Origin of the sequence: Agromyces zhanjiangensis (assembly GCF_040496055.1) — a bacterium.
Classification (GTDB): domain Bacteria; phylum Actinomycetota; class Actinomycetes; order Actinomycetales; family Microbacteriaceae; genus Agromyces; species Agromyces zhanjiangensis.
Map to the genome: position 1 here is coordinate 170,188 of NZ_JBEPKB010000007.1, position 50,746 is coordinate 220,933.

The following is a 50,746-nucleotide window of genomic DNA, read 5'->3' on the forward strand; positions in this document are numbered from 1 at the left end:
ACGCGGTCGGCGAGTTCGCCCGTGTCGATCCGCCGGATGATGTCCTTGACCGCCTGTCGCCCGAGCTCGGCGAGCGGCATGCGGACCGTCGTGAGCGGCGGCCAGGCGTTCGCCGCCGTCCACGCGTCGTGCATCGCCACGATCGAGAGGTCCTGGGGCACGCCGAGCCCGAGCCGCCGGGCCTCCAGCAGGGCGCCGTGCGCCGCGTTCACGTTCGCGACGACGATCGCCGTCGGCCGTTCGTCGAGCGCGGCCAGGACGGCCATCGCCGCCCCGCCCTGCGCCGGCTCGTACCCGAGGCGCGTCACCAGGCCCTCCGCGACCTCGAGCCCCGCATCGGCCATCGCCGACCGGAAGCCCGCTTCGCGCCGTTGCCCGGAGTCGGAGCGCGGGAGCCCGCCGATGAAGCCGATCCGGCGATGCCCGAGCCCGATCAGGTGGTCGGTCGCGATCCGGATGGCACGCGCGTCCTCGAGCGTCACCGATCCGACGTGGTCGGGATGGATCGAGTTGATGAAGATGAGCGGCAGCGGAGCGTGGAGCAGGATGCGGAGCTCCTCGGCGCGCATCGAATCGCCGACCTGCAGCAGCACGCCGTCGACTCGCCCCTCGCCGATCAGTCGCGGGATGGTGTCCTCGCCCTCGGGCATGCCCTCGGTCCGCGCGATGAGCACCATGTTCCCGTGTGCGAGCGCCTCCTCCTCGACCCCGCGCATCAGCTCGGCGAAGATCGCGTTCGTGACGTCGGGGACGACGAGGCCGATCACGTTGGTGCGCGCCGACTTCAGGGCGCGTGCGGCGAAGTTCGGCCGGTAGTCGAGTTCGCGGGCCGCATCGTGGATCCGCTGCCGTGTCGCGGCGCTGACGCGCGCGCTCGGCGCATCGCTCAGGACGCGCGAGACGGCCGAGACCGAGACTCCCGCCCGGGCCGCGACGTCGCTCAGGGTGGCCATGGGCTCAGTGTAGGGACTCGACCGTCGCGCGACGGTTCACGAGGTAGAGGTGCGTCAGCACCAGCACCGTCTCGCCGCGCTGGTTCACGACCGACACGAGTTCGTGCACGTAGCCGAACTCGTCCGGTCGCTTCGCATGCTCGGACCGGTCGGTGATCTCGGCCGTCACCGTGATCGTGTCGCCGATGAACACCGGGCGGATGAACCGGATGCGGTCGTATCCGTAGCTCATCGACTGCGGGTTGATGTCTCCCGCCGTCATGCCGACCGCCACCGACAGGATGAGCGTGCCGTGCGCGATCCGCTGCCCGGCGGGCTGGGTCGCCATCCACTCCGCGTCCATGTGGTGCGGGAAGAAGTCGCCCGTCTGCCCGGCGTGCAGCACGATGTCCGCCTCGGTGATCGTGCGCCCGACGGTCTGCCGGCGCTCGCCGATCTCGATGTCCTCGAACCAGCGGTCGATCGTCTGCATGTCAGTCCTCCAGGTGGCGCTCGGTCGCCTCGTCGAGTCGCGCGATGAGCTCGTCGTCGGTCATCCGCCCGGCGAGGGCGGCGGTGATGAGGGGCCCGATCTCGTTCTGCAGATCGGGGTAGTCGGGATGCCTCGGCCGCACGTAGGCGGACTCGAGCGTCGCTCGCGTGCCACGGAAGAAGTCGAGCGTGAGCTCGTTCGTCCGGTCGGACTCCCAGGCCACGGCGTTGCCGGGCTGCCCGCCGCCGTCGAAGTAGACGCCCTCCTGCACCTCGGCCGAGTCGAGCCAGAACGCGTGCGCGATCGCCGCGTCCGGATGCCGCGTGTGCGCCGACACCGCGATGCCGGCGCCGCCGAGCAGCGAGCCGCGGACCCCGGCCGATCCCGCGGGGATGTCGACGTACGCGAGGCGATGCTCGCGGAAGCCGGCGCGCGAGTAGTTCGTGTACCCGAAGAGGAGCGGACTGTACGCGAACCGGTCGCCCGCGGCGAGCCGGTCGGCGACGTCGATCGGGTTGAGCCCGAGGTTGTCGTCGGGCGTCAGCTCTGCGAGTCGTCGCATGATCCCGAGCGCCTCGAGCGCGGCATCCCGCGGGAGGAAGACACCCGGCTCGCGCATGGCCTCGGTGCCGTGGCCGGCCGCGATGGTCACGAGGCTCGAGAACGCGTCGACCGGCTTCGCCGGCCAGAGCACGCGGCCCTCCTCGGCGAGCGCGAGGACCTCCTCCCAGGTTCGCGGGGGCGCGTCGAGCAGGTCGGGCCGCCAGGCCGCGACCTGCGCCGCCGCATCCGTCGCCAGGCCCCACTGCCGTCCCCGGTGCCGGTACGACGCGTGCGACGCGCCGACCGACTGCGTCGCGAGCAGGTCGAGCTCGTCGTCGTGGCCCTGACCGTCGAGCGGGAGCAGCAGTCCGCGCTCGGCGGCGAACGGGATGTGCGGGTGGTCGATGACGAGCAGGTCGTACGCCTCGACGAGTTCGTCGAGGGGCTGGTCGCCGAAGGCCAGGAGGGAGCGGAACTCCCACGCCACCTCGACGTCGGGGGCGACGGCCCGGTACGCCTCGGCCGCCGCGGCGACGCTGCCGTACCCGCGCTCGTGCTCCCAGGTGATGCCGCGGAGGACGATGGTCATGCGGTCACCTCGACGGGCGGGAACTCGGTACGGACGCGCGCGTCGTCCTCGCCGAGCCGCGGCGCGGCCTTGGCGCTCGTGAGCACCTCGCCGTCGATGCGGATCGGACCACGCGTCGTCGAGAGGGTGGTGTCGCCGCGGCGCACCTGCTGCGTCATCCGGATGGCGGCGAAGCCGTCGGACTCGAGGAGCTCGTCGAGGGTCAGCACCGGTGCGCACCACACGTCGGCCGCGTCGAGGACGTCGAGCCAGGACTGCGTGGTGCCGGTCGCGAAGCGCTCGGCGAGTACGGCCTCGATCCACTCCTGTCGGTCCCAGGCCTCCTGCGGGTCGACCATGGCCGCGAGCTCGGGGAGCTCGAGGAGCTCGCCGATCTTCGGGATGGGGTTCATCGCGAGGGCGATGTAGCCGTCGGCGGTCGGATACGTCCCGTAGGGCGCCGCGAGGAATGCGTGCGCCGAGTGCGGGCCGCCTCGCTGCACGCTGATGGTCTCGTCGTTCAGTCGTGTGCTGAGCAGCTCGAACTGCAGGTCGAGCATCGACTCGAGGAGGCTCGACTCGGCGTGGCCGCCCTCCCCCGTGCGGAAGCGGCGCACGAGCAGCGCCGTGACCCCCTGCGCGATGTGGCAGCTGAGCAGGTGGTCGGCGATGGAGAGCCCGACCGGGACCGGGCCGTCGTCGTGGCCGCCACTCAGCCATGGCAGTCCGGAGATGGACTGCGCGAGCAGGTCCTGGCCGGGTCGATCCTTCCACGGTCCCTCCGTGCCGTAGCCGGTGGCGCTCGCGTAGACGATCGACGGGTTGATCTCGCGCACCGACGCGTAGTCGAGTCCGATCCGCTCCATGACGCCGGGCCGGAAGTTCTGGATGACGACGTCCGCCTGCGCCACGAGCTGCTTGACGTAGGCCAGGTCGGCCGGCGCCTTGAGGTCGGCGGTGATCGACTCCTTGTTCCGGTTCATCGCGTGGAACGAGACGGTGTCGCCGTCCGCCGTCCGCCCGGCGAATGCGAGCGTCCGGCCGATGTCGCCGGTGCCGGGCCGCTCGATCTTGATGACCCGCGCGCCGAGGTCGGCGAGGCGCATCGCGGCGACGGGCCCGGCCAGGAACTGGCTGAAGTCCAGCACGAGGATGCCGTCGAGCGGCAGTGGCTTCGATGCGTTCATGCAGGCGCCTTCGAGGTGTCGTCGCCCGACGGGGGCCGCCGCGTCGGTGCGTCGGGCCGTGGGGCGCAATGGTGATCAATCGTTTGATTGCTCAATCGTTTGATCAGCGTAGACGATCGTGCGGTCGCATCGCAACCGGTTTCGCGGCGCGGCCCGGCACGCGGCGGCGGGGCCCGAGGCCGCGGCCGGAGGCCGTGGGCCGTGGGTCGGAGAACAGTGCAGACTCCGTCCGCTCCACACCCGGGTGCGCCCATCGCCCGGAATCTCATGCATCACGCGGCGATCAGCGGCATCCGCCCCGGAAACGCGAGAAGCCCCGGCGAACCGGGGCTTCCAGACGGTGGCGAGTGAGGGATTCGAACCCCCGAAGTCGTAGACAGCTGATTTACAGTCAGATCCCTTTGGCCGCTTGGGTAACTCGCCGAACGCCCGACCACGTTCTTCACATGACCGGGGGCCACACAAGGATACCCGCGGCGGGCCGATGCGTGAAATCGAGGCGAACGTCGGCCCCGGTCGGGTCAGAGGCGCTCGATCGGGACGGTGTCGTTCGGCCCGAGCCCCTCGGCGTGGTCGGGCGTCGCCGGGGAGACGCGCGGCGCCGAGCCCGTCGCCGAGGACGCCCGGGGACCCGGGCCCATCGCGGCCGGGCCGAGCGGCGCTCCGGTCGCACGGCTCACCGGCCCGCGGAGGCCGGCCCGAGCGATGACGCGCTGGATCGTGAGGTCGCGCTCGTTGGGCGAGCCCACGTACCGGATCTCGTTGAGGCCCTGCCGCTGGGCCGCCGACTCGAAGATGATGTGGCCGAACCCGAAGATGCGACCGACGACGGGCCGGTGCACCGAGATGTCGAGGATCCGCGAGAGGGGCATCGTCGCGATGTTCTGCGTCAGGATGCCGTGCACGCGGAACACGCGCATGTTCGTGATGACGAACCGGTCCATCTGCGCCTGCAGGATCCGCCACAGGCAGTAGACCGCGAGCCCGATCGCGAGGATCGCCGGCAACCACCACGCCTGCGGCGGCACGACGAACGCCAGGAGCAGCAACGGCACGGATGCCACGAGCCCGAGCACCGGCTTGACGATCGCCGCCCAGTGCTTCGCGACCTCGTCCACCACGACCTCGCCCTCGTCGGCGATGAGGAACCGCTCGACGTGCGGGTCGAAGATGCTGCGTGCGTCGGCGCTCACGGATGCCCCGTCAGGATGCGAGCGAGGTGAAGAACCGGCCGACGGCTTCGGCGGCACCCCAGACGGCGGCGAACGCGCCCTGGACGGCGTTCGCGGCATCCTCGGGCCTGGTGATCGTGTAGAACAGGGCGAACCCGATGACGAGGCCGATGGCGATTCGCTTGACCCACTTCACGGCGGTGATCCCTTCGAGTAGAGGTGGGTATGGGCAAGCCAGGCCCCCCGAAGGCCCACCCCGGACTCGCTCATTTCTACCGCACGCCGGTGCACCCCTCAACGCGCCACTCCGCGCGGCGATAGGATCGGCTGTCCCGGTCCGCGCTCCCGGCGGACGGCGTCAGGCGAGGAATCCATGGTCGGCATCGAAGAGGTGGCCAAGCTCGCGGGGGTCTCCACCGCGACGGTCTCGCGCGCCCTGAGCGGCCGCGGTCACGTCTCCCCCGCGTCGAAGGCCAAGGTCGTGGATGCCGCGGCGCAGCTCGGGTACGTCGTCTCGTCCAATGCCTCGAGCCTCGCGTCGGGTCGCACGCGCAACGTCGGCGTCGTGATCCCGTTCCTCAACCGGTGGTTCTTCGCGTCGGTGCTCGAGGGCGCGCAGCAGGCGCTGCTGCGGCACGGCTACGACGTCACGCTGTACAACCTGTCGGGCGACGGCCGCGAGCGCTCGAGCGTGTTCGAGCACTTCCTGCTGCGCCAGCGGGTCGACGCCGTCGTCGCGGTCTCGCTCGAGCTGACCGAGCACGAAGTGCAGCGCCTGCACGACCTGGGCAAGCCCCTCGTCGGCGTCGGCGGCCCGATCCCCGGGGTGCGCACGCTCACGATCGACGACGCCGCGGTCGCGAGGCTCGCGACCGAGCACCTCATCGCCCTCGGGCATCGTCGCATCGCGCACATCGGCGGCGACCTCGAGTTCGACCTCGACTTCCACCTGCCGACGAACCGCCGGCTCGGGTACGAGGCCGCGCTCCGCGACGCGGGCGTCGAGCCCGATCCCCGCATCTTCGCGCCGGCCGACTTCACGATCCAGGGCGGCTACCACGCCGCGAAGCAGCTGCTCGGCGTTCCGCACGACCGGCCGACCGCGATCTTCGCGGCCTCCGACGAGATGGCGATCGGCTCGATCCTCGCCGCACGCGACCTGGGCATGGTCGTGCCGCGCGACGTCTCGATCATCGGCATCGACGACTACGACCTCTCGGAGTTCTTCGGCCTCTCGACTGTGGCGCAGTTCCCGCGCGGGCAGGGCGAGAAGGCCGTCGACATCCTCATGGAGCAGCTCGAGCCCGGTCCGGATGCCCCGCCGCCGGCCGCGACGCCCCTTCCGTTCGAGCTCCGCGTCCGCTCGTCCACGGCGGTGCCGCCCGAGCGCTGATCCGCGCCACGCCTCGCCATCCCTCGCGTGAGCTCGCCCGCCCCACGCGCGGTTCCAAGTGAGGTTTCTGCGTGTGAGCTCGGTTCGATACTGTGCGCAGACGCAGAAACCTCACTTCGAGCGCATGAGCGCGGGGCCCAGGGCCCAGCGAGCTCGCGTCAGGCGGGCAGGCGGAGCCGGCCGAGCGCCCCTTGGATGGCGACGGCCGCCGCTCCGCGCGCCCACGAGGCGAAGCCGGTCGAGTCCACGAGCACCTCGACCGGGGTCGCCTCGGGGTCGCGGTCCGCGGCGAGCGCGGTGAGCGCCGTCTCGCCGGCCACCTCCCAGAGCCCGACGCCCTCCCCCGAGAGGACGATCGCGTCGACCATCGTGAGGTTCGCGATGTACCCCATCATCCGGCCGAGCGCGCGGCCCGCCGCATCCGTCACCGATCGGGCGGCCGGATGCCCCGCAGCGGCCAGCTCGAGCACCTCGTCGTAGCCGACCTCGCGGCCGAGCGCGATGCCGACCTGCGCGCAGATGCTCGGGATCGAGAGCATCGCCGTCGAGCAGCCGCGATGACCGTCGAGGCAGAGGGGGCCGTTCTGGTCGAGCGGCAGGTGGCCGCCGAGGCCGAGGCCGGTGTCCGGCGTCGTCACGACGCGGTCGTGCATCACGAGGCCGTAGCCGACGCCGGCGCCGACGGTCACGACCGCGAACGCGTCGTGCGCGCGGGCGGGCCCGAACCACTGCTCGGCGGTCGTCAGCGCCGTGACGTCGTTCTCGACGTCGACCGGGAGGCCCAGCCGCGCCTCGAGCAGCTCGGCGAGCGGCACGTCCCGCCAACCGAGGAACGGGGCGCGAGTGACGACCCGCTGGCCGGCGACGTTGCCGCCGATGCTGAGGCCGACGCCGCCGGGGACGGAGTCGTCGACGACGCCCGCGGCGCCGACGCCGGCGAGCTCTCCGACGAGCCCCGCGATCACCTCGACGACGCGCTCGATCTCGTGGCCGTCGAGCGCACGTTCGACCTGGGCGAGCGCGGTGGCGCGCAGGTCGGTGAGCACGCCGTACGCCGCCTCTCCGGTGAGCTTGATGCCGACGAAGCGCCGCGCGTCGACGCGCACGTCGAGGGGCCTCGCCGGCCTCCCCGTGGCGCCCTGCACGGCCTCGGCGGACTCGACGAAGAGTCCCCGGTCGAGGAAGGGCTTGGACAGGCGGGTGAGGCTCGCGGGCGAGAGCCCGAGGCGGCGGCCGAGGTCGGCGCGGGAGATCGGGCCGTGGATGAGGACCTCGCGTGCGAGTTCTCGTGCGGAGTCGCCGAGTTCCACCTGGGTCATCTTCGCCTCCTCACGCGATTCGTTCCATCATGACATGAACCGGAGTCATCCGCCCCAGTGCACCGCCTCGGGAAGTAAGGATTGACACTCCGTTATTTCTGTCGTAGAAATAACTTATGCTCCGATCAGCGCCGATCCACCTCCGCAACGGCGGCACCAGCGTGGTGCTCGACCCCGCCCGAGCGGCGCTGCCGGTGATCGTGCACTGGGGCGTCGACCTCGGCGCCCTCCCGACCGCCGACCTCGAGGCGATGGCCGTCGCGGCGCTCCCGCAGCGCGTGTCCGGCAACCTCGACCGCCCCGCGCCGCTCACCCTCATCCCCCAGGAGGCCGAGGGTTGGCTCGGCACCCCCGGCCTCGCCGGACACCGCGCCGGCCGCGCCTTCTCGACGAAGCTCGTCACCGACTCCATCGACGTCGACGGCGCCTCGGCCGTGATCAGGGCGACGGATGCCGCGGCCGGCCTCACCGCGACCGTCGACGTGCGCGTGACCGACTCGGGCCTCGTGCGCCAGCGGATCACGCTCGAGAACCTCGCCCCCGAGCCCTACGCGCTCGTCGCGCTCGCCCCCACGTTCCCGGTGCCGCCCAGCGCCGACGAGCTCCTCGACACCACCGGCCGCCACCTCCGGGAGCGCAGCCCGCAGCGCCACGCCTTCACGATCGGGACGCACCTCCGCGAGAGCCGACGCGGCCGCCCGGGCTCCGACGCGAGCCTCCTGCTCGCCGCCGGTCGCACGGGCTTCGGCTTCGAGCGCGGGCTCGTGCATGCGGTGCACACCGCGTGGAGCGGGAATCACGCGCTGCGCGCCGAGCGCACCCCGACCGGCGAAGCGCTCCTCGCCGCGGGCGAGCTGCTCGTGCCCGGCGAGATCGAGCTCGCCGAAGGCGAGTCGTACACGACACCCTGGGCGATCGGCTCGTGGGGCGACGGGCTGAACGAGCTGTCGAAGCGGTTCCACGACGAACTCCGCGCCCGGCCGCAGCATCCGCGCCGCCCCCGACCGGTCACGCTCAACACGTGGGAGGCCGTCTACTTCGACCACGACCTCGACACGCTGACGGCGCTCGCCGAGCGGGCCGCGCAGGTCGGGGTCGAGCGCTTCGTGCTCGACGACGGCTGGTTCCGCGGACGCCGCGACGACACCGCGGGCCTCGGCGACTGGTACGTCGACGAGGGCGTCTGGCCTCAGGGGCTCGGGCCGCTCATCGACCGCGTCCGCGGGCTCGGCATGGAGTTCGGGCTGTGGGTGGAGCCCGAGATGGTGAACCTCGACAGCGACCTCGCGCGCGAGCACCCCGACTGGATCCTCCGAGGCCGCGACGAGCTCCCCGTGCCCGCGCGGCAGCAGCACGTGCTCGACCTCGCGCACCCCGACGCCTGGCAGTACCTGCTCGACCGGCTCGACGCACTGCTCGCCGAATACGACATCGCGTACCTCAAGTGGGACCACAACCGCGACCTCCTCGAGGCCGGCGCCGCCGACACCGGTCGCCCGCGGGTGCACGAGAACGTGCTCGCCCTGTACCGCCTGCTCGCGGCGCTGAAGCGCCGGCATCCGGGCCTCGAGATCGAGTCGTGCGCGTCCGGCGGCTCCCGCGTCGACCTCGGCATCCTCGAGCACACCGACCGCATCTGGACCTCCGACACGCTCGACCCGATCGAGCGCCTGCAGATCCAGAAGTACACCGGGTTGCTCGTGCCGACCGAGCTCATGGGCGCGCACCTCACGAGCCCCCAGGTCCACTCGACCGGCCGCTCGGTGAGCCTCGACCTCAGCGCCGGCGTCGCGATGCTCGGCCACTTCGGCATCGAGTGGAACCTCGCGAACCTCGACGACGCGGGCCTCGACGCGGTCGCCGCCTGGGTCGCCCGCCACACGCGCCATCGCGACCTCATCCACTCGGGCGTGCTCGTCCACGGCGATGTGACGGATGCCGCGACCGATGTCCGCGGCGTGGTCGCGCACGACGCGGCATCCGCCCTCTTCACGTTCACGCAGGTGACCACCGGCGTGACCCTCCCGCCCGGCCGGTTCACGCTGCCGGGCCTCGACCCCGAGCGGCGTTACGTCGTGCGCGTCGCCGGCGGCGACCCCGCGGCGGGCCCCGGCCAGTCGCCGCTGCCATGGGCCGACGCGCCGATCACGCTGACCGGCCGCCAGCTCGGCACCGTGGGCCTGCAGGCCCCGGCGCTGCACCCAGCGCAGCTCGTGCTGCTCGAACTCACCTCCGCCTGACCATCCCGACCGACCACCTCGCGCAAGGAGGCGCATGATGACCCACCACTCGACCCGCCGGCAGCCGCATCGGAGACGACGCGCCCGCCGCCGAGCGCTCGCCGCGGCATCCGTCGCCCTCGTCGCCGTGACCGGCCTCGGCCTCGCCGGCTGCGCGAGCGGCGCCGGAGACGACCGCGTGAAGCTCGACTTCTTCCAGTTCAAGGGCGAGGCCCTCGAGGACTTCGAGCAGATCATCGCCGACTTCGAGGCCGAGAACCCCGACATCGACGTCGTGCAGAACCAGGTCGCCGACGCCGACACCCTGATCCGGACCCTCCTCGTGAAGGACCGCACGCCCGACGTCATCACCCTGAACGCGAACGGCAACTTCGGCCGCCTCGCGCAGGCGGGCGTCTTCCACGACTTCACGGGCGACCCGCTGCTCGACACGATCAACCCCGCAGTGCAGCAGATCCTCGCCGACCTCGGCACGTACGGCGACGAGGTCAACGGCCTCGGCTACGTCAACAACGCCAACGGCATCATCTACAACCGCGACATCTTCGCGGAGCAGGGCCTGGAGGTGCCCGAGACCTTCGACGAGCTCATCGCGGTGTGCGACGCGTTGGCGGATGCCGGAATCACGCCGTTCTACGGCACGCTCGCCGACTCGTGGACGGTGCTCCCGTCGTGGAACGCGCTCGGTGCGTACCCGGCGCAGGGCGACTTCTTCGACGAGATGCGAGCCGAGGGCGAGGACGTCGGCCCCGACTCGCCGGTCTCGTTCGAGAAGGACTTCCCGACCGCGATGGAGCAGCAGGCCGAACTCTACTCGTACGCGCAGGAGGGCTACCGCGGCCGCACCTACGACGACGGCAACGCGGCGTTCGCGAACGGCGAGGCCGCGATGCTCATGCAGGGCATCTGGGCGGTGAACCCGATCCAGGGCATCAACCCCGATGTGAACCTCGGCATCTTCCCCTACCCCGGCACCGACGACCCCGACGACCGCCTGCTCGTCTCCGGCGTGGACGTCGTCGTGACGATGGGCAAGGACGGACCCCACCAGGAGGAGGCGCAGCGATTCATCGACTACCTCTTCCAGCCGGAGGTCATCGAGGCGTTCGCCGCGTCGCAGAACATGGTGCCCTCCGTCGAGGGCGCCGAGCTCAGCGATGCCCCGGCGATCCAGTCGGTCGCGCCGTGGTTCGAGGAGGGCCGCATCACCGGCTTCATCGACCACCAGGTGCCGCCCGGCATCCCGCTGGACGTGACCGTGCAGCAGGCCCTCTTCACCGGCGACGCGGAGGCCTCGCTCGCCACCCTCGACCGCGAGTGGGCGAAGGTCGCCGCTCGCACGATCCCAGTGACGGGAGAATGACCATGAGCACCCTCACCCAGGCGGTGCGTTCGACCTCGGCCGGCGGCGCGAAGCAGCAACGAGCCAAGCGCCTGCGCACCTCGGGCAAGCGGGCGATGCCCGCCTACTACTGGATGGTCTGGCCCGCGGTCATCGCGTTCGCCGCCTTCCACACGCTGCCCGTGATCGTCGGCATCTTCTTCAGCTTCACGAATTACGCCGGCTACGGCGCATGGAACTTCGTTGGACTGTCGAACTACGCCAACCTCTTCCGGGACGACCGGATCCTCGCGGCGTACGGGTTCTCGTTCCTCTTCGCCATCGTCGCGACGATCCTCACGAACGTCATCTCGCTCGCCATCGCGATGGGCCTCAACGCGAAGATCGTCGGCCGGAACTTCTTCCGCGGCGTCTACTTCGTGCCGTACGTGCTCGCGATCCTCGTCATCGGCTACGTGTTCCAGTTCTTCTTCTCGAACTCGCTGCCGAAGCTCCTCTCGGGCGTTCCGTTGTTCCGCGACAACATCCTCACGAACCCCGACTGGGCCTGGACGGCGATCGTGGTGCTGGCCGTCTGGCAGGCCTGCGCGTTCGCGATCATCATCTACCTGTCGGGCCTGCAGACGATCCCGCAGGAGCTCTACGAAGCGGCGTCCATCGACGGCGCGGGCGCCTGGCGACAGTTCCGCTCCATCACCTTCCCGCTCATCGGCGCGTTCTTCACCATCAACGTGGTGCTGAGCCTCAAGGGCTACCTGCAGGTGTTCGAGCAGATCGTGGCCCTCACGAACGGCGGCCCCGGGACCTCGACCGAATCGGTCACGCTGCTGGTCTTCCGCGGCGGGTTCTCAGGCGGCGAGTTCGCGTACCAGTCGGCCAACGCGGTGATCTTCTTCATCGTCATCACGGTCGTCTCCCTCTTCCAGTTCCGGGTCCTTCAGCGCAGAGAGGCCGATTTCTGATGACCACCGCAACCGCCACACTCGCCCAGGCCGAGGAGGCCCTGTCCACGGGCACGACCGACGCCGTCGGCGGCGGCCGTCGCCCCCGGCGCGGCCGAGGCCGCGAGACCGACGACACCCGCCGGATCAACTGGTGGGCCACCGCACTCATCGCGGTCTGCTCGCTCACCGTGCTCATCCCGCTCTACCTCGCCGTGGTCGTGGCCCTGAAGACACCGGACCAACTGGTGTCGGGCACGGGATTCGAGTGGCCGAACCCCGTCCGCTGGGAGAACTTCCCGGAGGCGTGGGAGCGGACGAACTTCCCGCAGGTGCTCCTGAACACCGCGATGATCACGGTCGGGTCGGTCGTGTTCACGCTGCTGACCAGCTCGGTCGTCGCGTACGCGCTCGCCCGCAACATCCACCGGCCGTTCTTCAAGGGCGTCTTCTTCTACCTGCTGGCGGCCCTGTTCATCCCGTTCCCGATCATCATGCTGCCGCTGGTGAAGCAGACCGCGATCCTCGGGCTCGACAACCAGGCAGGGATGATCCTGCTGTACACGATCTACGGGCTGTCGATCAACATCTTCATCTACACCGCCTACATCCGCTCGATCCCGATCGAGCTCGAAGAGGCCGCGCGGATGGACGGCGCATCGACGTGGCGGGTGTTCTGGCAGGTCATCTTCCCGCTGCTGACCCCGATGAACGCGACGGTCGGAATCCTCACCTGCGTGTGGGCGTGGAACGACTTCATCATGCCCCTCGTCGTGCTGACGGACCCGGCAGCGCGCACGCTGCCGCTCGCACAGTACGTGTTCCAGGGGCAGTTCAACACCGACTACACCGTCGCGTTCGCGTCGTACCTCATGGCGATGGCGCCGCTCCTGATCGTCTACATCTTCAGCCAGCGCTGGGTGATCTCCGGCGTCACCCGAGGCTCCATCAAGTAATGTGCGCGGATGCCGCGGGGCGGGCGCTGCGTGCAGACCCCGCCCCGCGGCATCCGTTCGGCCGCATCATCCCGCTCCCTCGAGAGGAACCGCACCGCATGACCGACATCCGCCCGTCGACCCTCGCCGACGCCACCGTGCTCGCCGCCGATCCCGACTGGTGGCGCCAGGCCGCCGTCTACCAGATCTATCCGCGCAGCTTCGCGGATGCGAACGGCGACGGCATCGGCGACCTCAAGGGCATCACCTCGCGCGTTCCCTACCTCGTCGAGCTCGGCGTCGACGCGGTGTGGCTCTCGCCGTTCTACCCGTCGGCGCTCGCCGACGGCGGCTACGACGTCGACGACTACCGGAACGTCGACCCGAAGCTCGGCACGCTCGCCGACTTCGACGAGCTGATCGCAGCGCTCCACGCCGCCGGCATCCGGCTCATCGCCGACATCGTGCCGAACCACTCCTCGAACCGGCACGAGTGGTTCCGCGAGGCGCTCGCGTCGCCGCGCGGGTCGGTGGCGCGCGAGCGCTACATCTTCCGCGACGGCGAGGGCCCGGATGGCTCGGAGCCGCCGAGCGACTGGCAGTCGATCTTCGGCGGGTCGGCGTGGGAGCCCGTGGGCGACGGGCAGTTCTACCTGCACCTGTTCGCGCCCGAGCAGCCCGACCTCAACTGGGCGAACCGCGAGGTGCGCGACGACTTCCTGCGGACGCTGCGGTTCTGGTCCGACCGCGGTGTCGACGGATTCCGCGTGGACGTCGCGCACGCCCTCGCGAAGGACCTCACCTATCCGCTGCGCTCGCACGCCGAGCTCGAGGCGACGAAGCTCGCGACCGACGGCTCGCACCCGCTGTGGGACCGCGAGGAGCTCGACGAGATCTACGCCGAGTGGCGCGCCGTGTTCGACGAGTACGACCCGCCGCGCATCGCGGTCGCCGAGGCGTGGGTCGCGCCGACCCGCCGCCACCGGTACGCGGCACCGACCAGCCTCGGGCAGGCCTTCAACTTCGACCTGCTGCGCGCGAACTTCGACGCCGGCGAGTTCCACGAGATCGTCGACCGCAACATGGCGTTCGCGGGCGAGACGGGCTCGTCGAACACGTGGGTGTTCTCGAACCACGACGTGGTCCGGCACGCGACCCGCTACGGCCTGCCCGACGACGACACGGTCGAGTACGACCTCGGCAAGGCGTGGCTGCTCGCGGGCGGGGTCTCGCCTGCGGTCGACGCGGAACGCGGGCTTCGGCGAGCGCGCGCGGCGACGCTGTTCCTGCTCGGCCTGCCGGGCAGCGCCTACCTGTACCAGGGCGAGGAACTCGGGCTGCCCGAGGTCCCCGAGATCCCCGACTCGGAGCGCCAGGACCCGACGTTCTTCCGCAACGCCGGTGTCGAGGTCGGCCGTGACGGATGCCGCGTGCCGCTGCCCTGGGTCGCCGACGCGCCGTCGTTCGGCTTCGGGTCGGCCGGTTCGGATGCCTCGCACCTGCCGCAGCCGTCGTGGTTCGCGTCCTACGCGGTCTCCGCGCAGGCGCCCGATCCGTCGTCGACCCTTTCGATGTATCGCCGCGCGCTCGCGCTGCGGCACGAGCTGCAGGGCGCCGAGAAGCTCGCGTGGATCGCGCTGGACGACGAGGGCTCGGGCGGCGCCGATGACGTGCTCGCCTTCCAGCGCCCGACCGGATGGACCGTGGTGACGAACTTCGGCACGACGCCGTTCGCGCTGCCCGCCGGGCTCGCCGACCTCGAGGTGGTGCTCGCGAGCAGCCCTCGCGCCGCCGACGCGCCCGCCGTGGTCCCCGGCGAGACCACCCTCTGGCTCCGCTGACGCGCGCGGCGCGCGCCCCGCGGCACGCGCCCCGCGGCGCCCGCACTCCGCGGCGCGCGCCCGCGCGCCCGCGCGCCCCCTCCCGCGCCCACGCGCGCCCTCCCGCTCGAAGCGAGGTTTCCACGTGTGAGCACGGTTCGAGAACTCACTCCCTCGTAGAAACCTCACTTCGAGCGCCAGCGCATCCTGCACGCCACCTCCGCACGCCCTCGGTGACTCGCTCCAAGTGAGGTTTCCGCGTCTGAGTGCGTTTCGAGACCTCGCTCACACGTGGAAACCTCACTTCGAGCCGAGCGCGATCAATCTGATCGGCGTCCGCACCATGGGAAGGCCCGCGGAACTGAGACGCGCCCGCACGGGCTCCTTCCTCCACATGTCGTTCCAGTCCCAGCGAGCGAATCCGCGAACGAGGCGCCGAATCGCGTCCTCCCGTTCCTTCTCCCGCACCACGCTCGTGGCACTGGCAGCGACACCGCCCGCGCCGAGGTACTTGCCATCGCCATCCGCCTCCGCGGCTATCTCGTACTCGGGCCAGAAGAAGTCGAGGTCGGCGTTGCGCTGCAACTCCGGCAACCACACCCGGTGCTGGAGTACTGGGATCGGGAAGCCGAACTCCTCGAGGACCAAGCGACTCATGGTCTCGAGCGGTGAGTCCGAATCGGTCGTGGCTCGGTCGAGCACTGCGTCGACGCGAAGGCATCCGGGGTACCGTCCGAGGCGTTCGTGCTCAGCTCGCAGCGCCACGAGTGTCGTGAGCGGTGTGCTGCGATCGCCTCGTCTCGGAATGTGCAGTGCGGCATCCGCCGCAACCAGGGCCGCCGCGAGCGGCGCCTGCTTCGCCAGCTGGATCAGCGTGAACTCGATGCTCGTCGTCCGACACCCATCGGATTCGTAGACCTCGAGCGACGCAGGCCGCGCGACGGACACCACGCCTGGGCGACGGCTCCCGAGACCGTCACGCGACATCACGACGACGTGGGACGGCCAGGGCCCGACGATCGGCAGCCCGGCGAGTGCCGCAGCTGAGTGACCGGTGAACACCGGCTTGGCGAGCTTCAGCGCCGCTGCCTGGACGGCTGCCCGATAACGTATCGCCGCAACCTTCGCCACGGGCATGGTCGCCTCGGCAGTTCCGGGCACCCGATACGCGCCGCGCCGAACGCGCTCGAGCGCCCCCGCTCGTACCGCAGCATAGAGCTCGGCTTCGCGCCCGGCTGCGCGCAGGTCTCGTGCGAGCACGAGCCCGTGCTCGGTAGTGGGAAGCTCATCGATCACTCCGCCGATGGTGCCGTGAAGCGTCCTTCCTTCCGCCTGCAGCGACGACCCGGGTGAGCGCATTCGCGGGCACGCCTCCCGTGGAGGACGGGCGCCGCCGCGGCGTGGCGCATCTCGCTCCGAAGTGAGGTTCCTGCGCCCGAGTCCACTCCCGCAGGCGACTCACACGCAGAAACCTCACTTCGAGCGGCACGATAATCGGGAGAGGCACGAGCACCCCCTCGGTAGACTGGCGCGCATGGCTGATTCGACGTTCGACATCGTGAGCAAGGTCGACAAGATGGAGGCGGAGAACGCCGTCAACCAGGCCCGCAAGGAGGTCGAGCAGCGCTACGACTTCAAGGGCGTGGGGGCGTCGGTCGAGTGGTCGGGCGAGAAGATCCTGCTGAAGGCCTCGACCGACGAACGCGTCAAGGCGGTGCTCGACGTGGTGCAGTCGAAGTTCATCAAGCGCGGCATCTCGCTGAAGTCCCTCGACTCGGGCGAGCCCTATCCGTCGGGCAAGGAGTTCCGCATCGAGATCGGCCTGAAGAACGGCATCGACCAGGAGCACGCCAAGAAGATCGGCAAGATGATCCGCGACGAGGCGCCGAAGTCGGTGAAGTCGCAGATCCAGGGCGACGAGCTCCGCGTCTCGTCGAAGAGCCGCGACGACCTGCAGGAGACCATCCGCCTGCTGAAGGCCGCCGACCTCGACGTCGACCTCCAGTTCGTCAACTTCCGCTGACGACCGGGGCATCCCGCCGGCCTGAGATCAGGGCGAGCGGATGCCGCGGCGCGGCCGCGCACGAACGGCGACCCCGCGCACTACCTGCGTCGACCGATTGCGCTCGAGCCTCGACCGCCGCATCCTGACGGTATGACCGAGCACGACGACTTCCTGGAGTGGATCCGCGGCCCGCTGACCGCAGCGGAGCGAGCCTTGCACGAGGGCGACGCGGGCCCTCGTCGTGCACTCTGGTCGCCGGTCGAACCGGTGAGCGTGCTCGGCGCCTGGAGGAACGCCATCGGGCTGGCGGAGACCGGTGAGCTGTTCGCCTTCCTCGAGCGCAGCTTCTCGGATTGCACGCGATTCGAGATCGAGGTCCTCGCCTCCGACGTGGTCGGCGACGCCGCGTACACCGTGGCGCTCGAGCACACGGCGGTGTCCGTCGACGGCGTGCCGCGCGCCTACACGCTGCGCGTCACGCAGGTGTACCGGCGCGAAGGCGGCGAATGGCGGGTCGCCCATCGGCACGGCGACACCGTTGGCGAGTAGCGTCCGCGGGCGCGCATCACCGCCACGATCCGGTTCGCGGTCGGCCTCACCACTTGACCGAGCGCGCGCCCAACTTGACGCGCACCCCACCGCCGGGGCGCGGCCCGACCTCGAAGAGACCGATCTCCCGCACGAGCTCGGAGCGTCGCACAAGGAGATCGTTCTGCTGAGCCACCTCTCCGGCATGTCAGTCGCGCTCCGAGGAGCCCCGCAGGCCGACCCGACGATCGCGTCATCGAACATGAGCGTCAGAGCGGCCCGTCGCCGAACCGGATGCCGAGCGACGCGAGGTAGACCCACGCCGCGTACCCGATGACGCCGGCGACGAGCGCGACGATCGCCACCGTCCACGCGGCGGCGCGGTGCCCGCGGCGCGCGAGCCGGAGCGCGGCCCAGATGGCGACCGTGGTCGATGCGAGAACGGGGACGGCGAAGATGAGGCTCGACGTCCACGGGCCCGGACCCGCGAAGGCCGCGATAGCGAACAACCACAGGGGGCCGAGCCCCGCCACGATGCCGGCGACCGTGAGCCCCGCGGGTGAACCCGTCGACTGCGTACCCGACGCCTCGGTGCGTGTCATGGTCGGATGCTAGTCCAGCAACGCGCCATCCGGCCCCGGCCTCGGCCTCGGCCTCGGCCTCGGGTCATGACTTCACGCCGCCTACCGGGTGCCTGCTGCATCACGGCCGCGGTCGGTACCCCTCCAGCCACCGCGTGACCGCCGCGTAGGCCGACGCCCGCGCCGGCTCCCTCGAGAGGAACACGTCGTGCAGCGCCCCGTCGATGCGCGCGACGGTGACGTTCGGCCCGAGCTTGAGCGACTGGCGCGCGATCTCGTCGACGACGAGCACGATGTCGGAGGTGAGCATGGCGTCATCCCAGGTGCCCTGCAGCACCGAGCGACTCGACAGCACCGTCAGAACGGGCGCCCCCACGTCGATGCCGGCGGCGACGGTCGCGTGCCCGGCGAGGATCGCAGTCAGCCAGGCCGGATGCGTGCGGAACCCGCGGTCGGGCCGCCACGCGTGGTCGTAATCCCACTCCCCGTCGAGCTCCTTCGCGACCGACCGCGCGTAGAACCCGAGGTCGACGTTCGGCAGCGGCCCCATGGGCGCGAGCCTGGCGCGGAACCCGATGACCGGCTGGATCGCCTGCCGCCCGATCCCGCTCAGCTGGAACTCGAGCCACGGGCTGTTGAGCACGATCGCCGCCGCACGCCCCGGGTTGCGCGCCGCCCACAGGCTGAGCGTCAGCCCTCCCGTGGAGTGCCCGACCAGGATCAACGGACGAGCGGATGCCTCCGGCCCACTCTCGCGCGTGATGGCGCCGAGCGCCGCCTCGAGGTCCTCGTCGTACACGGCCAGGTCGGTCATGTACCCGGGCGTCTGCCACTCCCGCAGGCTCCGCCCGTACTTCCGCAGGTCGAGCGCGTAGAACCGCGCTCCCGCATCGCTCCAGTACCGCGCCAGCTCGGGATTGAAGAAGTAGTCGCTCCACCCGTGCACGTAGAGCACGTCGCATCCGGATGCCGCGGGCGGCGGTTGCGGCTCGGCGCCCCGTTCCCACGGCCAGCGCCATCGGCGCCTGACGGATGCCGCGGGCTCACCACCCGTGCCGGCGGTATGCCGGACGAGCGTCGCCACGACCTCGCCTTCGTCGTCAGCCTCGAGCGGCAGGGTGAGCCGTTCGAACCCCGGCCCGAGGACGTCGTGCTGCCAGGCACCTGACCCGGCCGACGGCGATTGCTCCACGCGCTCAATCCGATCCGCCGCCATGTCGACAGCCTAGGCAGGCCCGCGGGTCGACAGAAGAAGACGGGCGAGCTGCCGGCACCTCGCGTCCTCCCGGATGCCAGCCGACCCAAGAGGTCTTCGCGCATTGGCCCGCCGACGAGCGCCACCTAGGGTAGGCATGTGCGCGCTCGCCCCAGCCGACCCGAGACGACGGCCCGTCGTACGGCCCCTCACCCGCGAAGGGTCGCGATCGCCATGGTCATCGTGGTCGCCCTGCAGGTCATCGTGCCGGTCATCGCGTTCCTCCCGGCTCCCCCCCAGCGGTTCAGCTTCCAGATGTACTCGGCTCGAGGTGGCATCGAGGTTGTCGTGATCGACGAGGACGGCGAGCAGCGCCCGTTCGATGCGGAACCGCTCGTAGGGCAGCTCAGGCCCGAGATCGATTGGAGCCGGACGCTCCCCGAGCGGGTCTGCGCCGCCGAGGATGGGGTCGCCGCCGTCAAGATCACTCAGTTCGAGAGGGAGAGGATCGTCGAATGCGCCTGATAGAACTTCAGGTCGATCCTCGCCCGGTCGCGATCGCTCGTATGGGAATCGGCGTCGCCACGGTCCTGATGTCGCTCGAGGCCTTCGAGATCCTGGCGCGAATCTCCTCCGGACTGCTCGCCGCCCCAGTCTTTCCCCAGGTGCCGGAGCTGAATCTCATCTCGCTCATCCTCCTCGCCATCCTCCAGGTCGCGGCCGGCAGCGCCGTGACGCTCGGGTGGAGGACTGAGTTCGCCGCCGGGCTGTCCCTGGTGCTCAGCCTCGTCACGTTCCTTGCCGATCAACAGACCTACAGCAATCATCGACTGCTCGTGACCCTCCTTCTCGCGTATCTCCTCTTCGCGAAGTCCGGCACCGCTTGGTCGCTCCGTCGGACACGTCGACCAGGGCTCGTGCCGTTCTGGCCCCAGCTGCTCATGATGACGCAGCTGTCAGTCGTCTACTTCTTCTCAGCGATCAGCAAGATCAACCCGACCTTCGCGTCGGGCAAACCGCTCGAGACGTGGGTCTGGGTCAGCCTGCCGTGGCAGGCATACACGATCGCGGCCATCATGACCATCGTCGTCGAGCTGGTCATCGCGTTCGGTCTCTGGTTCCGGGCGAGCCGTCGAGTGGCTGCGTTGCTGGGTGTCGGGCTTCACCTGTCGATCGTCGTCCTCATGGACCACGAGACGCTCGCACTCACCGCGTTCGCCGTGGTGTGCGTGTCGCTCTATCCCCTGTTCCTCACGCGCCCGCAGTTCCACCTGCGGGGTGCCGGGCTCGTCGTGGCCGCTGCGGGCCGACCCCATCACGAGGATCCCGCGCGTTCCTCAGAAGCTGTCGATGCCGGTGAACGTCTCGATCATGCCGAGCGCCGCAGGCGTCAGGAGCACGATGAAGAGCACGGGCAGTAGGCAGAACACCAGCGGGAAGATGATCTTCACGGTCACCTTCATCGCCTGTTCCTCGGCGCGCTGACGACGCTTCAACCGCATCTCGCCTGCCTGCACGCGGAGGACGTCACCGATCGCGACGCCATACGCGTCCGCTTGGATCACTGCGCGGATGAACCTCCGCAGGTCCTCCTGGCTCGTCCTGCCCTCGAGCTCGGTGAAGGCGTCACGGCGGCTGCGTCCGATGCTCATGTCCTGGAGCACGCGAATCAGTTCCTCGGCCAGCGGGCCCCGACTGTTGCGTGCCGCCTTGGCCATCGCAGCATCGAATCCGAGGCCGGCTTCGACGGCGATGGTCATCTGGTCGAGCGTATCGGGCAGGGAGTACTTGATCGACTGCTGTCGGTCATGGGCCCGACTGTTGATCATGACGTCGGGGAGGAAGAAGAGCAGCACGGTTCCCGCGATGACGAGCAGTACCTTGAACGCGTTCGGTCCGCCGCTGAAGATGAACATCGCGCCGAAGACGGCACCGAACAACGCAAGGACGATCTTCCACGTGACGATCTTCTGCAGCGTCCACCCGGGCGGTCGGCCTGCGAAGACGACCTGGCGTTCGATCCAACCGACGTAACCCCGAGGAGCCGCGGCGATGAGCGATGCGCCGAAACTCGATTGCTGAACCGGGCCGATCGTCCGGGCCGACTCAGTCGAAGGCTCGGTAGCGGGCTTCCGTGACGGGAAGAGGAAGAACACGAAGATGCCGATCGCCAGTGCAGTCACCGCGATCGCAATGTAGGCGACGATTGCGGGGTCCATCAGAACTTCACCTTCACCGCGAACGAGACCCAGACGGCGCCGAGTATGAGGAGCAGCACCGCGACGATCAGCGCGATGATGCCGATCGGGTTGGTGAAGAAGACGGTGACGTAGTTCGGTTGCACCAGGGCGAGGAACAGGAACACGGCGATCGGCAGGGTGACGAGAACGACCGCGGACAACCGGCCCTCTGCACTCAACGCCCTCACCTGACGACGGATCTCGTTGCGCTGCCGAATCGTCTTGCCCACTTGGTCGAGCACCTCTGCGAGGTTGCCGCCTGTCTCCTGGTTGATCGCGATCGCCTGAGACACCCACTCGAAGTCGGGGCTGTGCATTCGCTGGGCCGTGACCGCCATCGAGTCCGCGAGGTTGCGACCGAGGCGGGTCTCGTTCACCACTCTGGCCAGTTCCTCGCTGGTCGGCGCCTCCGCATCGTTGGCGACTGCCGCCACGGTGCGAGAGAGCCCGTGACCGGCGCGCAAGCCGCCCGCCATCAGCTGGACGGTGTCATCCACCTGATCCGCGAATCGAGCGCGGCGTCGCGCCGTTCGGTTGATCAGGATCACCTTCGCCCCGATCGGAGCGAGCAGCGCGAAGATCAGCCCCCACAGAAGGGACGTACCGCTGGCGAAGCCCAGGAGGACACCGACCAGGGCGAGGACGCTCGCGGACGACGCGACCATGATGAGGAAGGCGCTCGGCTCCGACTTCACACCGGCGAGTTCGAGTTCCTCCGGCCCGAAGAAGCGTCGCGTCCGCCTCGACGTGGCACTGTCGATGGCCTCGGTCGTGCGGCGTGTGATCCGTGCGAGCGTCGAAACGTATTCGACGCCCGGCGCGCGACGACGATCGGCCGCGACGCGCGGAGCCGGCGGGGCGATGACGAGGAGGACGAGTGCCAGCGCTGCGAGCAGGCAGACGCTGATCCCCGCGACCAATGCACCCGGGTTCACCGGATCTCTCCGAGCATGTTGCGCAGGTCAGGCTGGAATACCGAGACGGGGAGCGGGATGCCGTGGTCGGCGATGCGCTCCGCGAAGCGCGGCCGCACGCCCGTCGGTTCGATTCGTCCTCGCAGCCGACCATCCTCATCGAATCCAGCGGAGTAGTCGAAGGTGAAGGCATCTTGGAGGGTGATGATCTCGCCCTCCATTCCGTGTACCTCGGTCACGTGGGTCACGCGACGCACCCCGTCCTTGTGACGGGTGATCTGGACGATCAGGTCGATGGCTGACGAGATCTGCTCGCGGATCGCGCGGAGCGGCAGGTCCATTCCCGCCATGAGCACCAGGGTCTCCATGCGACTGATCGCGTCGCGCGGTGAGTTCGAGTGCAGCGTCGAGATCGAGCCCTCGTGACCGGTGTTCATCGCCTGAAGCATGTCGAGGCTCTCCGCCCCACGCACCTCGCCGACCACGATCCGATCCGGACGCATTCGGAGGGAGTTCCGGACGAGATCGCGGATCGTGATCTCACCACGCCCCTCGATGTTCGGCGGGCGCGACTCGAGCCGAACGACGTGATCCTGCTGCAGCTGGAGTTCGACGGCGTCTTCGATGGTGATGATTCGTTCATCGCTGGGGATGAAGGCAGACAGGACGTTGAGCATGGTGGTCTTACCGGTGCCGGTACCACCGGAGACGAGGATGTTCAGCTTCGCCCGGACCGCGGCATCGAGCACGGTGGCGACTTCGCGTGTGAGCGTGCCGAATTGGACGAGGTCCTCGACGGTGTACGGCGTCCCCGCGAACTTTCGGATGGTCAGCGATGAGCCGTTCACCGCTAGGGGCGGAATGATCGCATTCACTCGCGATCCATCTTCGAGTCGCGCGTCGACGAGCGGAGACGATTCGTCGATGCGCCGACCGACTCGAGAGACGATGCGCTCGATGACTCGGCGGAGCTGCGGCTCTCCGGTGAATCTATGCGGCGTCTCCATCAGACGCCCGCTCCGCTCGACATACAGCTGGTCGTATCGATTGACCATGATCTCGGTGACGGTCGGGTCCTCGAGCAGGGGCTCGAGAGGACCGTACCCGAGCACGTCGGCACCGATGTCATCGATGAGCCGGTTTCGCTCCGCGGTGGTGAGCGCGAGCTGCTCGCCGGCGACGATCTCAGCGAGTTCCGCGCGAGCGAGGGTGTGGAGCTGCTCCTCCGTCAGCGTCGCGTCGTTCAGCCGGGACCCGATCCGAACGAAGAGTTCCTGAGCCGCCTTCTCCTTGACCGGGGCCAATGGATCCGTGGTCGGCGCCGGCCGCAGCTGGGTCGTGACCGCGGCCTGGGGGAACGCGACCGTCGGGGTGTCCGCTTTCGTGACATCGTCGTGTTCGACGACCAACTCGGGACCGCGGTCGACTTCGTCCGGCTCGACGACGGCGTTGGTCGTTGCCGCCGGCTGGACGCTTTGCGGATTGCGGAGGGCGTTCAGCCGATCATTCAGTCCCATTGGATCGCCACCTTCTCTGGATCTTGGTGCGCTTCGGATACGCGTCCGGGGCGATTCGCATCACCAGTTCCCGCACGGCACGCGCGGCGACATCCCGGACGTCGTCATGAATCAATGGGATCCCACGGTTGCTCGCGAGAAGCACGGCGGTGGACCTCGGCACCGCGACATCGATCCGCGCGCCCACGAGAGCTTCAGAATCCTTGACTGTGAGGCCGCTCATCTTGTCCACCTGGTTCAGAACGAAATGCCGGTTGCCCGGCATCAGGCCGAGCGTCGTGAGCAGGCGGAATTCGGTGCGCATCGCCCTCAGGCTGGCGACGCTCATGTTGCTGACGAACACTGCGTCGGTGACGTGCTCGATTGCGGCGAGGGTGTGGTCGCCGAGCCCGGGAGTCGTGTCGACGACGACGTAGCGGAACGTGTCTCGAAGTCTCCCGATCAGACGCCCGAGCGCTTCGCTCGGCACCTCGTCCCCCAACTCGGGAGAGGGGGCACTGGCGACGACGAAGAATCCATCCGGATGGTGGACCAATGCCGTCTTCAACACCAGCTCATCTTGAGCGGCGTCGGCCACGGCATCGACGATCGTGCGCTGGGGTGTGAGATTGAGGGCAGCAGTGATATCGCCGAACTGCAGGTCGGCATCGACGAGGACGACCGAATTCGGCGCGACTTCCGCGAGGCCGGTCGCGAGATTCACCGCCAGAGTGGTCTTCCCCTGACCACCTTTCGGCGCGACGACCGCGATCGCCTCAGACGGGATCCCGCTCTCGAGCGGCGGGAACTCCCACTCGGGCTCTTCGGGTTCGGTCGGAATCTCCTCCGGTTCGGCGACCGGTTCCGACGTGTCCACGTCCGGCGCGCCCACGAGAGCGGCGATCGCCATTCCCGCTTCGGACATCGGGGGCTCTTCGAAGTCCTCGGACTGCGCGCGACCGTTCGCGACGAGCCAACTCGACAGGCGATCGAGGAGTTCGTTGGTCGTCGAGTCTGCGGCGTGCGGACTCAGAACGGCGTGCAGGGGCAGGTCATCCACCCAGTCCTCGAGATCGGTACGTTGCTCCCGCACCACGATGAGCCCGATGTCGGGATACCGCTCGGTGAGACCGCCGACCAGTCCGCGCGTCTCATCGAAGTTGAGGACTGGGCCGAGCAACGCGATCCGCGGCGTGCCATCGACGCGGTCGATCACCGAGTCAGCGCCGAGCAGCAGGAACTCACCCGGCACGACTGCAAGCCGATTGCCGAGCAGTGACCTCAGACGAGTCTCGTACTCGGCAGAGCGGCTGATCAGGAGGAAGGGCTTCACTGCCAGGCGTTGCTTCCGTCGACGGCGCCAGCACCGCTGTTGTCGGTCAACTCGTTCTCCAGCGTGAGCCACATCTGTGCGTACTGCGCGGCCTCGCCCTCAGTGAACCAGACCCAGCGCACGACATCGGGGGCATCGAGCGCGATCGTCAGCATGATGTTGTCCCCCGACCCTTGATCGGCTGCCTCGCCGGTCTCCGGGTCGATGGCGGCAACGCCCTGCACCTTCGTCACGAGCACCCCGTGGAACGCGAACTGGGAGATGGGATTGATGACGTCTTCGGCGTCGCCGACTTCGTCAGGATCAACGGTGCCCACGAGCCCGATCCGGTCGCCGGCACGCACCTGCCCGCCGACGACACGATCAGCGGGGAGCGTGAACGAGAGCAGCTGCATTCCCTCGGGGACGGGGACATCTCCTCGGGCTGCGAGTTCGCTCGGATCGACGAACCGGGTGATGAGCAGCTGCTCGCCTGGGAGGAGCTCGGCGTCGGCGACGAGTCCGGCCAACTCGTCGAGGTCCGTGACCGCGCCTTCAGCGAGATTGCGCTGGAGAACCGTGTCCACCCTGACGAACTCCCCCACGTTGTCGCCGGAGGTGCCCTCTGGGATCGACGTCTGGACGACGTACGCATCGACCAGCTCGGCGCCCTGCGCCGCTCGGAGATCAGCGCCACGGACATAGCTGACGAGCACGAAGGCGCCGACCACGGCCAGGATGAGGGCGACGATCGCCCCGATGATACGGGTCTTCATTCGGGTCCTTGCTGTTTCGGGGGCGTGAGGGGAACTGGGCGGTCAGGTCACCCGACGAGGCGCGCGATCGAGAGCCCGCCATCAGGAGAGTCGCCGAGATCGAAGTCCTCGCCGATGGCGACGTACCGTTCGAAGTACCCTTGGAGCCCGAACTCACCTCCCTTGAAACCGGGTGAGCTCTGTTCGCCGGGGAGGTAGCAGTTGCCGCCGACCTTGACTCCGGATGCACTGCACTTCCCGCTCGCGACATGGAAGCCCGTCACCTTGAAGGCCGCGAATCGACTGATGTTGTAGCTGCCCCCGCTTCCACCGCTGCCCGGGGTGTACGAATCGTAGAGCGGGATCAGTACGGTCTCGCCGAGCAACGCGGCGATGTAGTCGTCGGGGCATCCGCCCGCCTTGGTGTCCGAGCTGCCTGGGACTCCGTTCTCCGGTACATCCACCTCGACGATGACCTCGCAGTCCGGGCTCCCATCGCCGTCGACATCATCGCCTTCGAGCCAGCCGAAGCCGCCGGGGTACCCCGGCGCGCACTCCTCTGGCGTCTTCGCGCCATTGCCCGGGCCGATGAGCAGGAGGATGAACGGGTCGCCCGTGGTCTCCGTTCCGGGATCGAAGTGCTTGGACAACTCGCACTCCGCGATTGCCAAGGGGATCGTCGAGCCCTTTTTGGGTGATCCCCACTCGGCGGTGGCACGCGCGCGGACGGTCGTGTTGTTCGGGTCAGCATCGCCGTCGACCAGGGACGCGAAGAAGTGTGGGAACTCGGCGGCAGCGGCAAGTCGAACGGTGTTGTCCGCGAGGTCCAGGAGCTCGATCTCCGCTGCGCCATCGACGGGAGTCCCGCCGTTGTCCGCGATGAAGGCGTTCGCCGTCGTCGCCGCCGACGTGTTGCTGCAGAGTGCCTCGTCCTGCGCGCACATCTTCGCGACGGCGAGCGCCGCCGCGTCCGCTCCATGCTGGAGTTGTGTTCGTTCGGCGTGCTGCGCTGAGACGTCGAGTGCGAGCGCTCCGATACCCATGAGCGGAATCATGAGCAGAGCGATGAGCACGGCGTTGGCGCCGCGCTCATCTCGGAGGACGCTTCGGTCCCAATGCTTCAACCGCCGCATGGCATTCTTCCTGTCGCGCTGAGGGTGATCGGAGTTCCGAGTGCGTCGGCGAACCACGCGGTGATCGAACCGGGCGAGACCTCGATCGCCGAGGACGCGGTCTCCGCTCCCTCGCAGTCGATGTCGATGTCGATCGTTGCGGCCGACCAGTCGACGAACCCGGGAATCGCCGTCGCCTGGCTGGTGGCCTGTGCGATGACGTCGGCGTCCTCGTGATGAATCGCAGCGTAGCGGGCCGCGATCCGAGCGCCGTCCGCGATCGTGGCCTGGATGTTCCAGAGGCGGGAAAACTCCAGCACCGTGATGAGGAGCATGATCACCAGCGGGAAGACGAGAGCGAACTCGACCGCAGCGGCTCCACGCTCACTCTGACGTTTCCTCATCGGTTCCCAACCCTACTGCGAAGGGGGTTCGGGGAGCATGATCGCCCCCGAACCCCGCTGACACGCTTCGCGCGGAGAGGTCAGCTGACTCCCTGACCGGCCATCCACGCGCCGATGGCGGCGACGAAGTTGTCGAGGATACCGGTGAGAGCGGTCGCCGCAACGACCAGCGCGATGGCGACGAGACCGAGGACGAGCGCGTACTCCGTGGCGGTCGCGCCCTCCTCCCGAGTGCGGAGCGTGGCGAGACGGGCCTGAGCCTTTGCGACGAGCTTGGACATGAGTGACACCCTTCGGGTCGAACAGAATCTGGGGTGCCGCCCACGCGTGCAAGCGGCTCGAAGAACGTATCGATGCGAACGAATCAGACGCTATGCCCCACTTCGGGGCACCCCCTGACTGGGTACAGGCCGGGGTACAAACGTGACCTGCGCGTAACTCGAGTGTCGGCATCCGAATGCTAAAGTCCGCTTTTCGGGGTACAGGGCTGCCGAAGGCAGGGGACAGCGGAGCTCGAATCCGGCAGCGACGTGCCCGTCAGGCAGCCAGGACGAGCAGCGCGAGGACGGCCCCTGCCACCATCGACGGCCCGAACGGCACCGACCCCTGCAGCGTCACCCGCCTGAGCGCGAGCGCCACGATCGCCACCACGCCGCCGACGAGGAACGCCCCCATCAACCCGGCGATCCACACGAACCAGCCGAACCAGCCGAGCACCAACCCCAGCGGCAGCGCGAACTTCACGTCGCCCATGCCCATCGCCTTCGGCGAGATGAGGGCGAGCACGAAGTAGAAGAGGAACATGCCGGCGGAGCCGGCGGCCGCCCAGGCGAGGCGGAGCCACTCCCCGGTGAGCGCGGCCCCCACCACGAGCAGCACGCCGAGCACGAGCAGGGCCGGGAAGACCATGGCGTTGGGCAGCCGCTTCTCGGTGAGGTCGACGATCGAGAGGGCGACGCCGGCGGCGGCGAGCGCGAGCAGCACCGGCAGCACGGGATCGGGGCCGTACCGCCAGGCGAGCAGCCCGAACAGCAGGGCGGTCGTGCCCGCCGACCAGGTGCGGAGGGCGCGCTGCGGCATCCGCTCGGCCCGGTCGCGGTGGATGTTCCGGTCGGCCCACGCCGCGAGCGGCCACCAGCCCAGCACGGCGCCGACGAGGGCGACCCCGACGACGAGGACGACGGGGGCGAGGGGCATGGTGTGCAGCGTAGCGCGGCGCCAACCGCACGTGCGGCGTAGGCTCCCTCGCGAAGCCATCGACAGGGGGAAGACATGGACGACGTGCAGGCGACCTACGACGCCGTGGCGAATGAACTGCTCGAGGACGCCGACTACGACGTGGATGCCACGCCCGACGGTCTGCTCGTGAAGGGGAAGCTCTTCGCGTTCCTCGACGGCGGTCAGCTCGTGGTCGACCTGCCCGCGGCGCGATCATCCGACCTGCAGGCGCGGGGCGTTGTCGTGCCGTTCCACTCGATGCGCGGCGGCGACAGCCGCACGTGGGTGCGCGTCTCCGACCGCGAACTCTGGTCGGAGCTCGCGCGCGAGGCGCACGAGTTCGTCGGCGAGCCGCCGGTCGGCCGAATGTCGTGAATCCGACCGGTCCGGCGGCCCGAACGACCCTCGCGGATCGAGCGGGGGTCCCCTAGGGTTCGTCCCATCGGCGGGGCCGACCGCCGGAAGGGAAGGCAACGATGCGCATCCTGTCCCGCACCACGATCGTCCTCGCCGCTGCAGCACTCGCGACGTTCGGAATCGCCGGCCCGGCGTACGCCGCTCCGCCGGCCCACAGCAACGCACCGGCCGCATCCGCCACCGCCGGCTCGCCCGACGGACAGGACGTCACCGTCACCTACGGCCTCAACCGCGGCATGCAGGCGGTCGCCGAGCAGGTCTGCGAGCTCGACGGCGGAGAGATACCCTGCGACGACGTCGCCGACACCACCACCAAGAAGGCGTCGACCTACTCGGTCGACCTGACCGGGCTCTCCGTCGGCGACCACGTCTTCGCCGTCACGTTCCACCTCACCGACGGCGGCACGGCCGCCGCGTCGGCCGAGTTCACCATCGAGCAGACGCTCGAGGAGGCGTGCGCCTCACTGACCGGGATCATGACCACGTCGGAGACCGAGACCTGGGTGTGGAAGTGCATCGCCGATCCGTACACGGGCAGCATCCCGACCCCGATCGAGCTGGTCGAGACGGGCATCGAGGTGCTCACGCCGTACTGCGAGTCGGGTGACTTCGGCGGCTCGTTCGCCTCCGCGCCACCGCTGCTCGGAGAGTGGTACTGCAACGCCTGAGCGGCCGCGGGCAGCGGCGCCCGAGACCGCGCCGCGGAGCTAGACCTCGCCCCGCGAGATCCCCACCATCTCGTCGCGCGGCACGACCTTGATGCGCGTGCGCTCCTCGGCGGCGCCGAGCGCCTGCTCGTGCTCGTCGAGGCGGTGCCATCCGTCGAGGTCGGTCCACTGGATGCCTCGGGACTCGAGCAGCTCGATGACCGACTCCTCCGACGGCGATTCGGGCCGCCACCAGTTGCCGAGGTCGTTGATGAGGTGCTTGATCGTCTCCATGGCGTCGGACTTCGTGTGGCCGATGAGGCCGACGGGCCCGCGCTTGATCCAGCCGGTCGCGTAGACGCCGTACATCTGGCGCGACTGTCCGGTCTCCTTGTCGCGCATGAGCACCTGGCCTTCGTGGTTCGGGATGACGCCGAACTTCTTGTCGAAGGGGATGCCGGGCAGCGGCGAACCGAAGTAGCCGACGGCGCGGTAGAGCGCCTGGATCGGGATCTCGCGGATCTCGCCGGTGCCGACGACGCCGCCCTCGCCGTCGGGCGCGGTGCGCTCGTAGCGCAGTGCGGCGACGCGGCCGTTGCCGTCGTCGACGACCTCGAGGGGCTTGGCGAAGAAGTGCAGGTGCAGGCGACGCGACGCCTGTCCGGTCTCGCGCTGCCGCCACTGCTGCAGCACCTTGTCGATCACGAAGACCTGCTTGTTGCCGGCGACGGCCGCGCGCGCGGCATCGTCGTAGTCGAAGTCCTCGTCGTAGACGATCATGTCGACGTCGCGCAGCTCGCCGAGCTCGCGCAGCTCGAGCGGCGTGAACTTCACCGAGGTCGGGCCGCGACGGCCGAACACGTGCACGTCCGTCACGGGCGACGCCTTCAGCCCCTCGTAGACGTTCGCGGGGATCTCGGTCGGCAGCAGGTCCTCCGCGTGCTTCGCGAGCATGCGCGCGGCATCCAGCGCGACGTTCCCGTTGCCGATGACGCCGACCGACTTCGCGTCGAGCGGCCACTCGCGCGGGTGGTCGGGGTGCCCGTCGTACCAGCTGACGAAGTCGGCCGCCCCGTAGCTGCCCTCGAGCTCGACGCCCGGGATGTTGAGGTCGGCGTCCTTCACGGCGCCGGTGGCGAAGATGACGGCGTTGTAGTGCTTCTTCAGGTCGGCGAGCGTGATGTCCTCGCCGAAGCGCACGTTGCCGAAGATGCGGATGTCGCCGCGGTCGAGCACCTCGCGGAGGGCCGTGATGATGCCCTTGATGCGCGGATGGTCGGGCGCGACGCCGTAGCGGACGAGCCCATACGGCGCCGGGAGGTGATCGAACAGGTCGATCGAGACGTCGAAGTTCCGCTCCGACTTGAGCAGGATGTCGGCCGCGTAGATGCCGGCTGGGCCGGCGCCCACGATGGCCAGGCGCAACTTGTTCCTCGTCACCGGTCGGATCCTCCTGTCGTCTCGGGAGCCGAACTCAACTCGAGCGCTCCACGATGGTGTCGGCGAAGCGCGTCAGCGCCTTCTTCACGCTGCCCTCGGGCACGGGCGCGAGCGCCGCGACGGCCTCATGCGCCCACCGATGGGCCTCCGCGAGCGTCGAACGCGTGGCCTCGTGCTCGCGGAGCTCGTCGACGATCGCATCGATCGTCGCCCGCGAGGGCACGATGCGGGCGGCGAGCGTGTTGGTGTCGAACGGGTCCCCCGCCTCGTCGGCCGGCGCCGGGAGCACGTCGCGACGGATGCGGTCGAGGAGGTCGGCCGACGAGGCATCCGCCTTCGCCAGTTCCTCGAGGCGCAGCAGCGGCAGCGTCACGACGCCGGCGCGCAGGTCGGTGCCGGGCACCTTGCCCGTCTCCTCCGGTTGGGGCGACAGGTCGATGACGTCGTCGATGAGCTGGAACGCGACGCCGATCTTCTCGCCGAACTCGATGATCGGCGCCTCGAGCGCCGGGTCGGCGTTGCCGAAGATGATGCCCGACTGCGCGGCCGCCGCGATGAGCGAGCCGGTCTTGTCGGCGAGCACCTGGATGTAGTGCTCGATCGGGTCCTCGTCGGGGTCGGGACCGACGGTCTCGTTGAGCTGGCCCAGCACGAGGCGCTCGAACGTGTCGGCCTGCATGCGAATGGCGCGCTCCCCGAGCTTCGCCATGAGCTGGCTCGCCCGCGCGAACAGCAGGTCGCCCGTGAGGATCGCCACCGAGTTGCCCCATACCGTCTGCGCGCTCGGCACGCCGCGTCGGCGCTCCGACTCGTCCATGACGTCGTCGTGGTACAGCGAGCCGAGGTGCGTGATCTCGATCGCCATCGCCGCCGTCACGACGTCGTCGACCGAGCCGTCGCCGAGCTGCGCGGTGAGCAGCGTGAGCATCGGGCGCACGCGCTTGCCGCCCGCCTCGAGCAGGTAGCGGCTCGTGACATCCGCCACCGTGTCCGCGAAGCGGACCTGCTCGGCGAGCCCCGCCTCGACGCGCTCGAGCCCGTCGTCGATGGCCCGGGCCATGGCACGGTCGGCCGCGGAGGCGAACACCCGCTCGCTGAGGCCGAGATTGGCCGCGAGCGAGGAGGCGCGACGGACCGTGTGGCTCGGATTCACGAGCCCCAGCCTACCGAGAGCCGGCCGAGCGGATGCTGCGAGCGTGTCGAACGCGCCGCGTTCAACTCTCCGCGGGGGCGATCGGCTTGCGCGCCCGATGCAGCGCGACGATGCCCGCCGTCAGGTTGCGCCACGCGACATCCGACCACCCCGCCTCGCGGATCCAGCCGGCGAGCGTCGGCTGGTCGGGCCACGCGTTGATCGACTCGTTGAGGTAGTCGTAGGCGTCGTCGTTCGAGCTCGACAGCTTCACGAGCGGCGGCATGACGACCTTCTGGTAGAAGTCGTAGCCTGCGCGCACGACGCCGACCGGCGGGTGCGAGAACTCGCACACAACGAGGCGTCCGCCGGGCTTGGTGACCCGCAGGAACTCGGCGAGCGCGACCTTCGGCTCCTTCACGTTGCGCAGGCCGAACGAGATCGTGACCGCGTCGAACTCGGCGTCGCCGAACGGCAGCGCCATCGCGTCGGCCTCGACGAACACGAGGTTCGGCACGTGCGCCTGGCGGCGGCGGCCGACCTCGATCATGCCCGGCGAGAAGTCGGCGGCGACGACGCTCGCGCCCGACTTCGCGAGGCTCGCGCTCGAGGTGCCGGTGCCCGCGGCGACGTCGAGGACGCGCTCACCCGGCTTCGGCGCGACGGCCTTCGTCGTTGCGACGCGCCACAGCGCGGCGTTGCCGACCGAGAGCACCGCGTTGGTGCGGTCGTAGCGCGCCGCGACCCGGTCGAACATCGCCGAGACGTCCCGTGGGTCCTTGCCGAGGTCTGCGCGCGTCATGCCTGCGAGTCTACGGTCGCCGGGCTGGGCGGGCGCGGTGAGGGCGGGCGGATGCCGCGTGGCCGGCGCGGCCCGTTCCATCCGCCCGCCGCACCCCGAGGTCGTGCGAGTTCGCAGGACCACGTGCGCCGTCCTGCCGCCTGCGGCGCCGCCGCGTCCCTCATCCTGCGAACCCGCTCCACGAACCTGAGAGTTTCCATGCATCGGGATGGAAACTCAGCGGGACGGCGTTGGATCGAGGTGGACGGCGCGGCTGCGCCATCCGATCGGAGGAAGGGAACGGCATGAAGGCGATCTGGAACGGCACGGTCATCGCGGAGTCCGACGACACCGTCGTGGTGGAGGGCAACCACTACTTCCCGCGCGAGGCGATCCGCCCGGAGTTCTTCGTCGCCAGCGACAACCGCAGCGTGTGCCACTGGAAGGGCACCGCGAACTACTTCCACGTCGAGGTCGACGGCCAGCGCAACCCGAACGCCGCCTGGACCTACGAGACGCCCTCCGACGCGGCCGCCGAGATCCGCGAGCACGTCGCGTTCTGGCGCGGCGTCGACGTCGTCCCCGCCTGAGGCGGGCGACGATCAACGCAGTCGGCGGTCGTCCGCGGGACCCGCGCGTGAATCGGCCCGACACCCTCCGGCGTAGGCTGGTCCGGTGACGCGAACGGATGCCGCGGCCCCTCCCGCCGCCGACACGAGGTTGCGCGTCCGCACCGTCGCGGTCGATGAGACCGCACCGCTCGTGCCGCGACTCGACCCGCGTCATCCCCTGCTCTGGATGCGCCGCGGCGAGGGCATCATCGGCATCGGCGAGGTGCTCCGCATCGAGACGACCGGGCCCGACCGCGTCGCGGAGGCCGCCCGCGAATGGAAGCGCGTGACCGGCCTCGCCGACGTCGACGATCGCGTCGGGCTCCCCGGCAGCGGGCTCGTCGCGTTCGGCGCGATCGCGTTCGCCGACGAGTCGGCGGCGACGAGCGTGCTCGTCGTGCCCGAGCTCGTCCTCGGCCGTCGCGACGGGCGGGCGTGGGTCACCCGGATCGAACTCGTCCACGGGGCATCCGCTGCGCCGACCGCCCCGGTCGAACTGCCCGCGCCCGCGCCGAAGCGCGACGTGCCACGGGTGCGCTTCGAGTCCGGTGCGCTGCCGCCCGAGGCCTACACCGCCGCCGTCGGCGAGGCCGTGCGCCGCATCGACGACGGACGGTTCGAGAAGGTCGTGCTCGCCCGCGAGATCGTCGGCACGCTGCACGAGGACGCCGGGCTGCGCGCCGCGCTCGCCAAGCTCGCCGACGACTACCCCGACACGTGGGTGTTCGCCGTCGACGGCCTCATCGGCGCGAGCCCCGAGACACTCGTGCGCGTCGACCACGGCACGGTCTCGGCTCGCGTGCTCGCCGGCACCGCGTCGCGCGGGCGGGACGCGGCATCCGACCGCGGCCAGGCGGCGCGCCTGGCCGCCTCGCACAAGGACCTCGCCGAGCACGCCCTCGCCGTCGAGAGCGCGGTCGCGACGCTCGCACCGCACACCGCCCGCCTCGACGCGAGCCCCGAGCCGTTCACGCTGCAGCTGCCGAACCTGTGGCACCTCGCGACCGACCTCAAGGGCACGCTCGGCGACGGATCGAGCTCGCTCGACCTGGTTCGCGCCGTGCACCCGACGGCCGCGGTCGCGGGCACACCCCGTGGCGTCGCGCTGGCCGCGATCGCCGAGCTCGAGGGGTTCGACCGGGGGCGCTACGCCGGCCCGGTGGGCTGGGTCGACGCCGACGGCGACGGCGAGTGGGCGATCGCACTGCGCTGCGCGCAGGTGTCGGCGGACGGCACGGTTCGCGCATACGCCGGGTGCGGCATCGTGCACGACTCCGTGCCGGCCGACGAGCTCGCCGAGACGGACATGAAGTTCCGGCCCATCGTCGAGGCGTTCGGGGCGCCGCCGCCGTCACCCCCCGTCCCGTAGGGGCGGGCGCGCCCGGAGGCTGCTCGTACCGAGTGCGCACGTCGGCGACACGTGCGCGCCTCGCGACCCTCGCATTCGTCGCGAAACCGCGCAGTCGCGAGCCGCAGGTGCCGTCGGTCGGCGGCGGGCAGGGGGCGGGAACCGTCCGCCGCCCTCAGCCGGTCGCGAGCCGCGCCTTCTGCTCCTCGATGTCGTAGTCGGCGAGCGGCCAGTCGAGCTTCATCCCCTCGAGCGCGTCGATGAGGAGGTGCTGCACCGCGAGCCGCGCGTACCACTTGTGGTCGGCCGGCACGACGTACCACGGCGCGTAGGGCGTCGTCGTGCGATCGAACACGACCTGGTACGCCTCACGGTACTTCGGCGCGAGCATCCGCTCGTCGATGTCGGACGGGTTGAACTTCCAGTGCTTGTCCCGCCGCTTCAGCCGCTTGAGAAGCCGCGCGCGCTGCTCGTCCATCGAGATGTGCAGCATGACCTTGATGATCGTCGTGCCGGATGCCGCGAGCTCGGCCTCGAACTCGTTGATCGCGTCGTAGCGGCGCTCGATCTCCTCGGGCGGCGCCAGTTCGCGCACGCGCGCGATCAGCACGTCCTCGTAGTGCGACCGGTCGAAGACGCCGATCATGCCGGCCTCCGGCACCTCCTTGCGGATGCGCCAGAGGAAGTCGTGCGCGAGCTCCTCCTCGGTCGGCTTCTTGAACGTCGCGAGCTGTACGCCCTGGGGGTCGACCGCGCTCATCACGTGCTTCACGATGCCGCCCTTGCCTGCGGTGTCCATCGCCTGCAGCACGAGCAGCACGCGGCGCGGGTCGTCGCCCATCTGGTGCCCGGCGAACAGCTGCTCCTGCAGGTCGGCGAAGATCTTCGCGCCGACGTCGAGCGACTTCTCGGCGTCGCGCTTCTTCCCCTCGAACCCCGGCACCGAACCCGTGTCGACGTCGGCGAGCACGAAGTCCTGCCGCACGCGCAGCACGTCCATCGGATCGCTCGCCCAGTACTTCTCCAGCCCCACGGCGCTCCCCTCACGGCCGCGTCCGCCGCGGCGCTCCCCCATCTTCGGGGTGCGACGGATGCCACGGCAAGGGGTCGCGCCCCGCCCGGCGCTCGCCGCCGTCCCAACCTCGCCGTCCAGTTCGGCGGATATACGATCGGGCGCGCCGGCGTTCCGTCAGATTCGCCGGGGTGTCCGATCGGATATCCGCCGAACGGAACCAGGACGCGGCGCGATCAACGCGCGAGCGGCACCTCGAGGAGCGTCGGCCCGGCGACCGCCGTGCCGAGCGCCTCATCGAGTTCGCCGCGCGTGGCCGCGCGCCGGTACTCCCAGCCGTAGGCGGTCGCGAGCGACGAGAGGTCGACCGACTGCGGCGTGTACTGCACGCGGTCGAACGCCTCGGGGGGCGCGGATGCCGCCACCTCCAGCGCGTCGAAGATCGTGCCGCCGCCGTCGTTGCCGACGATCACGAGCACGCGCGGCCGTGCCTCGCCGGCGCCGACGAGCAGCGATCCGACGTCGTGCAGCAGGGTCAGGTCGCCGATGAGCACGCGCGTGGTGCCGGTCGCGGTCGGCGTGACCGGGGCGTCCGGGGCACCCGAGGCATCCGCCTGCGACCCGCTGCCGCCCGCCGCGACGTCGGCCGACGCGCCCGGCGCCGCCGACTGGCTCGCGATGGCGATCCCGATCGCCGTGGCGACGGTGCCGTCGATACCCGCGAGTCCGCGGTTGGCGTGCACGGGGATGCGGCGACCGGGCACGTTCCGGTCCGCGTCGCGGATCAGGCGGGAGGCGCCGAACACGAGCCGGTCGTGCGGCCAGGTCGCCGCCCAGAGCATCTCGACGAGCATGCGGCGGTCGACGGGCCGACGGATGCGCGCGAGCTGGTCCTTGAGGTAGGCGCGCTGCGCCGCGTAGTCGCTGACGTGCCCGGTCTCGTCGACGCCGCTGCGGAGCCCGCCCCCGCCGGCGCCGCCGGCACCGCCGGGTCCGCTCGCGTCCTCGTCGCGTCGGTCGAGCAGGATCCGGCTCGCCCGCACCCAGCGCCCGGTCCACGCGCGCTCCTCGGCCGAGGGCTCGTGCTGGTCGACGGCCACCGCCCGCTCGAACCGGTCGACCGCGTGCCCGGGGTCGAACCACTCGATCCCCCAGGGCGCGACGACGATCGTCTCGACGCCCTCGCGCTGCACGAGCGCCGGCACCTCGCGCGACAGCGTCGGATGCCCGAACACGATCGCCCGCTCGACCTCGTCGCCGAAGCCGGGCTCGCGCAGCAGCTCGCGGTACGCGACGACGAGGTTCGGACCGAACCGTGCACCGCTCGTGACCTCCGCGATGAGCGGCCAGCCGCCGGCGCGGGCGAGTTCCTCGGCCTCCGGGCCGGCTCCGGCGCCCGCGATCACGATCGTGCGCGGGCCGTGCTCGAGGCGGCGGACGCGTGCCTCGGCCCGCGCGGCAGCGGTGACGCTGGCGACGGATGCCGCGACCTCCGCCCGGACGACCGGTGCCGCGTCGAGCGCCAGCGCCGACGAGAGCGGCTCCCGGTACTGCAGGTTGAGGTGCACCGGGCCCGGACCGGGACGCGCCGCGAACCCGCCGTCGGCGTCGAGGCCGAGGGTCGCACGGACGGCTTCGCGCGCGAGGGCTGCCGCGGCATCCGCTTCACCCGCACGACCGTCGGGCGGCGCGACGTCGCGCTCGAGGCGAACGGCGCCGGCGAAGATGCCGGGCTGGATCGTGGTCTGGTTCGACCGGATGCCGCGCAGCTCCGCCGGGCGGTCGGCGGTCGCGACGATCAGCGGCACCCCCGCGTGGTGCGCCTCGAGCACGGCCGGGTGCAGGTTGGCGACGGCGGTTCCCGAGGTGGTCACGACCACCGCCGGACGCCCCGTCTCGACGGCGAGGCCGAGCGCGAGGAAGCCCGCGCCGCGTTCGTCGATGCGGACGTGCAGGCGGATGCCTCCGACGCGCTCGAGTTCCGCGGCGGCCAGCGCGAGCGCCTGCGATCGGGAACCCGGCGCCACGACGACGTCGGTCACCCCGGCGCGGACGAGGTTGGAGAGCAGCGCGAGCGCGGCTGCGGTGGCGGGACTCGCGATCGGACGGGCCTCAGCCATTCGGCAGACCCGAGGGTCCGGAGTCGCCGGGTCCGTCGGTTCCGTCGTTGCGTCGCCGGTCGGTGCCGAGTGCGTCATCGCCTCGGGGGCTGGCGGCGCCGTGGCCGTCGGCGCCGTGGGCGCCGTCATCGCGGTCGGCATCGAGCTCGTGGTCGAGCTGCTCGAGCTCCTGCTCGAGGCGGCGGATCCGCTCCTGGTGCTCGGCGTCGGCGCGCAGCCGGCGCAGGAACTCGGGGTCGTCGTCGGGCGCGTTGCTGTGCGGGTTCACGCGACCCACACGGACGGCGCGGCCGCGCCCCACGATGAACCAGAGCGCGGCGCCGATGACCGGCACGAGCAGGATGACGACGATCCACCACCCGCGCGGAAGGCCGCGGATACGAGTGCGATCGAAGAGCGCGCAGTCCACCGCCGCGTAGATCGTGAAGACCACGGCGGCGACACCGGCGATCAACCAGAGGCGGACCATGCACCGATTCTAGGCGCGTCGCATCACGTTCGGCTGGGAGGGAGCACCCAGACTGCGCCGCCTACACTGATCGGGTGAAGGCCCTCCCCGTCTGGCTCCGCTACACGCTGCTGCGCGTGCTCCTCTTCGCCGCACCGCTCGTGGTCCTGCTCGTCGCGGGTGTCACCCCGTGGATCTCCGTGATCGTGGCGGCCCTGTTCGGATTCAGCGCGTCGCTCATCTTCCTCAGGAAGCAGCGCGAAGAACTCGCGACCGACCTCTACGCCGCCCGCCACCGCGAGCAGCCGGTCGTCACGGACGACGACGAGGCCGAGGACGCGGCCGTCGACCGGGCCGAGCAGCGCGGGGCCGACTAGACCCCGCCCGGCGTCGCGCCGAGGGTCGCGGCATCCGCCCCCGCGGCATCCGCCCCCGCGGCATCCGCCTCAGTAGGCGAACGCGAGGCCCATGCCGACGCCGTACGCGAGCGCCGTCACGCTCGCGAGCTGCAGGCCGATGATGAGCTCGCGCGGCGTGCGCGCCCAGCCCACGATGACGCACGCCGGCAGCGCGGCGAGCAGCGCGAACAACACGAGCCAGGCCGGCGGGTAGAGCAGCGCCCAGAACACGGTGATCGCGAACGGCGCGAGCATGAAGACGGCGAACAGGATGCGTCCGACGAGCGGGCCGACGAGCACGGCGAGGGTGCGCTTGCCCGCGACGCGATCCTGCTCCACGTCGCGGAGGTTGTTCGCCATGAGCACCGCGCAGGCGATGAGGCCGACGCCGATGCCGCCCGTCCACGACTCGAGGTTGACGTCGAGCGCCTGCACGTACGTCGAGCCGGCCGTCGCGACGAGACCGAAGAAGACGAAGACGAACAGCTCGCCGAGGCCGTAGTAGCCGTACGGGCGCTTGCCGCCCGTGTAGAACCAGGCGGCGACGATCGCGGCGGCTCCCACCGCGAGCAGCCACCACTGCTGCGTGATGACCACGAGCGCGAGGCCCGCGAGCGCGGCGACGCCGAAGAACGCCAGTGCGACGGTGAGCACCCGCTTCGGCGTCGCGGCGCCCGAGCCCACCAGTCGGGCGGGGCCGACCCGGTGCTCGTCGGTGCCGCGCACCCCGTCGGAGTAGTCGTTGGCGTAGTTCACGCCGATCTGCAGTGCGAGCGCGACGACGAGTGCGAGCACCGCACGCCACGGGTGGAACGGCTCGTCGAGGTAGCCGAGCATCACCGCCCCGGCACCCGTGCCGAGCGCGACCGGCGCGATCGCGAGCGGCAGCGTGCGCAGTCGCGCACCACCGACCCAGTCGCGGAACGTCGCGGGCCCTCGTTGCGCGCGCGGGGCGCCCGCGACGACCTTCGCCGGGTTGCCCGAGCGGCCGTTCGTACGCGGCTTCGAGGGCTTGGCGGTTTCGGCCGTGCGAACGGACTTGGCTGACTGGGTTCGCGGGGTCTTCGGGCGTGCCACCCCGACATGCTATGCCGGGAGGCGCTGCACCGGCTCCGCCCGGCCGTGGCTGCGCGCGCCCGGCGCACCGCGTCGCGTCAGGCGCCGGCGGTGCGGGCGAGGGCGGATGCCGCGACGCGGTCCGGCTTGCCCGACGCGAGTCGCGGCAGGTCGTCGACCGCGACGACGCGAACCGGGCGCCCGGCGGGTGGAAGCCCCGCGGCATCCGTCGCCGTGCGCAGCACCTCGAGCGCGCCCCCCGCGCGTGCCGCCGTCCCGGCGGCGACGACCGCGGCGCGCTCGCCCCACTCGGGGTCGGGGACGGCGACCACGATCGCGTCGCCGAACCCGTCGACGCCGTGCACCGCACGCTCGACCTCGCCGAGCACGACCTTGACCCCGCCTGAGGTCATCACGTCGTCGGCGCGACCGGTGACCCGCACGCGGCCGTCGTCGCCGAGCGAGCCGAGGTCGCCCGTGCGATACCACCGCCGCCCGTCGGCGTCGACCGCGAAGGCGCGCTGCGTGCGCTCGGGGTCGCCGAGGTAGCCCTCGGCGAGCATGCGGCCGGCGAGCTGCACCTCGCCGTCGACGATCCGCACGTCGACGCCGTTCAGCGGGCGCCCGTCGTAGACGCATCCGCCGGCGGTCTCGCTCGAACCGTAGGTCCGGTGCACGCGGGCGCCGAGGGCGGCGGCGCGGTCGACGAGTCGGGCCGGCGCGGCCTGGCCGCCGAGCAGGATCGCCTCGAACGAACCGAGGGCGGCGCGCACCGAGCGATCGGCGTCGGCGGCCTCGACCAGGCGCGAGAGCTGGACGGGCACGAGCGAGGTGAACCACGGCCGGTCCGGGTCGAGGGTGCGGGCGGCGTCGACGAACGCCTCCGGCGTGAAGCCCCCTCGGGGCATCACCGCGGGTTCGGTGCCCGCGACGAGCGAGCGCACGAGCACCTGGATCCCGGCGATGTAGGTGCCGGGCAGGGCGAGCAGCCACTGCCCGTGCGTCCCCCCGAACCACTGCGAGGTCGCCCCCGCGCTCGCTCGGAGGGCGGTGCCGGAGAGCGCGACGCGCTTCGGGGCATCCGTCGACCCGCTCGTCTCGACGACCAGCGCGATCTGGTCCTCGACGAGTCCCTCGATCGGATCCGACGGCTCGTCGTCGCCGGGGATGGGCAGCACCGCGAGTCCGTCGAGCAGGACCGCGTTGCGCAGCTGGGCCATCAGCCGCGGGACGTCGCCGGCCGGAACCCGGATGAGGGGTTTCACCGCGGCATCCGTAACCGGCATGTGCGGTGTCGTGGGCCGCGGTCGCTGGCCGCCGGTCTCAGTAGTGCCACGGGTACGGACCCCAATCGGCCGCGCGCTTCTCGAGGAACGAGTCGCGACCCTCGACGGCTTCATCGGTCCCGTACGCGAGCCTCGTCGCCTCGCCCGCGAACACCTGCTGGCCGACGAGCCCGTCATCGATCGCGTTGAACGCGAACTTCAGCATGCGGATCGCCGTCGGCGACTTCGTGAGGATCGTGCGCGCCATCGCGATCGCCTCCCGCTCGAGGTCGGGGTGCGGCACGACGCGGTTCACCGCGCCCATCTCGTACGCGCGGTCGGCCGAGTACTCCTCGGCGAGGAAGAAGACCTCGCGCGCGAACTTCTGCCCGACCTGGCGGGCCATGTACGCCGACCCGTATCCGGCGTCGAAGCTGCCGACGTCGGCATCCGTCTGCTTGAACCGCCCGTGCTCGCGGCTGGCGATCGTGAGGTCGCACACGACGTGCAGCGAGTGGCCGCCGCCCGCGGCCCAGCCGGGCACGACCGCGATGACGACCTTCGGCATGAACCGGATCAGCCGCTGCACCTCGAGGATGTGGAGTCGCCCGGTCGCCGCGGCCGCCGCCGGATCGCGCACGACCTCGCCCTCGGCGGCCGAGTACTGGTACCCGTCACGACCCCGGATGCGCTGGTCGCCGCCCGAGCAGAAGGCCCAGCCGCCGTCCTTCGCGCTCGGGCCGTTGCCGGTGAGCAGCACGACCCCGATGCGAGGGTTCGTCCGCGCGTCCTCGAGCGCCCGGTACAGCTCGTCGACCGAGTGCGGGCGGAATGCGTTGCGCACCTCGGGGCGGTCGAACGCGATGCGCGCGATGCGGCCGTCGGTCGAGTGGTGGTAGGTGATGTCGGTGAAACCGGCTTCGCCGGTGACGGATGCCGCGACATCCACCCACTCGCTCGGATCGAACAGCTCCGACACCTCGACTGCCATGGCCTCCAGCCTAGTTCGGGCCGCCCTGGTGGCAGACTCGTCGCATGAGCGCCGACGCCCTGCCGCCCCTGCACGACCTCCTCGCGACCGCCAGGGTCGTCGCGCTCCCGCTCGTCACGCGGTTCCGCGGCATCGACGTGCGCGAGGCGCTGCTCTTCGAGGGCCCGGAGGGGTGGACCGAGTTCGCGCCCTTCGCCGAGTACGACGACGAGGAGGCCGCGACGTGGCTCGGCGCCGCGATCGACTTCGGCTGGAATCCGACGCCGGCGGCGCTCCGCGACCGCATCCCGGTGAACGCGACCGTGCCCGCCGTCGACGCCGACGCCGTGCCGGCCGTGCTCGACCGGTTCCCGGGCTGCCGGACCGCGAAGGTGAAGGTCGCGGCATCCGACCAGACCCTCGGACAGGATGTCGCGCGCGTCCGCGCGACGCGCGAGGCGATGGGACCCGAGGGACGCGTCCGCGTCGACGCGAACGGCGGATGGAACATCGACGAGGCCGAGCACGCCATCCACGCGCTCGCGCCGTTCGACCTCGAGTACGTCGAGCAGCCCTGCCCGAGCGTCGCAGAGCTCGCCGAGATCCGCGCGCGCACGAAGTACATGGGCATCCCCATCGCGGCCGACGAGAGCGTGCGCCGCGCCGAGGACCCGCTCGCGGTCGCCGCCGCGGGCGCCGCCGACCTGCTCGTCGTCAAGGCGGCGCCGCTCGGCGGCATCCGTCGCGCACTCGACGTGGTCGAACGCGCCGGGCTGCCGATCGTCGTCTCGAGTGCGCTCGACACGAGCGTCGGGCTCGCGATGGGCGCGCACCTGGCGGCCGCCGTCCCGACGCTCGAGTACGACTGCGGGCTCGGCACGGCCTCCCTGCTGGCAGCGGATGTCACCGACGAGCCGCTCCTCCCGAGCGGTGGGGCGATCGACGTCCGCCGGGTCGACCCCGACCCGGCACTGCTCGGCCGGTACGCGGCCGATGCCGATCGCGCGGCCTGGTGGCTCGCGCGCCTCGAACGCTGCCACGCGCTCCTCGCCACCATCGCTGGCGGAACCGCCTGATCAGGCATCGATTATCGCCACGGCCAAAAGTGAAGAATGCCCCCGTTTCTGGGGGTGTCGCGTCGGCGATGTCGGGGAGGACCCTGAGTCCATCAGCGTCGATCGAGAGCATCGTCGGATGCGGCGTCCCGGTCGACGGGCCGTTCCAACCCGAATCGAAGTGGAGCAACGATGATCTCGAGAACCATGACCAACATCGGCGCCGGCATCGGCCTGGCCGCCGCCCTCACGCTCGGCAGCGGCGCAGCCGCCTATGCGCACGAGTGCTACAACGCGAACCGCTCGGAGAAGGGCAACGCCGGTGCGAGCAACTCGCAGGCCTGGCTCACGGTGTACTTCGAGGAACTGACCTTCGGGTTGGAGGAAGCGGACGCCGAGTGCGTCACCGACGCCTACGCGAGCACCGGCGCGCCGATGTCGTTCACCATCCACGTGAAGGGCGCGAACGGCAACGACGGCGTCGTCGCCGGCAACAACCCGCACGAGGCGAAGGCCGCCGACGGCAAGGGCATCGACGAGATCTTCGCCGCGCACGGCGCCGACCTCTTCTACGCCTTCGACAGCTGCGGGCTCGACCTCCCGTTCTAGGGGTTCATCGGTCCGCGACAGACGACGATGCCCGGCGCCGGGGGAGCGCCGGGCATCATGTCGCGCGCGGGTCGGTGCCCGGGACGGGTTCCCGGGCACCGACCTGCGCTGTCCGGGCGACGCGGCGCACACCCGTGTCACCCGGCGACCTCACGCCGTGACGCGCGCGCGCCGCAGGCGCGGGCCCGCCACGATCAGGGCCGCGGCGAGCAGGGCCGCACCGAGCAGCACCGCGAGCGCGCCCTGCGTGGCGGTGAGCCCCAGCGATCCGACGACGGTGAGCTCTGCGACCGCCTCGTCTCCTGACGCCACGCCGATCAGCCGCACGTGGTGACCGTCGATCTCCGTCTCCTCGGGGATCGTGACCTCGAACGCCACGGTGCCATCGGCGCCGGCGGACTGCGCCTCGAGCAGGCGCGGCGTCGACTCGAGCCAGACCTGCACGAGCTCGCCCGACTCGAAGCCGGTACCCTCGACCGCGAGGGTCGAGCCGACCTTCACCGACGCGGCGTCGAGGCGCACGATCGGCGGGGCCGATCCGGCGGCGGCAGCCGAGTCCCCGCCCGAGCCCGCCGTCGCCTTCGGTCCCGACGCGCCGGCGCCCGCGCCGGGCGCCGTCGCCTTCTGCTCCGAGACGAGCACCGCGGCGGTGCGGGCCGGGATCGTCAGCGTCCCGGTCTTCGCCTTCCACTTCGTCTCCTTGACGACCTCGTCGACGCCGTTGCGCAGCGCCTTCGCAAGCTTGAAGTCGCGGCCCGCGAGCCCGTCGACCTGTTCGGTGATCGCCTCGGGCGACGCGTTGAAGACGACGAGCGCGCCCTCGAGGGCCGGGTCGACGTCGTCGCCGACCAGGTCGTCGATGAGCATCACGATGAGCCCGTCCGTGGCATCCGCTCCGCTGTTCGGGAACGACACCTTCTGCTCGATGAGCTCGGCCGAGCCCAACGTCAGCAGGTCGACGCTCGAGCGCACGCGCAGCAGGTCGAGCGCGGCCGCCTCGGCGGCGGCGATGTCCTCCGCCGTGGGCTTCAGCGCCGGGTCTGCGAGACGCTCGGCCATCACGGGCCAGTGGTCCTCGTTGTCGGACTTCATCGGCAGGCCCGACCCGAAGGTCGACTCCTGGCCGGTCCAGTCGATCCGGTTGAACCAGTCGCCCGAGTTGTAGCTGTTGCGGTCGAGCGACTTCGAACGCAACAGCTCGGTGCCGGCGTGCCAGAACGAGGGGCTCTGCGAGAACGTCACGGTCGCGAGCGACAGCGTGTTCATGCGGACCCGGTCGGCCATGGGCGTGTCGGCCGGCAGCTTGAGCACGCCCAGGTCGAACAGCGTCTCGTTGTCGTGCGCGTCGACGTAGTTGATGACCTCCTCGGGGTGGTCGGCGTAGCCCGCCGGCGACCCGTTGTAGTCGACCTCGGCGCCGGTCTTCACGACGCCGTCGTGGCCGGTGAGCTCGAAGTCGCGCAGGTTGCCCGCGAGGCCGACCTTCACCAGGTCGGTCTGCTGGCCGAGGTTGCGGATGCCGTCGCGCACGGGCAGCCCGTTCAGCTCGCCGGCGAGGCCGGTGCCGAAGCCCTGCTCGTACTTCGAGTCGCCCGAGACCGGGCTGCCGCCGTGCACGCCGTCGCGGAGACGGTCGTTGAACGTGGCGATGCCCGTTCCGCCGAGCTGGCCCTGCGAGGCCTGCTCGAACCGGGCGTTGTTCGCGACCTCGCCGAAGTTCCAGCCCTCGCCGTAGACGAACACCTTCGACCCGTCGACGCCGTCCTCGGCGAGCGTGAGCTCGTCGAGCGCCTCGCGGATGGCGAGCAGGTTCGCCTTCGAGTGGTGGCCCATGAGGTCGAACCGGAAGCCGTCGACCTTGTACTCCCTCACCCAGAGCACGGTCGAGTCGACCATGAGCTTCTCGGCGACGGCGTGCTCGGTCGCGACGTTCTGGCAGCACGTCGAGGTCTCGACGCCGCCGGTCGCGTTCAGGCGGTGGTAGTAGCCCGGCACGACCTTGTCGAGCACCGACTTCTCCCCCTGGCCCGACTGGGCGGTGTGGTTGTACACCTCGTCGAGCACGACCTGCAGGCCGGTGGCGTGCAGGGCGCCGACCATCTCGCGGAACTCCGCGACGCGAGCGCCGCCCTCGGGGTCGACCGCGTAGGAGCCCTCGGGCGCCTGGAAGTGGTACGGGTCGTAGCCCCAGTTGAACCCGTCGAGGTCGCGGATCGCCTCGATGCAGGCCTGCTGCTCCTCCGACGCCGGGCCGAAGGTCTCGAGGTCGCAGTCGGGGGTCGCCTGCTGGTCGCGGCGCTCCTCGATGGTCGCGATGTCGAAGGTCGGCAGCAGGTGCACCGTGTTGATGCCCGCGGCGGCGAGCTCGCGCAGCTGCGCGGTGCCCGCGCTGTTGCGGGTGAACGCACGGTACGTGCCGCGCTCCTCCTCGGGCACCGTCTCGTCGGTGATCGAGAAGTCGCGCACGTGCAGCTCGGTGATCGCACGGTCGACCTGGCGCTCGACGAGCGGCGCGGGCGTCTCGGCCCACAGCTCGGGAGCGAGCGTCGGGTCGTCGAGGTCGACCACGACGGTGCGCGCCGAGTTCACGGTCAGCGCCGCCGAGTACGGGTCGGTCACCGAGTTCTCCTCGACCTCGCCGGTCGTCGGCGCGTAGACCTCGATGAGCCAGCGGTACTCGTCACCCGCGTCGACGCCCTCGGCCACCGACCAGGCACCGGATGCCGCGTCGAACGTCGCCGGCAGCACCTCGGGGTCGCCCGTCGAGCCGGACTCCCACACCTGGGCCGAGACCGACTTCGCGGTGGGGGCCCAGACCGAGAGCGTCGGCTCGCCGTCGGCGAACGCGGCGCCGAGCGAGGCGGATGCCACGCCCTCGGCGTAGAGGTCGTCGAGCACGCCGGGCAGCTGCACGCCGGTCATCGCGCTGAGCGCGTCGCCGGTGCGCTGCGCGACCTGCAGTTCGCCCGTGACGAGCTCGGCGATGGCCTCGCGGTCGAGGCCGACCGGGCTGAGCGCCACGTAGCCCGCGAGGTGCGGGAAGCGCGCGGCGAGCTCGTCGCCGATGCCGCCCGGGACGAACTCGAGCTCGACCGACTGGTCGGCGCCCGTCACGGCGCCGTCGGCGGTGCCGAGTCCGCCGGCGGCGGCGAACTCGAGCGAGTAACCGAGGTCGGCCGCGTTCGCGCCGCCGAGGAGCGAGGCCGGCCAGGCGAGCGTGTCGGCGTCGAGCCAGTAGGCGCGCTGCTGGCCGGTGCCGGCGAGCGGCGGGTCGGCGACGACGACCTCGAGCACGTGCGTCTCGAGCGTGTAGCGGAAGGTGACGAACTCGCCGTCCGTCGCGACGACGAACGAGATGTTGCCGCCGTTCCGGACCCCGTCGACGCCGTAGTTCTCATCCCACGAGAGGCCGTGCGCGACCTTCACCTCGTAGGAGCCGGCGGGCAGGCCGTCGGTCGAGAACTCGTACACGCCGTCCTTGTCGCCGTCCTGGGCGAAGGTGACCATGCATCCGGGCTGCCAGTCGCCGGGGCAGCCGAGCTCCGACTGGAGGCTGCCGGGCAGCGTCACGATCGGGCCCTCGGCCGTCGACGAGAACACGTTCGTGCGCGGGTCCCAGTAGAACGTCACCGGGCCGCCCTCGGTCGTGTAGGTGACGTTCGGTCCGTCCTGCACGCCGTTCGCGCCGTAGTTCAGCGCCCAGCTGCCATTGATCGCGACCTTGTACTCGTAGGTGCCGGCGGGCACCTCGAACGTTCCGGCGTAGATGCCGTCCGCGCGCTTGGTCAGCTTCGCGGCCTCGCAGCCGGGCTGCCAGTCGCCCGGGCAGCCCATCTCGGAGTTGTGGTTGCCGGGGATCGTCACGAGGCCGATCTCGGGCTCGGGCTCCTCCTCGACCACGAGGTTCACGGCGTTGCCGACCGAGGCGTAGGTCGAGGCCGCGGCGCGGTTGCCCGCGGCATCCGTCGACACGGCCCGGTACTCGACGAGCGTGCCGTTCGCGAGACCGGCGGTGTCGTGGAACACGCGCGGCGTGGTGTCCTCCGCGGTGCCCAGGGCGTTCCACTCGGCGGAGCCGGCCACGCGCCACGCGAAGCTCGTCTCCTGCCACGTGCTGTCGGCGACGTCGGCCGACACCGGGGTGATGCCGGTGACGCCGGCGCCGGCCACCGGCACGTCGACGGCGATGGCGGATGCCGCGTCGGGTGCCGTCACCTGGCGGTCGGCCTTCCAGACGACTGCGCCGAGCGCCGGGACCGTGACGGATGCCACGCCGTCGGCGTTGGCCGCGAGCGCGGTTGCGTCGCCGTAGAGCACCTCGAACGCGGCATCCGCCGTCAGCGTCGGCACGTCGACGGTCTTCGCCTCGTTCGCGTTGTTCACGGCGACCAGGTACTCGACCTTCTCGTCGCGGTCGACGCGGCTGAACGCGTAGATGCCCGCACCGTCGGCGACGAAGCGCTCGACCTGCGCACCCTGCTCGATCGCCGGGTGCGCCTCGCGCAGCTCGGCCAGGGCCGCGATGTGCGTGTAGAGCGGCGCATCGACCTCGTAGCGGTCCACGCTGCCGGCGTCCTCGCCGGTGATGAGCGGCTGGTTCACGTACTCGTCGACCTGGCTCGCGAAGAGCGTCTGGCGGGCGTCCTTGTCGCCGCCCGTGCCCGCGAAGCCCTGCTCGTCGCCGTAGTAGACGACGGGCTGGCCGCGGGTGAGGTACATGAGCTCGTGCGCCAGTTCGTCGCGCTGCACCGCCGTGTCGCCGGAATTGGCGAGGAAGTACCCGATGCGACCCATGTCGTGGTTGCCGAGGAAGGTCGGCAGCGCGGTCGCCGACGAGTCGGGGGTCGTGTAGTAGTCGTCGCCCGCGAAGAGCGACTGCAGGTTCTTCGCCGAGTTGCCGGCGGCGAACGCCACGGCCTGCGACTGGAACGTGAAGTCGAGCACGGAGTTCATGTCGGTCTTGCGCACGTACGGCGAGAGCTTGACCGGGTCGGCGTCGTAGACCTCGCCGAACATGAAGAAGTCGGGCTTGCCGGCCGCGTGCGCGTAGTCGAGCACCTCGGTCGACCAGGTCTCCCAGAACTCGAAGTTCACGTGCTTGGCGGTGTCGATGCGGAACCCGTCGATGCCGAGGTCGATCCAGTCCTGGTAGACCTGCACGAAGCCGTTCACGACGGTCGGGTCCTCGGTCATGAGGTCGTCGAGGCCGACGAAGTCGCCGAAGGTGACCGACTCGCCCGACCAGGTCGAGTCGCCGCGGTTGTGGTACACCGTCGGGTCGTTGAGCCACGCCGGCACCTTGGCGTCGGCCTCCTCCGGCGCGATGGTCGGCGTGTAGGGGAAGCTCGTCGCGGGGTCGAGGTCGGGGAAGTCGGGGCTGCCCGCGATCGCGCTCGGGTCGAACACGTCCCCGGCCGCGTCGCGGTACGGGGAGGCGGCCGTGTCGATGTACGAGTACTGCCCCTCCTCGTACGAGATCACGTCGGCCGTGTGGTTCGTGATGATGTCGAAGTAGACCTTGATGCCCTTGGCGTGCGCCTCGGCGATCAGTGCCTCGAGTTCGGCGTTCGTGCCGAGGTGCGGGTCGATCTGCGTGAAGTCGGTGATCCAGTAGCCGTGGTAGCCGGCGGAGGCGTTGTCGCCCTCGCCCTGCACGGGCTTGTTCTTGAAGCTGGGGGTGAACCAGATCGCGCTCGTGCCGAGGCCCTCGATGTAGTCGAGGTGGTCTCGGATGCCCTGGATGTCGCCGCCGTGGTAGAAGCCCTTGTCGGTGGGGTCGAATCCGTGGTCGAGGCGGTCGCCGGCGATGCCCGCGGTGTCGTTCGACGCGTCGCCGTTGGCGAACCGGTCGGTCATGACGAAGTAGAAGTTCTCGGTGCTGCCGGGCTGGCGCGCGGGCGGCAGAGCGAGCGCGGCGTCCGCCTGCTCGTCGTAGGCGCCGCGCGTGCTCAGCAGCTCGATGCCGACGCGCTTCTGGGTGTCGTCGAAGACGACGCGCACGTCGGTGTCGCCCGCGACGGTGAGCGGGATGTTGTCCCCGCCGCCGTTCAGGCCCCAGCTCGCGTCCCAGGCGTCGTTCGCGGCCACCTTGTACTCGTACGAGCCGGCCGGCACGGTGAACTCGGCGGCGTAGACGCCCGCCGTGTCGGTGGGCAGCAGTTCGGTGTCCGCGCACTCCGGCTGCCAGTCTCCCGGGCACCCGAGCTCCGACTGCAGGGAACCGACGAGCGCGAACGTATCGCCGTCGGCAGAGGCCGCCGGTGCGACCGGCAGAACTGCGAGGGCGGATGCCGCGACGGCGCCCGTGATCCCGAATGTCACCCATGTCCGAGCGCGCGCCCGATGCGTCATCCTTGACTCCCGATTCCGGCACGACGACGTGCCACTGACATTGCCAGCGAACGTAGCAGCGCGCGGGACGTTAATGCAAGCGTTTGCACTTGATGTGCACAAGCCGTTGCCGAGGAGAGCAGGAAACGCGTCCTTGCGGGCCAGCTGGCCCCGTGCGGCGACGTAATCGCTTGCAATCAACGCGGCTCGAGAGCGCGTCCGCCTCCAGGGCCGGCGTCGGTCGGACGCGCGACCGTCAGGCGGCGCAGCGGCGACTCGGGGACGCCCGTGCGGTCGTGCCGCATGCACGTGTGGGTGTCGTTAACTGCAGAAGAGCCGCCCGGCGTTGGGCGGCTCTTCTGTCAATGTGTGTCCGGCGGTGTCCTACTCTCCCACAGGGTCGCCCCTGCAGTACCATCGGCGCTGCGAGTCTTAGCTTCCGGGTTCGGAATGTGTCCGGGC

General features: G+C 70.5%; 46 protein-coding genes, 1 tRNA gene and 1 rRNA gene (1 of these 48 cut by a window edge). 17 read left to right on the forward strand and 31 right to left on the reverse strand.

The features are described 5' to 3' along the window. The 7 genes from ABME02_RS14045 to ABME02_RS14075 form a co-directional block, all read right to left on the reverse strand. Nucleotides 1-953: the 5' portion of a LacI family DNA-binding transcriptional regulator gene (locus ABME02_RS14045; RefSeq protein ID WP_353815970.1), read on the reverse strand. 61 nt of this gene lie to the left of the window's left edge; the window shows 953 of its 1,014 coding nt (coding positions 1-953); its start codon is at nt 951-953; its stop codon lies off the left edge, out of view. A gap of 4 nt (nt 954-957) precedes the next feature. Next, the gene (locus ABME02_RS14050; RefSeq protein ID WP_353815971.1) at nt 958-1,425 is read right to left on the reverse strand and encodes a MaoC family dehydratase; all 468 of its coding nucleotides are present in this window, start codon (nt 1,423-1,425) and stop codon (nt 958-960) included. 1 nt (nt 1,426) lies between these two features. Then, nucleotides 1,427-2,557, reverse strand: a complete 1,131-nt coding sequence (locus ABME02_RS14055) for an extracellular solute-binding protein (protein ID WP_353815972.1) — start codon at nt 2,555-2,557, stop codon at nt 1,427-1,429. Next, nucleotides 2,554-3,723, reverse strand: coding sequence for a CaiB/BaiF CoA transferase family protein (locus tag ABME02_RS14060; protein ID WP_353815973.1), 1,170 nt, complete (start codon nt 3,721-3,723; stop codon nt 2,554-2,556). The genes ABME02_RS14055 and ABME02_RS14060 overlap by 4 nt, the downstream gene beginning before the upstream one ends. Before the next feature lie 341 nt (nt 3,724-4,064). Next, nucleotides 4,065-4,146, reverse strand: a tRNA-Tyr gene (locus ABME02_RS14065). Between the two features lie 98 nt (nt 4,147-4,244). Beyond that, entirely contained in the window at nt 4,245-4,916 is a 672-nt protein-coding gene (locus ABME02_RS14070) for a PH domain-containing protein (protein WP_353815974.1), read from the reverse strand. Nucleotides 4,917-4,926: 10 nt separating this feature from the next. Continuing rightward, the gene (locus tag ABME02_RS14075; protein WP_165307681.1) at nt 4,927-5,091 is read right to left on the reverse strand and encodes a hypothetical protein; all 165 of its coding nucleotides are present in this window, start codon (nt 5,089-5,091) and stop codon (nt 4,927-4,929) included. Nucleotides 5,092-5,268: 177 nt separating this feature from the next. Here ABME02_RS14075 and ABME02_RS14080 point away from each other — a divergent pair, with 177 nt between their 5' ends. Then, nucleotides 5,269-6,288, forward strand: a complete 1,020-nt coding sequence (locus ABME02_RS14080) for a LacI family DNA-binding transcriptional regulator (protein ID WP_353815975.1) — start codon at nt 5,269-5,271, stop codon at nt 6,286-6,288. 158 nt (nt 6,289-6,446) lie between these two features. On the opposite strand, the gene ABME02_RS14085 is transcribed toward ABME02_RS14080, so the two are convergent. Then, nucleotides 6,447-7,607 carry an ROK family protein gene (locus ABME02_RS14085; RefSeq protein WP_353815976.1) on the reverse strand — a complete coding sequence of 387 codons (1,161 nt, stop codon included), beginning with the start codon at nt 7,605-7,607 and terminating at the stop codon, nt 6,447-6,449. 116 nt (nt 7,608-7,723) lie between these two features. Between ABME02_RS14085 and ABME02_RS14090 the strand changes: the two genes are divergently transcribed. The 5 genes from ABME02_RS14090 (at nt 7,724) to ABME02_RS14110 (ending at nt 14,906) form a co-directional block, all read left to right on the forward strand. Continuing rightward, nucleotides 7,724-9,847 (forward strand): alpha-galactosidase, encoded by a 2,124-nt coding sequence (locus ABME02_RS14090; RefSeq protein ID WP_353815977.1) that lies wholly within the window; start codon nt 7,724-7,726, stop codon nt 9,845-9,847. A 34-nt stretch (nt 9,848-9,881) separates the two neighbouring features. Beyond that, nucleotides 9,882-11,210, forward strand: coding sequence for an ABC transporter substrate-binding protein (locus ABME02_RS14095; RefSeq protein WP_353815978.1), 1,329 nt, complete (start codon nt 9,882-9,884; stop codon nt 11,208-11,210). A 2-nt stretch (nt 11,211-11,212) separates the two neighbouring features. Continuing rightward, on the forward strand, nt 11,213-12,151 hold the full coding sequence (locus ABME02_RS14100; RefSeq protein ID WP_353815979.1) for a carbohydrate ABC transporter permease: 939 nt from the start codon (nt 11,213-11,215) through the stop codon (nt 12,149-12,151). Further along, on the forward strand, nt 12,151-13,086 hold the full coding sequence (locus ABME02_RS14105; RefSeq protein WP_353815980.1) for a carbohydrate ABC transporter permease: 936 nt from the start codon (nt 12,151-12,153) through the stop codon (nt 13,084-13,086). The genes ABME02_RS14100 and ABME02_RS14105 overlap by 1 nt, the downstream gene beginning before the upstream one ends. Nucleotides 13,087-13,184: 98 nt before the next feature. After that, nucleotides 13,185-14,906, forward strand: a complete 1,722-nt coding sequence (locus tag ABME02_RS14110; RefSeq protein ID WP_353815981.1) for a glycoside hydrolase family 13 protein — start codon at nt 13,185-13,187, stop codon at nt 14,904-14,906. Between the two features lie 279 nt (nt 14,907-15,185). Here ABME02_RS14110 and ABME02_RS14115 read toward each other — a convergent pair whose 3' ends face one another. Continuing rightward, nucleotides 15,186-16,181: a type IV toxin-antitoxin system AbiEi family antitoxin domain-containing protein gene (locus ABME02_RS14115; RefSeq protein WP_353815982.1), complete on the reverse strand. Its 996-nt coding sequence runs from the start codon at nt 16,179-16,181 to the stop codon at nt 15,186-15,188. 238 nt (nt 16,182-16,419) lie between these two features. Here ABME02_RS14115 and ABME02_RS14120 point away from each other — a divergent pair, with 238 nt between their 5' ends. Then, nucleotides 16,420-16,908 (forward strand): YajQ family cyclic di-GMP-binding protein, encoded by a 489-nt coding sequence (locus ABME02_RS14120; protein WP_353815983.1) that lies wholly within the window; start codon nt 16,420-16,422, stop codon nt 16,906-16,908. Between the two features lie 132 nt (nt 16,909-17,040). Continuing rightward, on the forward strand, nt 17,041-17,439 hold the full coding sequence (locus tag ABME02_RS14125; protein ID WP_353815984.1) for a nuclear transport factor 2 family protein: 399 nt from the start codon (nt 17,041-17,043) through the stop codon (nt 17,437-17,439). Between the two features lie 248 nt (nt 17,440-17,687). Here the strand turns inward: ABME02_RS14125 and ABME02_RS14130 are convergent, their stop codons facing one another. Continuing rightward, the gene (locus ABME02_RS14130) at nt 17,688-18,020 is read right to left on the reverse strand and encodes a hypothetical protein (protein ID WP_353815985.1); all 333 of its coding nucleotides are present in this window, start codon (nt 18,018-18,020) and stop codon (nt 17,688-17,690) included. 100 nt (nt 18,021-18,120) lie between these two features. Continuing rightward, nucleotides 18,121-19,191, reverse strand: coding sequence for an alpha/beta hydrolase (locus ABME02_RS14135; protein WP_353815986.1), 1,071 nt, complete (start codon nt 19,189-19,191; stop codon nt 18,121-18,123). 237 nt (nt 19,192-19,428) lie between these two features. Here ABME02_RS14135 and ABME02_RS14140 point away from each other — a divergent pair, with 237 nt between their 5' ends. Both ABME02_RS14140 and ABME02_RS14145 read left to right on the forward strand, forming a co-directional pair. Next, complete coding sequence (locus ABME02_RS14140; protein ID WP_353815987.1) at nt 19,429-19,719, forward strand: hypothetical protein; 291 nt, start codon at nt 19,429-19,431, stop codon at nt 19,717-19,719. Next, on the forward strand, nt 19,710-20,615 hold the full coding sequence (locus ABME02_RS14145; protein ID WP_353815988.1) for an HTTM domain-containing protein: 906 nt from the start codon (nt 19,710-19,712) through the stop codon (nt 20,613-20,615). Before ABME02_RS14140 ends, ABME02_RS14145 begins: the two co-directional genes overlap by 10 nt. Here ABME02_RS14145 and ABME02_RS14150 read toward each other — a convergent pair. The 9 genes from ABME02_RS14150 to ABME02_RS14190 all read right to left on the reverse strand — a co-directional run bounded on the left by ABME02_RS14150 (nt 20,532) and on the right by ABME02_RS14190 (nt 28,624). Continuing rightward, complete coding sequence (locus ABME02_RS14150) at nt 20,532-21,413, reverse strand: type II secretion system F family protein (protein ID WP_353815989.1); 882 nt, start codon at nt 21,411-21,413, stop codon at nt 20,532-20,534. The two genes, ABME02_RS14145 and ABME02_RS14150, sit on opposite strands and share 84 nt — an antisense overlap. Further along, nucleotides 21,413-22,369 carry a type II secretion system F family protein gene (locus ABME02_RS14155; protein WP_353815990.1) on the reverse strand — a complete coding sequence of 319 codons (957 nt, stop codon included), beginning with the start codon at nt 22,367-22,369 and terminating at the stop codon, nt 21,413-21,415. Before ABME02_RS14155 ends, ABME02_RS14150 begins: the two co-directional genes overlap by 1 nt. Next, a complete protein-coding gene (locus ABME02_RS14160; RefSeq protein ID WP_353815991.1) occupies nt 22,366-23,865 on the reverse strand; it encodes a TadA family conjugal transfer-associated ATPase in 1,500 nt (499 codons plus the stop codon). The genes ABME02_RS14155 and ABME02_RS14160 overlap by 4 nt, the downstream gene beginning before the upstream one ends. Then, complete coding sequence (locus ABME02_RS14165; RefSeq protein WP_353815992.1) at nt 23,852-25,177, reverse strand: CpaE/TadZ family protein; 1,326 nt, start codon at nt 25,175-25,177, stop codon at nt 23,852-23,854. The genes ABME02_RS14160 and ABME02_RS14165 overlap by 14 nt, the downstream gene beginning before the upstream one ends. Next, entirely contained in the window at nt 25,174-25,887 is a 714-nt protein-coding gene (cpaB, locus tag ABME02_RS14170; RefSeq protein ID WP_353815993.1) for a Flp pilus assembly protein CpaB, read from the reverse strand. Before cpaB ends, ABME02_RS14165 begins: the two co-directional genes overlap by 4 nt. 92 nt (nt 25,888-25,979) lie before the next feature. Continuing rightward, on the reverse strand, nt 25,980-27,044 hold the full coding sequence (locus ABME02_RS14175) for a pilus assembly protein TadG-related protein (protein ID WP_353815994.1): 1,065 nt from the start codon (nt 27,042-27,044) through the stop codon (nt 25,980-25,982). Further along, nucleotides 27,032-27,427, reverse strand: a complete 396-nt coding sequence (locus ABME02_RS14180; RefSeq protein ID WP_353815995.1) for a TadE/TadG family type IV pilus assembly protein — start codon at nt 27,425-27,427, stop codon at nt 27,032-27,034. The genes ABME02_RS14175 and ABME02_RS14180 overlap by 13 nt, the downstream gene beginning before the upstream one ends. An 80-nt stretch (nt 27,428-27,507) precedes the next feature. Next, nucleotides 27,508-27,708, reverse strand: a complete 201-nt coding sequence (locus tag ABME02_RS14185; protein ID WP_353815996.1) for a Flp family type IVb pilin — start codon at nt 27,706-27,708, stop codon at nt 27,508-27,510. A 256-nt stretch (nt 27,709-27,964) separates the two neighbouring features. Further along, nucleotides 27,965-28,624 carry a prepilin peptidase gene (locus ABME02_RS14190; protein ID WP_353815997.1) on the reverse strand — a complete coding sequence of 220 codons (660 nt, stop codon included), beginning with the start codon at nt 28,622-28,624 and terminating at the stop codon, nt 27,965-27,967. Between the two features lie 75 nt (nt 28,625-28,699). Here ABME02_RS14190 and ABME02_RS14195 point away from each other — a divergent pair, with 75 nt between their 5' ends. Then, a complete protein-coding gene (locus ABME02_RS14195; RefSeq protein WP_353815998.1) occupies nt 28,700-29,020 on the forward strand; it encodes a hypothetical protein in 321 nt (106 codons plus the stop codon). 101 nt (nt 29,021-29,121) lie between these two features. Next, nucleotides 29,122-29,730: a hypothetical protein gene (locus tag ABME02_RS14200; protein WP_353815999.1), complete on the forward strand. Its 609-nt coding sequence runs from the start codon at nt 29,122-29,124 to the stop codon at nt 29,728-29,730. A 39-nt stretch (nt 29,731-29,769) separates the two neighbouring features. Here ABME02_RS14200 and ABME02_RS14205 read toward each other — a convergent pair whose 3' ends face one another. From ABME02_RS14205 to ABME02_RS14215, 3 genes are all read right to left on the reverse strand, one after another. Next, nucleotides 29,770-31,149, reverse strand: coding sequence for an FAD-dependent oxidoreductase (locus ABME02_RS14205; protein ID WP_353816000.1), 1,380 nt, complete (start codon nt 31,147-31,149; stop codon nt 29,770-29,772). A gap of 34 nt (nt 31,150-31,183) precedes the next feature. Beyond that, a complete protein-coding gene (locus ABME02_RS14210) occupies nt 31,184-32,302 on the reverse strand; it encodes a polyprenyl synthetase family protein (protein ID WP_353816001.1) in 1,119 nt (372 codons plus the stop codon). 61 nt (nt 32,303-32,363) lie between these two features. Beyond that, entirely contained in the window at nt 32,364-33,083 is a 720-nt protein-coding gene (locus ABME02_RS14215; protein WP_353816002.1) for a demethylmenaquinone methyltransferase, read from the reverse strand. Nucleotides 33,084-33,367: 284 nt separating this feature from the next. On the opposite strand from ABME02_RS14215, the gene ABME02_RS14220 reads away from it, so the two are divergent. Both ABME02_RS14220 and ABME02_RS14225 read left to right on the forward strand, forming a co-directional pair. Next, on the forward strand, nt 33,368-33,652 hold the full coding sequence (locus tag ABME02_RS14220) for a DUF427 domain-containing protein (protein ID WP_129233391.1): 285 nt from the start codon (nt 33,368-33,370) through the stop codon (nt 33,650-33,652). Nucleotides 33,653-33,737: 85 nt separating this feature from the next. After that, nucleotides 33,738-35,042, forward strand: a complete 1,305-nt coding sequence (locus tag ABME02_RS14225) for an isochorismate synthase (protein ID WP_353816003.1) — start codon at nt 33,738-33,740, stop codon at nt 35,040-35,042. Between the two features lie 154 nt (nt 35,043-35,196). Here ABME02_RS14225 and ABME02_RS14230 read toward each other — a convergent pair whose 3' ends face one another. From ABME02_RS14230 to ABME02_RS14240, 3 genes are all read right to left on the reverse strand, one after another. Next, nucleotides 35,197-36,021, reverse strand: coding sequence for a PPK2 family polyphosphate kinase (locus tag ABME02_RS14230; RefSeq protein ID WP_353816016.1), 825 nt, complete (start codon nt 36,019-36,021; stop codon nt 35,197-35,199). Between the two features lie 248 nt (nt 36,022-36,269). Next, a complete protein-coding gene (gene menD, locus ABME02_RS14235) occupies nt 36,270-38,153 on the reverse strand; it encodes a 2-succinyl-5-enolpyruvyl-6-hydroxy-3-cyclohexene-1-carboxylic-acid synthase (RefSeq protein ID WP_353816004.1) in 1,884 nt (627 codons plus the stop codon). After that, the gene (locus ABME02_RS14240; RefSeq protein WP_353816005.1) at nt 38,146-38,622 is read right to left on the reverse strand and encodes a PLD nuclease N-terminal domain-containing protein; all 477 of its coding nucleotides are present in this window, start codon (nt 38,620-38,622) and stop codon (nt 38,146-38,148) included. Before ABME02_RS14240 ends, menD begins: the two co-directional genes overlap by 8 nt. A gap of 74 nt (nt 38,623-38,696) precedes the next feature. Here ABME02_RS14240 and ABME02_RS14245 point away from each other — a divergent pair, with 74 nt between their 5' ends. After that, entirely contained in the window at nt 38,697-38,978 is a 282-nt protein-coding gene (locus ABME02_RS14245; RefSeq protein ID WP_353816006.1) for a DUF4229 domain-containing protein, read from the forward strand. A gap of 69 nt (nt 38,979-39,047) precedes the next feature. On the opposite strand, the gene ABME02_RS14250 is transcribed toward ABME02_RS14245, so the two are convergent. From ABME02_RS14250 to ABME02_RS14260, 3 genes are all read right to left on the reverse strand, one after another. Continuing rightward, complete coding sequence (locus tag ABME02_RS14250; RefSeq protein WP_353816007.1) at nt 39,048-40,076, reverse strand: 1,4-dihydroxy-2-naphthoate polyprenyltransferase; 1,029 nt, start codon at nt 40,074-40,076, stop codon at nt 39,048-39,050. A gap of 77 nt (nt 40,077-40,153) precedes the next feature. Further along, the gene (locus ABME02_RS14255) at nt 40,154-41,320 is read right to left on the reverse strand and encodes an AMP-binding protein (protein WP_436408275.1); all 1,167 of its coding nucleotides are present in this window, start codon (nt 41,318-41,320) and stop codon (nt 40,154-40,156) included. 58 nt (nt 41,321-41,378) lie between these two features. Then, nucleotides 41,379-42,311 carry a 1,4-dihydroxy-2-naphthoyl-CoA synthase gene (locus ABME02_RS14260; RefSeq protein ID WP_353816008.1) on the reverse strand — a complete coding sequence of 311 codons (933 nt, stop codon included), beginning with the start codon at nt 42,309-42,311 and terminating at the stop codon, nt 41,379-41,381. Nucleotides 42,312-42,355: 44 nt separating this feature from the next. Here ABME02_RS14260 and ABME02_RS14265 point away from each other — a divergent pair, with 44 nt between their 5' ends. After that, a complete protein-coding gene (locus tag ABME02_RS14265; RefSeq protein ID WP_353816009.1) occupies nt 42,356-43,366 on the forward strand; it encodes an o-succinylbenzoate synthase in 1,011 nt (336 codons plus the stop codon). Between the two features lie 171 nt (nt 43,367-43,537). Further along, a complete protein-coding gene (locus ABME02_RS14270; RefSeq protein WP_353816010.1) occupies nt 43,538-43,954 on the forward strand; it encodes a hypothetical protein in 417 nt (138 codons plus the stop codon). A gap of 150 nt (nt 43,955-44,104) precedes the next feature. Here ABME02_RS14270 and pulA read toward each other — a convergent pair whose 3' ends face one another. Together pulA and rrf are read right to left on the reverse strand one after the other, a co-directional pair. Further along, nucleotides 44,105-50,305, reverse strand: a complete 6,201-nt coding sequence (gene pulA / locus ABME02_RS14275; protein WP_436408276.1) for a pullulanase-type alpha-1,6-glucosidase — start codon at nt 50,303-50,305, stop codon at nt 44,105-44,107. 350 nt (nt 50,306-50,655) lie between these two features. Beyond that, nucleotides 50,656-50,746: ribosomal RNA gene (gene rrf / locus ABME02_RS14280) — 5S ribosomal RNA — on the reverse strand; the annotation flags it as partial.

Bases quoted from the DNA above. Each gene is read 5' to 3' on its own strand.
- ABME02_RS14215 (WP_353816002.1), bottom strand. From the start codon at position 33,083: ATGACGCGCGCAGACCTCGGCAAGGACCCACGGGACGTCTCGGCGATG.
- ABME02_RS14095 (WP_353815978.1), top strand. From the start codon at position 9,882: ATGATGACCCACCACTCGACCCGCCGGCAGCCGCATCGGAGACGACGC.
- ABME02_RS14195 (WP_353815998.1), top strand. From the start codon at position 28,700: ATGGACGACGTGCAGGCGACCTACGACGCCGTGGCGAATGAACTGCTC.
- ABME02_RS14190 (WP_353815997.1), bottom strand. From the start codon at position 28,624: ATGCCCCTCGCCCCCGTCGTCCTCGTCGTCGGGGTCGCCCTCGTCGGC.
- ABME02_RS14060 (WP_353815973.1), bottom strand. From the start codon at position 3,723: ATGAACGCATCGAAGCCACTGCCGCTCGACGGCATCCTCGTGCTGGAC.
- ABME02_RS14260 (WP_353816008.1), bottom strand. From the start codon at position 42,311: ATGGCAGTCGAGGTGTCGGAGCTGTTCGATCCGAGCGAGTGGGTGGAT.
- ABME02_RS14130 (WP_353815985.1), bottom strand. From the start codon at position 18,020: ATGACACGCACCGAGGCGTCGGGTACGCAGTCGACGGGTTCACCCGCG.
- ABME02_RS14100 (WP_353815979.1), top strand. From the start codon at position 11,213: ATGAGCACCCTCACCCAGGCGGTGCGTTCGACCTCGGCCGGCGGCGCG.
- ABME02_RS14230 (WP_353816016.1), bottom strand. From the start codon at position 36,021: ATGGACGTGCTGCGCGTGCGGCAGGACTTCGTGCTCGCCGACGTCGAC.
- ABME02_RS14270 (WP_353816010.1), top strand. From the start codon at position 43,538: ATGATCTCGAGAACCATGACCAACATCGGCGCCGGCATCGGCCTGGCC.
- ABME02_RS14140 (WP_353815987.1), top strand. From the start codon at position 19,429: ATGGTCATCGTGGTCGCCCTGCAGGTCATCGTGCCGGTCATCGCGTTC.
- ABME02_RS14200 (WP_353815999.1), top strand. From the start codon at position 29,122: ATGCGCATCCTGTCCCGCACCACGATCGTCCTCGCCGCTGCAGCACTC.
- ABME02_RS14240 (WP_353816005.1), bottom strand. From the start codon at position 38,622: ATGGTCCGCCTCTGGTTGATCGCCGGTGTCGCCGCCGTGGTCTTCACG.
- ABME02_RS14050 (WP_353815971.1), bottom strand. From the start codon at position 1,425: ATGCAGACGATCGACCGCTGGTTCGAGGACATCGAGATCGGCGAGCGC.
- ABME02_RS14055 (WP_353815972.1), bottom strand. From the start codon at position 2,557: ATGACCATCGTCCTCCGCGGCATCACCTGGGAGCACGAGCGCGGGTAC.
- ABME02_RS14090 (WP_353815977.1), top strand. From the start codon at position 7,724: ATGCTCCGATCAGCGCCGATCCACCTCCGCAACGGCGGCACCAGCGTG.
- ABME02_RS14145 (WP_353815988.1), top strand. From the start codon at position 19,710: ATGCGCCTGATAGAACTTCAGGTCGATCCTCGCCCGGTCGCGATCGCT.
- pulA (WP_436408276.1), bottom strand. From the start codon at position 50,305: ATGACGCATCGGGCGCGCGCTCGGACATGGGTGACATTCGGGATCACG.
- ABME02_RS14150 (WP_353815989.1), bottom strand. From the start codon at position 21,413: ATGGACCCCGCAATCGTCGCCTACATTGCGATCGCGGTGACTGCACTG.
- ABME02_RS14185 (WP_353815996.1), bottom strand. From the start codon at position 27,708: ATGTCCAAGCTCGTCGCAAAGGCTCAGGCCCGTCTCGCCACGCTCCGC.
- ABME02_RS14265 (WP_353816009.1), top strand. From the start codon at position 42,356: ATGAGCGCCGACGCCCTGCCGCCCCTGCACGACCTCCTCGCGACCGCC.
- ABME02_RS14180 (WP_353815995.1), bottom strand. From the start codon at position 27,427: ATGAGGAAACGTCAGAGTGAGCGTGGAGCCGCTGCGGTCGAGTTCGCT.
- ABME02_RS14160 (WP_353815991.1), bottom strand. From the start codon at position 23,865: ATGGGACTGAATGATCGGCTGAACGCCCTCCGCAATCCGCAAAGCGTC.
- ABME02_RS14085 (WP_353815976.1), bottom strand. From the start codon at position 7,607: ATGACCCAGGTGGAACTCGGCGACTCCGCACGAGAACTCGCACGCGAG.
- ABME02_RS14175 (WP_353815994.1), bottom strand. From the start codon at position 27,044: ATGCGGCGGTTGAAGCATTGGGACCGAAGCGTCCTCCGAGATGAGCGC.
- ABME02_RS14120 (WP_353815983.1), top strand. From the start codon at position 16,420: ATGGCTGATTCGACGTTCGACATCGTGAGCAAGGTCGACAAGATGGAG.
- ABME02_RS14110 (WP_353815981.1), top strand. From the start codon at position 13,185: ATGACCGACATCCGCCCGTCGACCCTCGCCGACGCCACCGTGCTCGCC.
- ABME02_RS14125 (WP_353815984.1), top strand. From the start codon at position 17,041: ATGACCGAGCACGACGACTTCCTGGAGTGGATCCGCGGCCCGCTGACC.
- ABME02_RS14105 (WP_353815980.1), top strand. From the start codon at position 12,151: ATGACCACCGCAACCGCCACACTCGCCCAGGCCGAGGAGGCCCTGTCC.
- menD (WP_353816004.1), bottom strand. From the start codon at position 38,153: ATGGCTGAGGCCCGTCCGATCGCGAGTCCCGCCACCGCAGCCGCGCTC.
- ABME02_RS14080 (WP_353815975.1), top strand. From the start codon at position 5,269: ATGGTCGGCATCGAAGAGGTGGCCAAGCTCGCGGGGGTCTCCACCGCG.
- ABME02_RS14220 (WP_129233391.1), top strand. From the start codon at position 33,368: ATGAAGGCGATCTGGAACGGCACGGTCATCGCGGAGTCCGACGACACC.